The sequence below is a fragment of the Herbaspirillum lusitanum genome (assembly GCF_046025995.1).
Classification (GTDB): domain Bacteria; phylum Pseudomonadota; class Gammaproteobacteria; order Burkholderiales; family Burkholderiaceae_D; genus Herbaspirillum; species Herbaspirillum lusitanum_A.
The window spans coordinates 459,505-515,742 of record NZ_JAQQFM010000005.1 but is presented as its reverse complement, the minus strand read 5'-3'; the positions used below and the strand labels follow the sequence as shown (position 1 = coordinate 515,742).

Below are 56,238 nucleotides of genomic sequence, written 5' to 3'. Positions count from 1 at the left end.
GCGTCAGTGATCGTAGATAAAACTGCTTTGAAAAACACGGACGATTAAAACATTCCGTATCTCTGCGGGTAAATCGAATAGCGTAGATTTGTTCCGGTTTTTAAGCGGGGAAGTCGCCTCGTTAAAAATGGAATCGACAGCCCGAGTAAAGGCCGCCACCGTCACATACACGAAGCAGAGCGAAGACGAGGTCGGAAACCCGCACGGCGGATGCGACAGAACTTTTCCACTCAGGAATTTCCTGAGCGCCTATCGACGCGCCATGGGAAAACCCCTGATGCAAGACCTTGCTGTTGAGCCTTACAGTTGAGTTGCCTGAAATTTCTATGCTTTATCAACTGTCCCGCTTACCGGGGCGCTCAGGCCGGGGGATGTTCAGATGCTCATGATCAAGAAAAAAATACAGTCGTTCATCATTGCGATGATGGTCACCGCGATCGCCAGTGCGCCAGTCGCTGCCGCCAGCATCACCGGCACACTCGGCGTGATTACCCAGGTGTTTTCCGCCTGTGCGGTGACCGGCTCGACCGTCGCCTTCGGCGTCTATGGCTCAAGCCAGCTCGATCAGACCGGTTCGATCACGGTACTCTGCACTTTCGGCACCAGCTACAACGTCGGCCTCGATAGCGGCACCGGCAGCGGCGCTACCACAGCGGTGCGCAAAATGACCGGCCTGGCAGGTTCGACGCTGAACTACGCTCTGTATCGCGACGCCAGCCGCACCAGCCTGTGGGGCTCCTCGATCGGCACCGATACCCAGTCAGGCTTTGCCCTGGGTCTGCCTCAGAACCTGACCGTATATGGCCGTATCCCGGCATCACAAACGGCTCGCGCCGATACCTACTCCGATACCGTGACCGTCACCCTGACGTATTGATTGACCCGGCATCGAGCTGCACACCAAAAAAACGCGGTGCACCTGACGGGCACCGCGTTTTTTTGCGTCATATGGAAAGCAGGAACGCTGCCGACCTCCATCGTGATTGAGATTAAACTTGCCCTCTGTCCAATCACAATCAGGAGCCCCTCGTGCATCAGCTATTGATCTATCACACCGCGCCCGACTATCTGCAACGGCGCGGGGAATACCGCAGCGCCCATCTGGATCTGGCAAAAGCAGCGGTGGCGCGTGGCGAACTGGTAGTGGGCGGCGCCGTCGGCAATCCGCCTGAAAGCGCTCTGCTGCTGTTCAACGGAGAGACCCCGGCACATGCCACAGCCTTCGCCAAAGCAGATCCTTATGTCTTGAATGGATTGGTCACGGGCTGGGAAGTGAAGCCCTGGAATACCGTGGTGGGTCTGTCGGACCTGGTGCCGGATCCATTGTGACGCCATCACTGAGGAAGAGATAAGGAAACACCGGCATCACGACTGATCGCAAAGATCAGCGTGAGACCGGTGGCGGCACACGAAACGTCATCAGACGTCGCGGCCTGAATCAGATCAGAAAAGCAGGCTGCGCAGAAATCAAGCGCAGTAAGAACGCTGCCTCAGACCCGTTCAAAAATCACGGCAATGCCCTGCCCCACACCTATGCACATGGTGCACAGTGCGTAGCGTCCCTTGATGCGATGCAGTTGATTCACGGCAGTCATTGCCAGCCGTGCGCCTGAGGCGCCCAGCGGATGGCCCAGCGCGATGGCGCCGCCGTTGGGATTGACGCGTGCATCGTCGTCCTTCAGACCGAGTCCGCGCAACACCGCCAGACCTTGCGCGGCGAAGGCTTCATTCAGTTCGATCACATCCATCTGATCCAGCGTCAGGCCGGTTTGCGCCAGCACCTTCAGCGTTGCCGGCAAGGGACCGATGCCCATTACGCGCGGCGCGACGCCGGCAGTCGCCATGCCGACCACCCGTGCGCGCGGTATCAGCCCATTACGACCCGCGGTCGCTTCGTCCGCCAGCAACAGTGCACAAGCGCCGTCGTTGACGCCGGAGGCATTGCCGGCCGTCACCGTGCCGCCCGGCTTGACCACCGGCTTCAGCTTGGCCAAGGCCTCCATCGAGGTTTCACGCGGATGCTCATCCTTGCTGACCACGATGGCATCGCCGCGCTTGGGCTGAATCGTCACCGGCGTGATTTCGGCATCGAAGAAGCCGGCCTGTTGTGCCGCCACGGTTTTTTGCTGGCTGGCCAGCGCCATGCGGTCTTGCGAGTCACGGTCGATGCCGTGTTCTTCGGCCACGTTTTCAGCGGTTTCCGGCATGGCGTCGACGCCGTATTGCGCCTTCATCAGCGGATTGACGAAACGCCAGCCGATGGTGGTGTCCTCCATCTTTGCGGCGCGCGAAAAGGCGCTGTCGGCCTTGCCCATCACAAACGGCGCACGGCTCATGCTTTCCACGCCGCCGGCAATCAGCAGGCCGGCTTCGCCGCTCTTGATGGCGCGCGCGGCGCTGCCCACTGCATCCAGACCGGAGCCGCACAGGCGGTTGATGGTGGCGCCCGGCACTTGCAGCGGCAAGCCGGCCAGCAAGGCCGACATGCGCGCGACGTTGCGATTGTCTTCGCCGGCCTGGTTGGCGCAACCGTAGAGCACATCGGCCACGGCTTCCCAGTCGACCGATGGATTGCGCGCCATCAGCGCGCGGATAGGAATCGCGCCCAGATCATCGGCGCGTACCGACGACAGGCTGCCGCCGTAGCGGCCGAAAGGTGTGCGCTGTGCATCGCAGATATAGGCGTGGGACATGCTTGCTCCTGAAATTTTTGAACAGCGCAACCGGCGCTGAAAGATGAATATGTCTGAGGCTTTCCGTGCCGGAAATTACCTGAAAATCGACCGGATCAGCGACCGTCGGTCAGCGGTACCGCAGTCACCTTCTGCAGCTCTTCCAAGCTCAGGCCTTCGACGATTTCCTTGACCGTCGCCTTGCCGTCGGCCAGATCGATCACGGCCAGATCGGTGTAAATGCGGCTGACGCAGGAGACGCCGGTGATCGGATAGGTACATTCAGCCGCCAGCTTGCTCTCGCCGCTCTTGGTCAGATGCTCCATCATCACGTAGGTTTTCTTGGCGCCGATTGCCAGATCCATGGCGCCGCCCACGGCCGGGATCGCATCCGGCGCACCGGTGTGCCAGTTGGCCAGATCACCGTTGACCGCCACCTGGAAGGCGCCCAGCACGCAAATGTCGAGATGGCCGCCGCGCATCATGCCGAAGCTGTCGGCGTGATGGAAAAAGCAGCCGCCCGCCAGCAGCGTGACCGGCTGCTTGCCGGCATTGATCAGGTCGTAATCCTCTTCGCCGGCGGCCGGCGCCGGGCCCATGCCGATCACGCCGTTTTCGCTGTGCAGGATGACTTCGCGGTCAGCCGGCAGATAGTTGGCCACCATGGTCGGCAGGCCTATGCCCAGATTCACCACGGCGCCGTCGGCGATATCCTGCGCGACGCGTTCGGCCATCTGGTTGCGGGTCCATTTGTTCATTGTTCTGTCCTTGCCTGGTTTGATTGCTGATGCAGTGCTTCAGCTTGTCATTGAGCTGTGGTGTGCCGGTCAGGCATGCTTAAAGCCGGCCGGACCGGTCGCGGTGCGCGGCACCTTGACGATGTGGCGCACGAACAAGCCGGGCGTCACGACCGTCTCGGGATCGATGCTGCCCAGTTCGACGATGTCATGCACCGAAGCGATGGTGACCTTGGCCGCCGTCGCCATCACCGGGCCGAAGTTGCGCGCGGTCTTGCGGTAGACCAGATTGCCCCAGCGATCACCGGCCTCGGCCTTGATCAGCGCGAAGTCGGCATGGATAGGATGCTCCAGCACATATTGGCGGCCGTTGATCTCGCGCGTTTCCTTGCCCTTGGCCAGTTCGGTGCCGTAGCCGGTCGGCGTGAAGAAGGCGCCGATGCCGGCGCCGGCGGCGCGGATGCGCTCGGCCAGATTGCCTTGCGGCACCAGCTCCAGCTCCAGTTTGCCGGAGCGATACAGACCGTCGAAAATCTGCGAGTCGGCCTGACGCGGAAACGAACAGATGATCTTGCGCACGCGACCGGTCTTGAGCAGCGCGGCCAGTCCGGTTTCGCCGTTGCCGGCATTGTTGTTGACGATCACCAGGTCTTTGGCGCCTTGCGCGATCAGACCATCGATCAGTTCGGCCGGCTGGCCGGCGCCGCCGAAGCCGCCGATCATGATGGTCGCTCCGTCGTGCACGGCGGCCAGCGCCTGTTCGACGGAAGGAGAAATTTTATTGATCATGGAGTTGGAGTGAGGCTGAAAGGATGGTCTCAAAATGTTCTTATTAAGAACATTTATTCGTTAAATGAACTTTTATCGCAGATTACGGCGCGATGGCCGAACTTGTCAAGCATCGGCTTGAAGCCAATCCGCAGCTCGAAATGCCAGGCCGTACAAGCTGACGCCAGAGCAAATGCCCTCCCGGATGGCCTCCCCGGCGCTGGCGAACTGATGCGCCGGACGCGAAACTTGCAGCATCGCCGCTGTCGCCCCTACAACGAAAAGCGTTCTCGGGCTATATTTGCGCCCTGACTCTTGCTCCATCTTTCGCACCATCTTTTGCTCCATCCATTTCCACACCACTATTTTCGGGATTGCCCGGAAAGAAGCGCCGATGAAATCTGCAGCACCCGACGACACAGCCCCAACCTCAACCACGCCTGCGCCGGGCGACAGCTATGTGCAATCGTTCGCGCGCGGGCTGGCCGTGCTGCGCAGCTTCGGCAGCGATGCCCCGGCCCAGACCTTGTCCGAGGTGGCCGAGCGCACCGGCCTCACGCGGGCCGGCGCGCGTCGCATTCTGCTGACCCTGCTGCATCTGGAATACGTGGAAGCCGACGGCCGCCTGTTCCGCCTTACGCCCAAGGTGCTGGAGCTGGGCTTTGCCTATCTGTCGTCGCTGCCGGTCTGGACCCGGGCTCAGCCGCTGATGGAAGATCTGGTCGAGAGCCTGCGCCAGTCCTGCTCGGCGGCGGTACTGGACGGCGATGAAATCGTCTACGTGCTGCGCGTGCCGGCACACAAGATCATGTCGATCAACCTCGGTGTCGGCAGCCGTCTGCCGGCGTATTGCACCTCCATGGGCCGGGTGCTGCTGTCGGGTCTGCCGCCCCAGCAGTTGCGTACGCGGCTGCAATCGATGGAGCTGAAGGCGCACACCCCGCACACCATCACCGATATCGATCAACTCATCGAACGCATAGACCAGGCGCGCCGGCAAGGCTGGGCCATGATCGAGGAAGAACTGGAAATGGGCCTGAGCTCGGTCGCCGCGCCGGTGCTGGATCGCAATGGACGCGTAGTCGCTGCCGTCAACATCAGCGGCCAGGCCAACCCGCAGGCGCGTGCAGCCATGCTGGAAAGCGGCTTGCCGCGCCTGCTGGAAACCGTCGGCAAGATCAATCGCCTCGTCTGCAGCTAAGCCAGCCGAGGCTGCGGAGACTTCTGCGGCCTGTTGTGCCTTGAACTTGCTTGCCCGGGTTCAGCACCCGTTCCGCGAAGACCTCTTCTCACAATTCTCAGGATTTCATCTCACGGCCCCGCAGCCTCGCTGCCGGGCCGTTTTTTCATTCCCTTCAGATTCCGAAACAAGGCATTTACTTTTCGTGGGCTTGACAGCGTTCGCGCGGCGGGACTAACATCCGCTCCGTTCGCTTTAAGAATTAACGTTCGTATTAAGAACATTTACTTTGAAGCGAGCATTTCGATCAAGGATCGAAGAGACAGACCAATAAAAATGGGTCGCGCCGGGCGGGCTGATTCACTGGCCCGCATCGGCGACTGGCGGAACATGCCGCCGCGACCGAAACGGATGAGCTGCGCCTGACGCCGCCACCGATGCGCATGGCGCATAACAACAATAAGGACGGGACCGGTCCGCCGAGACGATTGCTCGGCCCGATATCCGACGCGGGAATACAGAATTCATATTTTTTGACGCGAGCAATCGCAGGACGAAATGCGACCGAATGCGACGCAGCCGTGGCAGCCGACACATCCGATGTGTGAGGCAAGCGGCTGTTTCACCTGCGGTCTTGATCTCGATCCTGAGCTTGCTCCTGAGCTTTAACCCAACCGCAACCAGAGACAGACGGACATGACAAAACTAACAAGCTTTTTTACCGAACTGATGCGGCGCTACCTGCCCGACCCTTTCGTCTTCGCCATCATCCTGAGTCTGCTGACGATGGTGCTGGCCATGCTGGTGGAAGGTAAGGCGCCGGTTGATGTGGTCACCGGCTGGGGCAAGGGCTTCTGGAGCCTGCTGGCCTTCACCACCCAGATGGCGGTGATTCTGGCCATGGGCTATGTGCTGGCCACCGCGCCGCTGACCGATCGCATGCTCGACAAGATCGTCGGCAAGGTGCACAGCCCGTCGACTGCGATCATCGTCGCGACTCTGGTCGGCTGCATCGGCAGTTATCTGAACTGGGGCTTCGGTCTGGTGATCGGCGGCGTGATTGCCAAGAAACTGGCGCTCAAGGTGAAGGGCGTGCATTACCCGCTGATCATCGCCTCTGCATATAGCGGCTTCACCATGTACGGCCTGGGCCTGTCGGCCAGCATCCCGGTGCTGATCTCGACCAAGGGCCATCCGCTGGAGTCGCAGATGGGCGTGATCCCGCTCAGCGAAACCATTTTCTCGGCGCCGATGCTGATCACTTCGCTGGTGGTGCTGATCACCCTGCCGCTGCTCAATGCCTGGCTGCATCCGAAAAAAGGCGAGGCGGTGGTCGAGGTCGACCCGGCCATCGACAGCAATGATCGCAAGGCCGGCGGCAACAGCCTGCTGGATGCCGACACGATTGCGCACAAGCTCAATCACAGCCGCATCCTCAGCATGCTGATCGGCCTGTGCGGCGTGGCTTACGTGGTGTTCTACTTCATCAAGGGCGGTTCGCTGGATCTGAACCTGATCAACTTCATCATCCTGTTCCTCGGCATCCTTTTGCTGGGCACGCCGCTGGCGTATGTCGAGAAACTCAATGAAGGCATCAAGACCATCGGCGGCATCATCCTGCAATATCCGTTCTACGCCGGCATCATGGCGATCATGGCCTCATCCGGTCTGGTCAACAGCATCTCGCAGGTGTTCGTGAATGTGTCGACTGCGCAATCGCTGCCGTTCTGGGGCCTGCTCAGCTCCTTCGTGATCAACTTCTTCGCGCCGTCCGGCGGCGGCCACTGGGTGATCCAGGGTCCGTTCATGATCGATGCGGCCAAAGCGCTGGGCGGCTCGCTGGCGCATACTTCGATGTCGGTCATGCTGGGCAATGCCTGGAACGATCTGGTTCAGCCGTTCTGGATTCTGCCGGCGCTGGCGCTGTCGAAACTGAAGCTCAAGGACATCATGGGCTACACCGTGATCATGGCGATCTGGATCGGCATTGTGTATATCCTGGCCGTGCTCGCTGCGTCCTATCTGTAGTCTGTCGTTTGAAACTTATCTGAATCACCCGACGACCGGCTTCGTACATCAAAGTACTCAGCCGGTCATTTGCCTCAACCAACACGGAGAATCAACATGCTGTTCATGGTGCAAATGCAGGTCAATATTCCTGCCTCGCTGGACAAGAACATCGCCGACGCGCTCAAGAAGGAAGAAAAGGAAATGTCGCAAAAGCTGCAGCGCGAAGGCAAGTGGCGCGATCTGTGGCGCGTGGTCGGCCAATACGCCAACGTCAGCATTTTCAATGTCTCCGGTAATGAAGAGCTGCATCAGTTGCTGATCAGTCTGCCGCTGTACCCCTACATGACAGTCAGCGTCACGCCGCTGACGCAGCACCCTTCCGCCATCGCCCAAGTCGAATAAGGAGCCGCCATGCCCTTCATCATCGAAACCTGGGACAAGCCGGATCACCAGCATGTGCGCCAGCAAGCCCGGGCCGAACATCTGAAGTTCCTGGCCGAGATCGCACCCAAGCTGATCGCCTGCGGCGCCAAGCTCAATGACGACGGCAGCGACGCCGGCGGCGGCCTGTACGTCGTCGATGTCGATACCCGCGCCGAAGCCGAAGCGCTGATCGCCGCCGATCCTTTCACCACCGTCAATCTGTTCGGCCGTGTCGAGATCAAGCGCTGGCGCAAGGCCTACGTCGACGGCGTGTGCAAACTCTGAACTGATGCATCAATACCAAGAGCGCCGGACCAGATTTCATGATCCGGCGCTGTAGAGGAGAAAACATGCCATTCGCAACACTCAAGGACGTCAGGCTGCACTATCAACTGGACGGCGATGCGTCGCTGCCGGTGCTGGTGCTGTCCAATTCGCTCGGCACCTCGCTGGCGATGTGGGAACCGCAGATTGCGCAATTCACGCAACATTTCCGCGTGCTGCGCTACGACACGCGCGGCCATGGTCAATCGCAGGTAACGCCGGCGCCCTACACCATCCCGCAGCTGGGCGGCGATGTGATCGCCCTGCTCGACCATCTGGATATTCAGAAGGCGCACTTCTGCGGCCTGTCGATGGGCGGCAGCACCTTCATGTGGCTGGCGGTCCATCATCCGGAGCGCGTCAACAAGCTGGTGCTGTGCAATACCGGCGCACTGATCGGCACTGCCGACACATGGACCTCACGGATTGCCACGGTGCAGAAGGACGGCCTGGCGACGATTGCCGCAGCAGTGGTCTCGCGCTGGCTGACGCCTGAATACGCCGAGAAGAATCCGGCCCAGGTCGAGGCGCTCAGCGCCATGCTGAAGGCGACGCCGGACGAGGGCTATGCCGGCGCCTGTGCCGCAGTACGCGACAATGATTTGCGTGCAGCGATCACCGGCATCAAGGCGCCGACGCTGATCGTGGCCGGCAGCGGCGACGTACCGACTCCGCCGGCCGATGCCCATTTCATGGAGCAGCAGATTGCGGGCGCACAGTATGTCGAGTTCGATGCTGCCCACATCTCCAATCAGCAGCAGCCGCAAGCCTTTGGCGACGCGGTGACGAAGTTCTTGCTGGCCTAAGTCTGAGTCTGAGTCTGAGTCTGAGTCTGAGCAAGTTGGTCGAAGCGTAAAAAAAAGAGGCGGAGTGATCCGCCTCTTTTTTATTTGTGCTTCGTGCTTCAGCACCGCATCAGCGCCTCACTTGATGCGCTGCTTCTCCAGCTTGCGCGCCAGGGTGCGTCTGTGCATGCCGAGCCGTCGCGCGGTCTCGGAAATATTGAAATCGGTCTCGACCAGCATTTCGTGGATGCGCTCCCACTCCAGCGTTTTGATCGAGGTGGCGCGCGCCGGCAATTCGACGTCGGAAGAACCGGCGACGTGGCCGAAGGCGGCTTCAATGTCGTCGGTATTGGACGGCTTGGCCAGATACTGGCAGGCGCCCAGCTTGATGGCTTCGACCGCCGTGGTGATGCTGGCGAAACCGGTCAGCACCACGATCAGCATGGCGTCGTCATGCTTGTGCAGCATCTGCACGCAGGCGAGACCTGAGCCGTTACCGCTCAATTTGAGATCGACCACGGCATAGCCGGGCGAATGTTCTTTCAGATGTGCCGCCGCCTCATCCTGGTTCGAGGCCAGCAAGACCCGATAGTCGCGCCGCTCGAAGGAGCGGCTGAGGGTACGGGCAAAAGCGGCATCGTCTTCGATGATCAGCAGCAGACGTTCAGCCGACATGTTGTGCATCCTTGTTTTCAGTTTCTTCCAGGCGTATCGCCGACAGCGGCAGCGTCAGGCGCACCAGCGCCCCGCCCTTGGCGCCTGCATCGCCATGTGCATCGCGATTGCCGGCCGAGACCGTGCCGCCCAGCTTGCGCGCGACATTGACGACGAAGAACAGACCCAGCCCGCGACCGGGCTTTCCCTTGCTGGACTGATAGGGTTTGCCGAGCTGCGCCAGCATCCAGTCGGGAAAGCCGGGCCCGCGGTCGCGCACCGACAGCACCAGCAGATCGCCGTCGCGTTCGGCCTCCAGCGAGAGCCACTCGGGCGAGGCTTCGAAGGCGTTGTCCAGCACATTGCCTATCATTTGCTTGAGCGCAGAATCGAACACCACCGTCACGTCCTGCTCGATGCGGTTCAGATATTCGAAGGCCGTCACCGGACGCGAGCTGCGCCAGTCCTTGGCCAGATCGTCGAGGAAGGTGTTGAGCGTAGTCTTGACCGAGGACTCGCCGCGCGCTTCGCCGGCCGATAAAAGAATGCCGCTGACGATGGATTTGCAGCGCTGCAATTGCGCCTGCATTTCGCCAAGCTCTTCCAGCAGTTCAGGATTCTGACCGAATTCCGGCATGCGGCGCCAGTCGCCCAGAATCACCGACAGCGTCGCCAGCGGCGTGCCGAGTTCATGCGCGGCGCCCGAGGCCAGCAGCCCCATGCGCACGATGTGATCTTCTTCGGCGGCGCGCTGGCGCAGATCGGCCAGCAAGGCGTCGCCGGCACGCAGATTCTGGTTGATGCGGGTGATGAAAAACACCAGCAGCCCGGCATTGAGCAGGAAACAGATCAACATGCCTTCCACATACAGGCTGGACAGGCCGTTGCCGTGATCCGGCGGCAGCGACAAGGGTTCTGAAAACAAGGCCAGCCCGGCCAGGCACAGCACGCAGATGCCGACAATCGCCCAGCTCGACCAGGTCTGCAGCAGCACCGCGCTCAGAATGATCTGCATCAGAAACAGGAAGGCGAAAGGATTGGTGGTGCCGCCGCTGAGGTAAAGCTGCACGGTCAACGTGGCGACGTCCACCAGCAGTGCCAGAAACAGTTCGGCGTTGGTGACCGGACGATGTTCATGCCAGCGCAGGTGGCTGGCGATGTTGAAGGCGATCAGGCAGGACAGCACTTCCAGCATGTGCGGCAGCGGCAACTGAATATCGAATACCAGTATCACGAAGGCGATCGTGACGGCCTGGCCGAACACCGCCAGCCAGCGCAGCTGGATCAGCAGCAGCATGTTCTTGTGACCGGCCGGGTTCTCCACCCCGATGCCGCGCGACCACAACTTTCTTATTCCCTTTGCTGCAGGATTCTTTTCGCTACTGCTTGCCATCTTTCAATTCCCGGTCTGTTCCATTTGCTGCTGTGCGCCCGCGCTGCAAGCGACGGTCATCGCGCACGACCCAGTAGCAGGCGCCCGCCACCATCAGGGCGAGAGCATACCAAGTCAGAGCATATACCAGGTGGTTGTTATGGAAGGCAATCACGGTCAGTCCGCCGACCGGCGCTTCGGCGCCCTGCTCTGCCGCCGGTTTGGCCGCAGTTGCTGCGTCGGCAACGGTAATGCCATCCTTGTCGGCATCAACAAAGTAAGGCGCGGCATTGCTCAGGCCTTGCGCGGCCGCGATTGCCTGCACATCGCGTGAAAACCAGCGGCCGGCCGCCGGATCATTGGTGCGCAGGAATCCACCGTGCGGTTCGGTCATGCGCAACAAACCGGTGACGGCGACAGTTTCACCAGCACCACTGACCGCGTCCGCCTGAGTCGCCTGCGGCGCCGATTTCACGAAGCCGCGATTGATCAGGACGGTTTCGCCGTTGGCCATCTGCAGCGGCGTCAGCAGCCAGAAGCCGCTGCCCAGCGTGGTCGATGCCTGCACCGCGGCAGTTCGCGGATAGAGGAAACGGCCGGACAATCTGACGTGACGATATTCATCGCTGTCGGCGCTGATCTGGGGCCAGCGCTCGCGCCCCGGCGCATCGCTTGCAAGCGCGTGCACGCGCTGATCAACGCGTTCGATCAGCGCCAGTTTCCATTGAAGACGCACCACTTGCCAGGTGCCGAGCGCGACGAAGCCCGCAAAAAACAATCCCGCGCAAAGCACCAGCAGAATGCGGCTGGCCTTGGAGCGGGATTGCGGAGCGGCTTGCGCCGCGTCCGTATTGCCTGTCGTCACGCCATTGCGTGGCGTCAGACTCATTTCATGTTTTGCATGTTGTGCTGCATGCCCTTCTGGATCGACTCAGGCACGCTTTCGTGCATGGACGAGTCAGTCGACATGCTAGGCATCATGTTGTGGTTCAGGTGATACATGACCCACAGCGAACCCGCCAGCATGATCACCACCACCACGATGGTGAAGATCATGGCCAGCATGTTCCAGCCGCCTTCAGACTTGGTGTTCATGTGCAGGAAGTAGACCATGTGCACCACGATCTGCACCGCAGCGAACGCCAGCAAGACGATACCGGTGGTGCTGGAGCTGTCGAATACCTTGCTCATCACCAGCCAGAACGGAATGGCGGTCAGGACTACGGCCAGTATGAAACCGGTGAAGTAGCTCTTGTAGGTGCCGTGATTGGCATGCTCGTCATGGCCATGGTGATCATGATGGTCGTCATCATGATGCCCCATCGGGCGGGCCGGATGTTCTTGGTGACCGCGGCTCATGGCAGGACTCCCATCAGATAGACAAAGGTGAAAACGCCGATCCAGACCACGTCCAGAAAGTGCCAGAACATGGACAGGCACATCAGGCGACGACCGTTTTCAGGCGTCAGACCGTGGCGCTTGACCTGAAACATCAGGACCACCAGCCAGATGATGCCGAAGCTGACGTGCAGACCGTGAGTGCCGACCAGCGCGAAGAACGAGGTCAGGAAGCCGCTGCGCGCCGGGCCTGCGCCTTCGTGGATCAGGTGCGCAAACTCGTACAGTTCGAAGTAGATGAAGCCTAGACCGAACAGACCGGTGATAGCCAGCCAGATCAGTGTGCTGCGCTGATTCTTGGCTTGCATCGCCAGCATGGCAAAGCCGTAGGTGATCGACGAGAACAGCAGCAGCGCAGTATTGAGCGCGACCAGCGGCAGGTCGAACAATTCGGCACCGGTTGGACCGCCGGCATAGTTGCGGCCGAGTACGGCGTAGGTCGCAAACAGGCAGGCGAAGATCAGGCAGTCGCTCATCAGGTAAATCCAGAACCCCAGCAGGGTTCCGTTTTCAGGATGATGCTCCCGGACAAAGTAGCGCGAGCTAGGCGTCGCGCCGGCCGTGGATGTAATGGCTTCAGACATGGCTGTTCAACAAGCTAGTGCGTTCACCTTCAACACGGACGACTTCGTCGGCCGGAATGTAGTAATCGCGGTTGTAATTAAAGGTGTGCACGATGGTTGCAACCACGGTCGCCACGAAGGCGCCGATTGCCAGCAACCACATATGCCAGATCATGCCAAAACCAACTGCTGCACTCAGGGCCGCGATGATGAAGCCGGCACCGGTGTTCTTCGGCATGTGAATCTTGACGAAGCCTTCTTGCGGACGCTTGTAGGCGTTGGCCTTCATGTCGGTCCAGGCATCATTGTCATGAATGACCGGAGTGAACGCGAAGTTGTAGGCTGGCGGCGGCGACGAAGTCGACCATTCCAGAGTACGGCCATCCCATGGGTCGCCGGTGAAATCGGCCAGCTTCTTGCGATCGCGGATACTGACGGCGATCTGGATCAGGAAGGAACCGATGCCCAGAGCAATCAGAACCGCGCCAAACGCAGCGATCTGGAACCAGATCTGCAGCGATGGATCGTCGAAGTGGCTCATGCGGCGGGTCACGCCCATCAGACCCAGCACGTACAGCGGCATGAAGGCGATGTAGAAACCGATGGTCCAGAACCAGAAGCAGCAACGGCCCCAGAAATCGTTCAGACGGAAGCCGAAGGCCTTCGGGAACCAGTAGTTGATACCGGCAAACATACCGAACAGGACACCGCCGATGATCACGTTGTGGAAGTGAGCAATCAGGAACAGGCTGTTGTGCAGCACGAAGTCGGCAGGAGGCACGGCCAGCAGCACGCCGGTCATACCGCCGATCACGAAGGTGATCATGAAGCCCATGGTCCACAGCATCGGCAGTTCGAAGCGGATGCGACCGCGGTACATCGTGAACAGCCAGTTGAAGATCTTGGCGCCGGTCGGGATCGAGATGATCATCGTGGTGATACCGAAGAACGAGTTGACGCTCGCACCCGAACCCATGGTGAAGAAGTGGTGCAGCCAGACCAGATAGGACAGGATGGTGATCACGACGGTCGCATACACCATCGAGGTGTAACCGAACAGGCGCTTGCCGCAGAAGGTCGACACCACTTCGGAGAAGATACCGAATGCAGGCAGAACCAGAATGTAGACCTCAGGGTGACCCCAGATCCAGATCAGGTTCACGTACATCATGGCGTTGCCGCCCATGTCGTTGGTGAAGAAGTTGGTGCCGAACACGCGGTCCAGCGACAGCATCGCCAGCACAGCGGTCAGGATCGGGAAGGCAGCCACGATCAGCACGTTGGTGCACAGCGAAGTCCAGGTGAACACCGGCATCTTCATCATGTTCATGCCAGGTGCGCGCATCTTGACGATGGTCACCAGCAGGTTGATGCCTGATAGCAGCGTCCCTACCCCGGCCACCTGCAAGGCCCAGATGTAGTAATCAACCCCCACGTCCGGACTGTAGAGCATGCCCGACAGCGGCGGATACGCCAGCCAGCCGGTACGAGCGAACTCACCGACGAACAGCGAAGCCATCACCAGGCCGCCACCGAATGCGGTCATCCAGAAGCTGAAGTTGTTGAGGAACGGGAAGGCCACGTCGCGCGCACCGATCTGCAGCGGCACCACGTAGTTCATCAGACCGGTCACCAGCGGCATCGCCACGAAGAAAATCATGATCACGCCGTGGGCGGTGAACACCTGATCGTAGTGGTGCGGCGGCAGGAAACCGGCGTTATCGCCGAAGGCCAGCGCCTGCTGGGCGCGCATCATCAATGCATCGGCGAAGCCGCGCAGCAGCATCACGATCGCGAAGATGATGTACATGATGCCGATACGTTTGTGGTCGATGCTGGTAAACCAGTCGCGCCACAACATGCCCCACAGGCGGTATTTGGTCAGCAGGCCGAGGACAACCGCGCCGCCGAAGACGACGCCGGCGAAAGTTACCATCAGAATCGGCTCGTGGTAGGGAATCGCTTCCCAGCTGAGACGGCCGAATATCAGCTTCATCAGATCAATATTGTCAAACATCGTTACTTCCCGGGGAAAAAGGAAAATGTGGCGCAGTTGCCCGCGTCATCGCTACTGAGATGCGCGAAGCGCTCATTCATGACGCTGGCCTGGCTTTACGTTCAGGTCGGACGCCATCATCTTGTCCATGCAGACGGCATTCGCTTCGACGCAGCGGTTGACGATGGCATGGAACAAATTGTTGTCCACGCTACCAAACTGGCGTGCAGGCTCGCGCTCGCTCGGCTTTTCCAGTTTGATGTAGTCGGCGCGCGTCATGGTGCCTGGATTGGCCTTGGCGTTCTTGACCCAGTTGTCGAAACCTTCCTGAGTCATGCCATGGAACTTGAAGCGCATATGCGAGAAGCCGGCGCCGCTGTAGTTGGCAGAGAAGCCGTCGAACTCACCGGGCTTGTTGATCACCGCGTGCAGCTTGGTTTCCATGCCGGGCATCGCGTAGATCTGACCAGCCAGCGCCGGGATGAAGAAGGAATTCATCACGTTCGAAGCAGTGATCTTGAAGCGGATCGGCATGTCGACCGGCGCAGCCAGTTCATTCACGGTGGCGATGCCTTGCTCCGGGTAGATGAACAGCCACTTCCAGTCCAGCGCCACAACTTCGACCGTCAGGGTCTTGGTTTCCGCCGGAATCGGACGATTTTCGTCGAGACGCGACAGCGGGCGGTACGGATCCAGAGTGTGAGTGGTGATCCAGGTCAGCAGGCCCAGTGCGATGATGATCAGCAGTGGCGCGCCCCAGATGATGAGTTCCAGCTGGGTCGAGTGATCCCAGTCAGGTTCGTAAGGTGCAGATTTGTTGCTCTGACGATAACGCCAGGCGAAGACACAGGTAAGAATGATCACCGGAACGATGATCAGCAGCATCAGCAGGGTGGAAATTACGATAAGACGTCCCTGTTGGGAGGCGATATCGCCAGACGGATTCATCACGACGGTGTTGCATCCGGCCAACAAGAGAGCGGGCAAAAGCAGTAATCCGCGACGAGCTATAGTGGAAACCATGAAGGAAAAGTCCAGTCGAATGTAGCAGAGCATGCTAATGTAACGGCAATAAAGTGTGTTGGCGATTGGACGTTTTGTCTCACCCTGGCAGGCTGCATCGCAAGGATGAGATACGTACTGCGACTAAACCTCAAACCTGGGAGACAAAGACCATGGCAAGCATCAACATCCACAGCGGCAAAGGTTCGGCCGATTCACATCTTCACTCCAACACTTCCGGTTCTCCGCGAACTCAATCAGAACACTCTGAAATCGCCCCCGGCGAAATCGCAATCGGCGTCGTCATAGGACGCGCTTCCGAATACTTTGACTTCTTTGTCTATGCTCTGGCCTCGGTAATGGTGTTCCCGGCCGTGTTCTTTCCGTATCTGCAAAAGCTGGAAGGCACGCTGATGGCCTTCGTGATCTTTGCTTTCGCTTTCCTTGCGCGGCCTTTCGGCACGGTGATATTCATGGCGATCCAGCGCAGTTACGGCCGCGAGGTCAAACTGACAATGGCCTTGTTCCTGCTGGGCTTATCTACCGCGGGTATTGCCTTGCTGCCTACTTTTGCGCATCTCGGATTCTGGTCGATCATTCTACTGTCGCTGCTGCGTATAGGCCAGGGTGTTGCGCTTGGCGGCGCCTGGGACGGTCTGCCGTCACTGCTCGCGCTGAATGCCCCCCAACATCGTCGCGGCTGGTTTGCCGCGCTGGGCCAACTGGGCGCGCCGATCGGATTCATCATCGCCGGCAGCCTGTTCGCCTATATGTTGGCAAATCTTACCACGGAAGAATTTCTGGATTGGGGTTGGCGCTATCCGTTTTATGTAGCTTTTGCGATTAATGTTGTAGCTTTGTTCGCTCGCCTGCGCCTGGTCTCGACTCCGGAATACGCCCGCCTGCTCGACAAGAGTGAGCTGGAACCGGCCGGCGTGATTGAAATCACTCGCACTCAGGGCCGCAACATCGTCATCGGAGCACTCGCGGCGCTCGCCAGTTATGCACTCTTCCATCTGGTCACGGTGTTTCCGCTGTCGTGGATTTCGCTGTATTCGCTGCGCAGTCTGAGCGATTTCCTTTGGATGCAGGTCTTCGGCGCCGTCATCATGGCGGCCGGCATCGTGGTCTCGGGTCTCATTGCCGACCGCATGGGGCGTCGCAACACCTTGGGCACACTGGCCCTGCTGATCGCCATCCTGAGCGCCTTTGTGCCGATGCTGATGAATGGAGGCGAAGCCGGCCAGAACACCTTCATCCTGCTGGGTTTTGCGCTGCTGGGCCTGTCCTACGGTCAGGCAGCCGGTGCCGTAACCGCCAACTTCAGCGCCAAGTATCGCTATACCGGTGCCGCGCTGACCTCCGACCTGGCCTGGCTGGTCGGCGCCGGTTTTGCTCCGCTGGTGGCGCTGGGATTGTCGGCCCACTTCGGCATGGCCTACGTCAGCTTCTATCTGCTGTCGGGTGCAGTCTGCTCGCTGGCCGCGCTGAGCCTGAACCGGGCGCTGGAAGTCCGCGAATGATTGCAATCAGGACCGCCAGTCTTCAATGACACAGCAAGCCAGCAATGGAATGGCCGGGCAAATCAGATTGCCCGGCCATTTTTCTTTTGCCCCAGGAAATTGCAAGTGCGCTGCTCCCCCAGCAAATCCAATCGGCATTAAATGCATTGACCATAAAACAACAAATGACAATTTCAGGCAAGCTTACAGACATCTGCTGAAATGAGCTGTCGCAAAGGCGGCGCCATACCGTTCGCCCCGCTTCAATAAGGTCAGCCAACGCCTGCACATCAGTGCGCCGAATGCGTTGTCAACATTTACAAGACTATCCATTCCACCACACGGTCTTTTTCCTCGAGACGGCAAGCTTTACCCTGCTCCCGACTTCACTTCGACTTCTTCCACCGAAACAAAAGCGCCGTGGCCGTATAAACCAGCGCGCCCCTCCGTTCACCATGAAAGCCGCCATGCCTTCCAAGCTGAATCAACTGATACAAAACGACACCCTGCCCTTGCTGCATCGCCTGCGTCCCGCGCAAGGCGGCACCAAAAATTCGCCATGCCTGATTCTGCTGCACGGCGTCGGTGCCAATGAAGCCGGCCTGATGGATATTGCCGCACGCCAGGATCCTGATCTCACTGTCATCCTGGCACGCGGCCCGCTGAGTTTCGGGCCGAATCAATTCGGCTGGTTTCAGGTCAGCTTTACCGCCAACGGCCCGGTCATCAATCCGGCGCAAGCGGAACAGGCGCGACGCACGCTGCTGGATTTCATCGCAGCGCTGCCGGCGGCGCATGGTATCGATCCGGATCGCATCTGGCTGGCGGGCTTCAGTCAGGGCGGCATCATGAGCGCCAGTGTCGGCCTGACCGAGCCCAAGGCGATTCGCGGCTTCGGCCTGTGGAGCGGCCGCATCCTGCCTGAAATCGCAGCGCTGATGGCGGATCCTGATGCCCTGAAAATGCAGCATGCCTTCGTCTCACACGGCGTACACGACAGCAAGCTTCCGATTGCGCTGGGACGCAATTCACACAGCCTGCTGAGCGCGCACAAGGTACAGACCGTGTATCGCGAATATCCGGCCGACCATGAATTCACGCCCGCCATGCAGGCCGACTTCACAGCATGGCTGGCCGCACAGATGAAACACGCAGACTCGGATGCAAACGCCTGAAGATTTCACGCGACCGGCTCATCCGGCGCAGTGGAAAGGACAGGCAAGCCGGCCACTCTTCAGCTTGCCTGCCGCTCAACCACAGCGATCACAACAAGCTGCGGCAACACCAAGCCTCCAAAAAACCCGCCACCATCATTAACTGGCCGAAGCAATAAACCAAGGCCGCCACGCAACACCTCTCATCAATAAATCAGCAGGCGATAAAACAGCCGCGCATCTTCGATGCCGATCTTTGGTAGCATGCCGCAACCGGCAAATAACAAGGATAGAACGTGCATCTCGTCTGGCTTGAAGACTTCATCGAATTGGCGCGCACGCGCAGTTTTTCGCGCGCGGCGGAAAACCGCTTCGTCACGCATCCGGCATTCGGGCGTCGCATCAAGGCGCTGGAAGAATGGGTCGGCAGCGAACTGGTGACCCGCACGCAACCGGTCACGCTCACGCGTGCCGGCATGCTGTTTCTGGATGCCGCCAGCAACTCGGTCGACGTGCTCTACGCCGCCCGCGCGCAACTCAAGGAAAGCGCGCAGCAGAATGAGCCGGTGCTGCGCTTCGCCACCGGCCGCACGCTGGCGCAGACCTTTTTCCCCGACTGGTATGAAGGCATACGCCGTCAGTGCGGCGAGTTTCCCGTCTCGATCAGCACCGGCGGCGCACAGGATGTGGTGATGAAACTGGCGGCCGGCGAAGCCGACATGCTGCTCATCTATTCCAGCCCGGCCAGCCGCATGCTGATGGATCATCGGCGCTATGAATCGCTGACGCTGGCGCATGAACTGCTGGTGCCGGTATCGGCGCCGGACCAGCATGGCAAACCGCGCTATCAGCTCAGCAACGGCGCCGCGCCGGTGCCCTGGCTGGCCTTTTCGCAGACACTCACTTTGCGCGGCGTACTGGCGCGCCACTTGTCGGAACTGGAACAGCAACCTGCATTGAAGATGGTGTATCAGGCCGACTCCTATGAGTCGATTCAGGAGATGGCCATACGCGGTACCGGCGTCGCCTGGTTACCGCAACGACTGATCGCCAAGGACCTCAGCGAAGGCCGTCTGCATGTGATCGGCGACAGCAAGCTGAGAGTCCGATTTGATATTTCGCTGTATCGCATGCGCGGCAGTACAGATGTGTTGGTAAATACCATCTGGGACAGCGTCAGTGCGAATGCCGAACAAGAATGAGCGCAAAAAAATTTGCATGCTTTGCAAGCGGCATTTTTTTCGATCACCATAACGGTGAAATTTTTCTGCGCGATGCACACAAATGGCGAGCACCATTTTTCTTGTTTTTCCGGCACTGATTTTCTTATTGCATGCACCTTATGCTCCGCGCGATCTCCGTGAACAGAGCACCATCCAATCATCACGCAGCTGCCCTGATGAGCCTGGTCATAACGCACTCACGCCTCACCATTCTCATCCGGTGAAAATGGACCGCAACGCCACCGAAAAAAGCACAGAGATGTGCCGAATCGGCACCGGCCCGACACCCCTGCTTTTTATACTCAGCTTCCGTCGGCATCGACTTTTCTCGCGCTGACCGACGTTGAAAAATCGGACCACCCGACGCCACCGCGCGGCAGCACATTCTGATGACTGCCGAAAGAAATCCACACCACATCCTATGAAAACCCTAGAGCAGATTCGCGCCGCACTGAGCAGCTATCCCGTAGAAATAGAATTCCCCGACATCAGCCGCTGGCGTCAAGGCAATACCGGCGTTGCCTTCGTGCATAGTTTTGATAGTCAGACAGAAGGCCCGCACGTGATGATCATGGCGCTCATGCACGGTAACGAAGTCAGCGGTGCCATCGCCGTCGATCATCTGCTGCGGCGTGGTCTGAAGCCGCTCAAGGGACGCATCAGTCTCGGCTTCGCCAACGTCGAAGGCTATGCCCGCTTCGATGCCGCCAACGCCGATGCATCGCGCTATATAGATGAAGACATGAACCGGGTCTGGACTGCCGCGCGCCTGGACGGCGAACAGCAATCCACCGAACTGCGCCGCGCACGCGAACTGCGCCCCATCATCGACACCGTCGACTACATGCTCGATCTGCACTCCATGCATGAAGCCGCGCCGCCGCTCATTGTCAGCGGCCCGCTGGACAAAGGCATGCGCCTGGCCGCCGAGATGGCGACGCCGGCCCACGTGATCGTCGATGCCGGCCATCCGAACGGCGTGCGCATGCGCGACTACGGCGGCTTCGGCGATCCGGCCAGCCACAAGAATGCATTACTGATCGAATGCGGCCAACACTTTTCCGCCCTGAGCAAACAGGTCGCGCTGGACGCCGCAGCACGTTTTCTGGTGACCACCGGCGTGATTGCGGAAGCCGATGTCGCGGACATGCTGAGCGTGGATACCAGCGTGCCGCAACGCTTCATCGGCGTGACCGATCCGGTGGTGGCGCAGAGTTACGATCTTGAATTCGCCGACGATTATCGCGGCATGGAAATCATCCCAACTGCAGGCACCGTCATCGCGCGCGAAGGCGAACGCGAAGTCGTCACCCCTTATGACAACTGCACGCTGGTCATGCCGTCCTTGCGTCACATCGGCGCGGGCGTCACCGTCATGCGTCTTGGGCGTGAAATCGCAGCGCCGGCAACAGCGAAATAATCGAAACCGGTCAGAAATAAAAAAGCAGGCAACGCCGTGCTGCGCGGCCTGCAGATCAAGGGCATAAGCGGTATCATCCAGGGCTGCAAATGCTGACGGCGCGCTGACAAGGCACGCACTTTGCTTTACACAATGCATGTGCTCGACCATCATCCGATCTGATCAACGAGTGCGTGCTTGTAAAACTTTTTTCCAACAAGGGGTAATCATGAAGTTTGTTAAACCGATGCTGGCTGTATCGTTCAGCCTGATGTCCGTGTTCTCTTTCAACGCCAGTGCAGATGCGCTGGCAGACATCCAGAAAGCGGGCGTCATCCGGATCGGCGTGCCGCAGGATTTCGCGCCTTTCGGTTCGGTCAACTCCGATCTGAAGCTGCAGGGTCTGGACATCGACGTCGCCAACCTGATCGCCAAGAACATGGGCCTCAAGGTGCAACTGGTGGCAGTCGCCAGCGCCAACCGCATCGCCTATCTGCAAACACACAAGGCTGATCTGGTGATCTCGACGCTGGGCAAGAGCCCTGAGCGCGAAAAGGTCATCGACTTCTCGCAAGCCTACTCGCCGTACAACAACAGCGTGTTCGGCGTGGCATCGGTCAAGGTTGCCAATGCAGCCGATCTGGCCAACAAGACTGTGGGCGTCGCCCGCGGCACCTTCCAGGATCTGCAACTGACCGACACAGCACCGAAGAGCACCACCATCAAGCGCTATGAAGACAACAACAGCCTGATCTCGGCGTATGTGTCGGGCCAGGTGCAACTGGTCGGCACCGGCGACTTCGTGGCGTATGCGCTGGGCGAAAAAGCACCGGACAACAAGCCTGTGCTGAAGTACATCATCAACGAATCGGGCTGCTACGTGGGCCTGAACAAGGATGAGGCTGCGCTGAAGAGCAAGGTCAACGCGGCCCTGACAGCAGCCAAGAAAAGCGGCGAGCTGAACACCATCGTCAAGAAGTGGCTGAACATCCCTATGCCTGCCAAGATGGCCAGCACCTTCGAGTAAATCGATGTTGCGGCGCTCCCGCATGCAGTCTGATCGTGAGCGCCGGACATGGACTCGTAGTGATGGATTGATCGCTTCAATCCGGGTTGACCGAACACATCATCGCTGCAATCAAAAGCCTCCGGCATCTGAAAAGATCCCGGAGGCTTTTGTTTGGGCATGCCGCAAGTTGACGGCTCAAACGGGATCATCAAGAAGCATGATCGCGATGAAAGATGCGATGCCGGATGCTGCTCAGCGTGGACGGAAGTGAAGTGCCCATGACCAAGAAAGTGTCGCTGAAAGGCCGCCCGCCGACCTCGGCGCCGCACAAATAAAAATGCCGCTCAGCGATCAACTGAGCGGCATAACTTGATGAGAACAGACTGCCACGCAAACGCGATCCGGTGCGGCTGAAGGAGCCTCGTCAAGCCATTGCGTACATCGCCATCAGGCCTCAATCAAGGCCGGTGCACCGGACAAGACCTTCAGCTTGCGTGAACTGCCGCCGACCGCAGGTGCCTTTGCCGCTTCCAGCACCGCCACTTCGCTGCCAATGGAAAACACGCTGACCAACTGCGTCAGATTGCCGGCCTGCGACTTCATCGACGCTGCCGCTGCAGCAGCCTCCTCCACCAGTGCCGCATTCTGTTGCGTCACATCGTCAAGCTGGGCAATGGCATCGTTGACCTGCTGAATGCCGGCCGACTGTTGCTGGCTGGCGATGCTGATCTCGCTGACGATGGAGGTCACGCGCTGCACGCTGGTCACAACCTTGGTCATGGTCGCGCCGGCCTGTTCCACCAAAGCGCTGCCGGTGCCGACTTTCTTCACCGAGTCATCGATCAGCCCCTTGATTTCCTTGGCCGCCGCCGCCGAGCGCTGCGCCAGGCTGCGCACTTCCGAGGCCACCACGGCGAAACCGCGACCTTGTTCGCCGGCACGCGCCGCTTCCACCGCAGCGTTCAGCGCAAGGATGTTGGTCTGGAAGGCAATCCCGTCGATCACGCTGATGATGTCCACGATCTTGCGCGAGGAAGCATTGATCTCGCCCATGGTGTCCACCACGCGGCCGACCACCTGTCCGCCTTCAGTGGCGATTGACGATGCGGTCGCCGCCAGCTGGCTTGCCTCATGCGCGTTCTCGGCATTCTTGCGCACGGTCGAGATCAGCTCTTCCATGGCCGACGCCGTTTCTTCCAGCGCGCTGGCCTGCTGTTCGGTGCGTTGCGACAGATCCTGGTTGCCGGCGGCGATTTCGCTGGAAGCGGTGGCGATCGAATCGGTGCCGTTGCGCACATTGCTGACAATGTTGCGCAAATTGCCATTCATGCCCTGCAGCGAGGTCAGCAACTGGCCGACTTCATCTCTGGAGTTCACCTGCACTTCGGCCGTCAGATCACCATCTGCAACGCGTTGCGAGAGTTCCACCGCAGCCTTCAGCGGGCGGGTAATGCCGCGCGTCAGGAACCAGGCGCAGAACACGCCGAGCACCAGCGCCGCCGCTTCCAGAATCAACAGCAGCAAACGACTCTGCACCGCAACCTGCGCGATGGACTTGGACGTCATGTCGATCTCGGCCTGCTCGGCCTGTTGCAGCTTTTGCATCGTCAACTGATAGTTCTTGGCCAGCGGCATGAACTCTTGAATCAGCACCTGCCCGCTCTGCTCCTGCTCACCGGTGGACTTCAGATCCATCATGCGCAGATAGACTGCCTTGTAGTTCTTCTGAAACTCTTCGATCTGAGCGTACAAGCTCTTCTCGTCACCGCTGCTCAGCATGCCGGACAGTTCTTTTTGCAGTCCGGCGGCTTCTTTATTGGCCAGCAGTTCTTCATTCAGGAAGTAAGCGCTCAAGGTCGGATCGGTGCTGCGCGACATGGCGATAGTGCGTTGAATGCCGGCGCGCAGATTGCCGTACCAGGAGGAAATCAGACGCTCCTTGCGCACCGACTGCTCCACCATGGAACTGGTGACATCGGACACCACCTGCAAACGCCAGACGCCGATTGCCATGATCACGATGGATAAAGCCAGAATCACAGCGAACCCCACCGCGAGGCGATTTCCGATTTTCATATTGCCGAAGGCTTTCATTATTCAACTCCCCTTTAGTTGCATAGTCGGCAGTTGCATTCGCAGCCGCCCCAACACGAATTCAGCAAGAACCATACCCAGCGACAACTTTCCCATGACCTGAAAAAATCCGCCAGCCCCTCCCTATGGTGCTTCGCGCCTATCTGTCACATCAGGCCAGTACAGGCCAATACAGATGAAAAACGCACCGTCTCACGCAAGAAGCCGGCGTGCTACGGTGCGTCGGGCTAGGCCTTGAATACTGAATTTGCGGCGTAATTCTATACGGAAAGCAGACTTGCTTACTCGAAGGTCGTCGCCAGCTTTTCCGACATCGGCACGTTCAGCCATTTCTTGACGATGGTGTTCAGCTCGCCATCTTTCTTGGCCGCAGTGAGCGCCGCATTGACCTTGTTCTTCAAGGCCGGCTCGTCCTTGTTGAGACCGACATAACAGGTCGAAACGTTGATGACGTACTTCAGCACCGGCTTGTTGTCCGGCGCTTTTTCACCGAGCGAATACGCAACGAAGTCGCCGGTACCGACCAGTTGCACCTGGCCCGACACGTAGGCCGAAATCAGACTGTTGTTGTCTTCATAGCGCTTGATGATGGTGTTCTTGGGAACGGTGTCGGTCAGCATCAGATCTTCGAAAGTGCTGCGCGCCACGCCGACGGTCTTGCCGCCCATGTCCGCCGCGTTGGCGACCTTGATGGCGGCCACGCCGAACACGCTGTTGTTGTACGGCGCATAGCCCTGCGAGAAGTCGATCACCTTTTCACGCTCGGCATTCTTGCCCAGCGTGGAAATCAGCAGGTCGATCTTGTGCGTCTGCAGATACGCGATACGGCTGGCAGTCGGCACCGGCACCAGCTGCGCCTTCAGGCCCATGCCTTTCGCGACCAGGTTGGCCACATCGATATCCAGACCTTGCAGCTTGAGATCGGAATTGACCGAGCCGAACGGCGCAAAATCCTGCGGCACGCCGATACGCAGCACGCCGCTCTTCTGCACATCGGCCAAGGCATCGGCGTGCGCCTGCAGCGCCACAGCGGACATGACGGTAAAGGAAGCGGCCAACAACGGTTTGATGAACTTCATGAGTTTCCCCTCTGTGATACACAAGAAAAGACGGTTTGCCTGCGCGCCCCGCCGCTGATTTTCATTGAAGCATGGACTACTGAAAATGAAACATCGGCACTGAAGCGCCCCCCCTGGATTCGCCGGATCAAATGCTGCGCCCGCGCTGTAAAAAATACAGGCGAAACGACCGCTCATTCCATCCCGTTAAATCACTCAAAAAACCGCCATTGGCCAGGACCTGACCTTACCTGACTGAGCGCATGGGCGCAGATCAGTCGCCCTTTGCCAGAATCTTTTCCGCCAGCCTGACCCAGTAGCTCGCGCCGATCGGCAGCAGATCGTCATTGAAGTCATAACTGGTGTTGTGCAGCATGCACGGGCCATCACCATGCCCATGCTCACGATGACCGCCGTCGCCGTTGCCCAGCAAGGCATAGCAACCTGGCCTGGCCTGCAGCATGAAAGAAAAATCTTCCGCGCTCATCGGCGCCAGCATGTCGGCGTCGACGTTCTCGGCGCCTACTACATCGCGCATCACTTCAACGCAGACTGCCGTCTCTTTCGGATGGTTGATGGTCGGCGGATAGTTGCGCTTGAAACTGATCTCCACCTCACAGCCGAAACCTGCACCGATATGCTGCGCCAGCTCGCGCATGCGCTGCTCGATCAGGTCCAGCACTTCAATCGAAAAGGTGCGCACCGTGCCGCCCAGCCATGCCGTATCGGGAATCACATTGCTGGTGTCGCCGGCATGCACCTGGGTGATCGACATCACTGCGGCATCGGTAGGACGCTTGTTGCGCGTGAGGATGGTTTGCAAGGACTGTGCCAGTTGCACCACGGCGGCCACCGGATCGATGGCGTTATGCGGCAGCGCTGCATGCGAGCCCTTGCCCTTCATGCTGATGCGGAACTCATTGCTGGAAGCCATGATGGCGCCGGAATTCACGCCGAAAAATCCCAGCGGCATGCCGGGCCAGTTGTGAATGCCGTAGACCGACTCCATCGGAAAGCGCTCGAACAGACCGTCTTCTATCATGCGATTGGCGCCGCCGCCCTTTTCTTCCGCCGGTTGGAAAATCAGATAAACGGTGCCGTCGAAATTGCGAGTGGTCTGGAGATGATGTGCTGCCGCCAGCAGCATCGCAGTGTGGCCGTCGTGGCCGCAGGCGTGCATTTTTCCGGGATGGCGGGAGGCGTGTTCGAAGGTATTCACTTCTTGAATCGGGAGCGCGTCCATGTCGGCGCGCAGGCCGATGGCGCGTTTGCTGCTGCCTGACTTGATGATGCCGACGACGCCGGTGCCAGCCAGTCCTGTGTGAATGGGGATATCCCATCCGCTGAGAATTTTTGCTACGGTTTCCGAGGTGCGTCGTTCTTCGAAAGCCAGTTCGGGATGTGCATGCAAGTCCCGTCGGATGCGCTGAAATTCAACGCGGGATTGTTCTATTTCGCTGATCAGATTCATACAAAGTGCCGCAAGGTGTGATGGACGTTCTTGCAGCGCAGGCGATGTCTGAAACGTATGAGCCCGCCGTGAATGTCTGATTCAGATTCAGACCAGACGCCCCCACTTGCCAACAACGCACGATCTTTGTGCAAACCTGCGCCGCCCCGTCCAAAAGCTGCGCCCTGCCGATCTTCCCTGCGTCGTTTCACCCTTGCTGCAAAACTGAAAGCAAGTGTATGGTTCGCTCTTATGCTTGAAAATTACTATATTTATATAGAAAATATACTTGTAAGGTATAGAAAAGGAAGCCAATGGAAATCCGCCACCTGCGCTATTTTCTGGCCGTCGCAGAAAACGGCAGCGTTGCACAAGCTGCACGCAAACTGAATATCGTGCAACCGGCGCTGAGCCGTCAGATTCACGATCTGGAAAATGAACTCGGTACGCCGCTGTTCGAACGCAGCGTCAAGGGCGTGCTGTTGACGGTGGCCGGCAAACAGTTCATGCGCGATACGCAGAAACTGCTGGCAGAACTGGAAGCCGCCAAGGAGCGCGCCTTGCGTGCAGCGTCGGGACTGGAGGGTTCGCTGCGCATCGGCATCTCGCACAATCACACCTGGCATCCGCTGATCCTGCGCCGGCTGCGCCGTTTCCGCGATGCCTATCCGGATGTGGCGCTGATGCTGGAGCCCTCGCTCTCGACCCAGCAGCTCACGCACATTCGCGAAGGCCGCATCGACGGCGGTCTGATCGCCTTGCGCGACCAGGATGACAAAGAGTTGAGCGGCGTCAAGGTATTGAGTTCAGGCTTGCTGCTGGCGGTGCCGGCGCACAGCAAATACGCCAAGAAGCCGCCGGCGCGATTGCGCGATCTCAAGGATGAACCTTGCGTGTGGTTTCCGCGCGAGCGCTCGCCGGTGTATCACGATTATCTGATTCACCAGTGCCAGCGCGCCGGGCTATCGCCCAAGCTGATCCTGAGCGGCTCCGACGTGGCGACGAATCTGGGCATGGTGGCAGCCGGCATGGGCTATTCCATCGTCTCCGAAGTCTCCAAATACAACAGTCCCAAGGAAGTGGTGCTGCACCATCACCCCGATCTGCCGGATCTGCATGACGTCGAATTCGTGACCCGCAGCGACGCCGACTCACCGGCGCTGCGCGCGTTTGCCAAAGTGATGAGCACGCCGCATCCGCGCGACGGAAAGACTTAAGTCGGACGCAGGCGCGCCGGGCTGAGCGCATCGGCATCCACCCCGAAGCCGGCGATGGACGCCGGCAGCGGCAAGCCGCGCAGCAAGGCAGCGTAAGCCTCGCCTGCCGCCGGCGCGGTCTGAATGCCATAACCGCCCTGCCCGGCGGCCCAGAAAAATCCCGGCAAGTCAGGATCGAAGCCGCCGACGAAACTGCCGTCTTCCACAAAAGATCGCAAACCGGCCCACACATGCGAAGGCCGCCGTATCACCAGCGAAGTACGGGTCTGGATGTGATCGATGGCAATCGCGATATCCAGTTCTTCCGCCTGCACATCATGCGGCTCCACCGGATCGGCATTGGCCGGCGAACCCAGCAGCAAGCCGGCATCCGGCTTCACGTAAAAGGACTCATCGACGCCCATGAACATCGGCCATGCGGCGCTCTGCAAACCGGCATCGACCGCAAAGGTGAACGCCGAACGGCGCTTGGGCACCAGCCCAATCGGCGCCGCGCCGGCCAGCCCGGCGATCACATCGGCCCAGGCGCCGGCAGCGTTGATCACGACAGGCGCAGTGAATGTACCTTGCGATGTCTCTACCTGCCACATCTGCAAATGTGCATCGGTGCGGTTCAGGCTCAGCACCCCGGCATCGGTCACGATGCGCGCACCGGCCGCACGTGCGCCGCGCAGAAAACCCTGATGCAGCGCATGTACATCGATGTCGCAGGCATCCTCTTCATACACCGCGCCGCCGACTTCTTGCGGCCGCAATACCGGCACGCGCGCGCATGCCTGCTCCGCACTCAGGCGTTCGACCTGATCGCTCACGGAACGGACGATGGCTTCGTGCGCATCGAGTTCCGCCATCTGATCCGGGCGCGCAATGAACAGCGCACCGCGTGGCGTCAGCAAAGGGTGATCGGTAAAGCCGGCCGGGGGCTGATCGAAGAAGGCGCGGCTGGCGCAGGTCAATGCGCGCACCTGCGGCGGGCCGTAGCTGGCCATGTACAACGCCGCAGAACGGCCGGTGCTGTGATAGCCGGGCTGCGATTCGCGCTCCAGCAGCAGTACGCGGCCATGCGGCGCCAGCCAGTAGGCGATCGATGCACCGGCAATGCCGGCGCCTATGATCAGATAATCCGCCGCCTGCGATTGATGTTCAGTGTTTTCTTGCATGGGTATTTCTCCACAACGAGAAAATCCGGCACCGTCGCAGCCAGCGATCAGGAACGGGATCAAAAATTGGTATGCAGCTTCCGTGCACGGCGCAACACGGCCGGCGATGCGCTGTCTGCAAATCTAAAAACCTGTGTAGCGCCCCGGCCGATGATTCATTCCTATCAGCAGATTGATGGTGACCGCCCCCACCACGGATGCCGCCACACGCTCCGGCGCCACCACCAGCAAGGCGCTCAGCACAATACAGACATCCACCGCCATCAGTACCCAGCCGGCGCGCCAGCCATAGCGATCCTGCAGATACAGCGCCACGATGTTGATGCCGCCCAGACTGGTGCGATGACGAAACAAGGCGATGAAACCGACGCCCATGATCAGGCCGCCGATCAGCGCAATGTAGAAAGGATTGACGCTGCTGAACTGATTGCCGGCGCCGGCGAACAACAGCCGCGAATGCAATTCGGAAAAGGCTGAAATCAGCAGCACGCCGGCGAAGGTGCGCCAGGTGAAGCTCCAGCCCATGCGCTTGAACGACAGCACATAGAACGGCAGATTGATCACGAAGAAAATCATGCCAAAGGAATAGCCGCTGGCGTAATGCAGCAGGAAGGAAATGCCGGCCGTGCCGCCGGTCAGAATCCCGGTCTGCTTGTACAGCGCCAGCCCGAAAGAAATCAGCAAGGTGCCGGCCAGCACCGCCACCAGATCCTCCAGCGGCGTATGCGCCACCGGCTTCTTTACGGTGGCGTCCTTTGGCATGGCGGAGGCGCTGCTTTCGCTCATCGCATTGATCCTTCATCGCTGGCTTGCATGTTCATTTAAAACGATCCCAGCGATAAGCACGGCACGCGATCTCAGGCTCGGCGCCGTCGACCAGATCGGCAATAATGCGCGCGCAGCCGGCCGACATGGTCCAGCCCATGGCGCCGTGGCCGCAGTTCAACAGCAGATTGGCGTGACGGCTGCGGCCCAGCAGCGGAATGCCGTCCGGCGTCATCGGCCGTTGCCCGACCCAGCGCTCCGGCGTGTACTTTTGCAGGCGCGGATAGATGCTGCGGCCGAATTTCTCGAGCGCAGCAAAACGCTTTTCGGTGAGCGCCTCGCTACCCTGCGGGCCGATATCGGCAAAGCCGGTGAAGCGCACCACGCCGCGGCCGAAACCGGCCCAGGCGATCTTGTCGGCCAGCGATACCGCGCCGAGCGCCGGTTCGAAATCTTCCTGATGGCGAAAGGTGATCGAATAGCCGGTCACCGGATAAATCGGCAAGGCATAGCCGAGCGGCGCCAGCAAATCGGCTGAAGCCAGCCCGGCCGTCATGACAAAACAATCAGCCTTGATCTGGCCCTGCGCGATCTCGATGGCTGCAATTCTGTCCTGTCCCGCCGACTCTGTGATCAGACGCCGGACCGGGGTATCGAAATGAAAGCGCACGCCCAGCTCCTGCGCGCGCCGCATCGCTGCTGCGGCAAACTCGCGCGCATTGCCGGTGGCGTCCTGCGCACAGAACACACCGCTGTCGAATTGTTGATCGGCGTCCGCCAGCAGCGGCTCCAGCTCGCGCAGAGCGGCGCCGCTGATCATGCGACTGGGTTCGCCGGCCTGCTCCAGCATCTGCTTTTCGATCTGGCGCGGCTGTTGGCCTTGTTGATACAGATAAAGAATCCCGCCGCGTGTGCCGCCGTATGCGTCCAGCGCGATAGGAGCAGTCGTGTCGGAGAAATGCACATCGCGCGAATAGGCCGACAAGGCCAGCGCCGCGCGCGAATCCTGCTCCCATTGATGCATGGAGCTGTGCCGGTAAAACTGCCAGCCCCAGCGCCACAGCCTGGGGCTCCACAGGCGCGTCACACCCAGGCCGTCAGCCTTGCCGAACAGACTGCGAATGAAGACGCCGATGGCGCCGGGTTCAGCCCAACTGAAGCAATGCCCGGGCGAGATCAGTCCGGCGTTGGCATAGCTGGCGCCGCCGGCCTGTTGCGACGCGGCCTCATACACATCAACGCGGTGGCCGTGCTGGGCCAGTCGCAAGGCCGTGGTCACGCCGACGATGCCGGCGCCGATCACGACCACATGCCGGGCAGACTGCCTTGCGGCTGGTGAAGAGGAGAGATGGTTTGCTGGTGTCTGCATTGCTGGTTCAGGCCCTCAGATGACACATCGGGCGGCGGCTGCTCATCCGGTTCAGAGCGCCGCCACCACGGCCACTTCCACATCCAGCCCCGGCAGCATCAGCAAGGCCTGAACGCAAGCGCGCGCCGGTGCGTGGCCGCTCGGAATCCATTGATCCCAGACGGCATTGAAAGCGCCGAAATGCGCCGGGCTGCTCAGCCACACATTGGCGCTGACGATCTGTTCGCGCTGGATGCCTTGCGCCTGCAGTTGTGCGTCGATCTTGCCCAGCACTTCGGTGGTCTGCTGTTCGATGGAGGAGCCGGCGTTGTCCGGCACCTGGCCCGAAACGAAAGCGAAACCGTTGGCCATGACGACCTGGCTCATGCGGGCATTGGTGTTGATGCGTGTGATATTGCTCATGGCTGATGAATAGAGTTAGGAAAAAATAAGATGGAACAAGCTCAGACTCAGACCGCAGGCCCGCCGGCCACATCCGCCGCGCCGCCGGACAGCAGCGGCGGATGCGTAACGATGGACTTGAGATCGACGTCGCTGCGACGCAGCTTGTTCAGATCCGGACGCGGGCGACGCAGCTCGTCGCTGCATTCGAACAGCTGTTCCAGCGCGGCGGCGCAGCCCAGCACATAGCCGTCGGCCCGGAAGCCGCCGGTGATCTGCAGGCCGAACGGCATCTGCTTGTGATCGACGCCGCACGGCAGTGAGATTGAAGGATTGGTCGCCAGCGTCACCACATAAGTCAGCGCCAGCCAGCGGTAGTAATTTTCCAGCGTCACGCCGTTGACCTGCTTCAGATACAGCTCGCTCCACGGGAACGGCGACACCGGGGTGGTCGGCGACAGGATCAGATCGAACTGCTCGAACTTTTGCTGGAAGCGACGGAAGATGCGGGTCTGCTCGCCCTGCGCCCAGGCGCTGTCTGCCAGCGTCATGGCGGCGCCGAGTTCATAGTTGGCGCGCGTATTCGGCCCCAGAGAAGCAGGATCGCGGCGATACGCAGCTTCAAAACCGGCCACGAAACTCTCGGCGCGGATCACGTCGAAACAGCGATGCGCTTCGCTCATGTCCAGCTCTATCGGTTCGCACACGCTGACGTACTGACTGAGCGCTGCGATCTTGTTGCGGAACACCTGACGGATGTCGTTATCGACATCGCAGACGCCGAAGTCTTCGGTGTAGCCGATCCGCAATTGCGACAGATCGACGCTGGGCAACATGCCGAAAGGGTCATTGCCGAGCGGATAGCTGAGCGGATCGGTCATGTGCATGCCGGCCGTCGCGCGCAGTTGCAGCACGGTGTCGGCGACATTGCGGCCCATCGGGCCGACCACCGAAATCGGCGTCCAGCCCAGCAGCTTGCGTTCGCTCGGCACCAGCCCTGGCGAAGGACGGAAACCGACCACGCCGCAGATGGAAGCCGGGATGCGCAGCGAGCCGCCGGTATCCGAACCGCTGCACAAAGGCAGCAGATCGGTGGCCAGCGCGGCCGCCGAACCGCCCGAAGAACCGCCGGCATTCAGCAGGGGGTTGAAGGGATTGCCGGTGGCGCCCCAGACCGTGTTGCGGCTGTTGGCGCCGGCGCCCATTTCCGGAATGTTGGTCTTGCCGGCGACGATCGCGCCGGCCGCGCGCAGACGCGCCACCAAAGCATTGTCGCGGGCCGGCACGTTGCCGCGATAGATCGGCGAGCCGTAGGTAGTCAGCAGACCTTCGGTTTCTTCCAGATCCTTGATGCCGATCGGCAGGCCGTGCAGCAGCCCCAGCGGCTTGCCGCTCATTACCGCCTTCTCGGCGTCGCCGGCTTCCTGACGGGCGCGCTCGAAGCAGGTTGCGGTGACCGCATTGATATGCGGATTGATGTCTTCGATGCGAGCAATGCAGGCGTCCAGCAGTTCGACCGGGGAAATCTGTTTGGAACCGATCAGCTCGCGCAGTTCGACCGCGCTTTTTTCTACGATGGATGTATCAGACATGTGTGTTCTCGTGGCTCTCGAAAAGGTCTAAATGCAATCAGGCGTGCTGCGCGTAAGCGGAGGACTTCATGGTGCGGATGAACAGGCTCACCAGCACCGAAAAGCAGGCGGCGGCGATCAGGAAGCCGAATGCATAGTCGTAGTTGTTGAAGGCGCTGACCAGGAAACCGATCACCAGCGGCGAGATGAAACCGGCCGACTGCCCGCCCAGATTCACCATGCCGATGCTGGTGCCGATCAGATTGGCCGGCAGCATCTTGGTCGGCAGCGCAATACAGGTGGCCAATACGAAGGACTTGAAGAAGTAGGCGATGCACTGATAGGTGATCAGCGCGGCGACGCTGTCGGCGGTGTACATGCAATAGATGAAGATCGCGGTCAGGATCGAGCTGCCTATCAGCAGCACGCGTTCGCGGCCGTCGAAGAAGCGCATCATCACCCAGCCGCCGATGGCGGTGGCGATGCCGGCCAGCACGTAAGGCAGCGGCAGCAGCATGCCCACCGATTTCAGATTGAGCCCGCGCTGCGTCATCAGGTAAGTCGGCATCCACGAATCCAGGCCCTTGTTGACGATGCTCAGACCGAACCAGACGGCCACGATCTGCCACATCAGCGGGGTCTTCAGCAGAGCGCGGAAGGCTTGCTTGTTGATCGCCTTTTTTTCCGCATCCGCAGCGGCATTGCCGCTGTTGCGCGTCTGCCTGATCGGCTTGACCACGAACCAATAGACCACTGCGAACACCACGCCGACGATGCCGATGTAATGGAACACATTGCGCCAGCCGAAAGCGATGATCATCGGCGCGATCAGAATCGGCGCCAGCATGCTGCCCACATAGTTGGACGACATCAGCAGCGAGGACATCTTGGGACGCTCTTCCTTGCTGAAGGTCTCGGCCACGCCCTTGACGCTGGCCGCCGGGAAAGCGCCCTCGCCCAGGCCGAACACGAAGCGGATCACCACCAGGCTGGTGATCGACCAGGCCATGCCGGTGATGCCGGTGAACAGCGACCACAGCAGAATCGAAATCACGATCACCGGACGCGAACCGAAGCGATCCGCCAGCCAGCCGCCCGGCAGTTGCAGCAGCGAATAGCCGAGGAAGAAGCTGCTCAGCAGGATGCCCAGCTCCGAGGGCTTGAGACTGAATTCGCTGGCAATATGCGTGGCGGCGAAGGTAATCGCCGCGCGATCGATATAGGAGACGCACCAGCCCAGATACAACAGGGCCAGCACTGCATATTTGTACTTACTGTTTTCCACCGCTGCCTGCATGTTCGATTCCTCGATAACAAAACTGCTTTGTCCGGGCTGGCGTTCAAACTTAGCGCCTGCCGTGTCTGCTTACCGGCCATAATCCATTCAGCTGAGCACTTGACGATGCCCAGGAATGAGGTTCAGGGTGAAACCTATGCTACGACCGGCAGTGGTTTGCAACAAGAATAATGTTTCGAATAATCGATTGCCGAAACGGCAAACCACTCCTAAAATATCCCTATGCCCAATACCCGAGTCCTGCAAGAAACCGCCGTCCGCTACTTCCTGGAAGTGGTGCGACGCGGCTCGATCACGGAAGCCGCGCTGACGCTGAATGTGGCGTCCTCCGCCATCAGCCGCCAGATCGCGCGGCTGGAGGACGAGCTGGAAACACCCTTGTTTGAACGCGTCTCGCGCGGCATGAAACCGAATGCCGCCGGTGAACTGCTGGCCGCGCATGCCTTGCGCGCGCAACTGGAAACCGACCGCATCGGCAATGAATTGCTGGCCTTGAAAGGCTTGCGGCGCGGCGAAGTGAAGCTGGCCAGCACCGAGGGTTTTGCGCTGGACTTCCTGCCGACCGCCATCGAAGAATTCCGCCGTCAACATGGCGGCATCCGGTTTCAGCTGACCGTCGGCAGTGCCGGCGAGGTGGCCGCGCTGATCCGCGAAGGGGCGGTTGACATTGCGCTGACCTTCACCATGGCGCCGGATCGCGACATCCGCGTCGAATATGCGCAAAGCGCGCCGATTCTGGCGGTGATGAATCCCGCTCATCCGCTGGCCGCGCGCAAGCAGGTGGTGTTGTCGGAGCTGATCGCTTATCCGCTGGCGCTGCCGCAAAAAAACATCACCATGCGCCGCCTGATCGACGCCTGCTGCAGCCGCAAGAATCTGTTGCTGGAACCGGCGCTGGCGAGCGACTCCATCAACGCCCTGCTCGGCTTTGTGCTGGCCGGCGACGGCGTGGGGTTTTCCGCCGGCCTGCCGATTCGCAAGCTGATCCGCGACGGCATGCTGGTGGCGCTGCCGATCCGCGACCGCGACATGAACACGCTGCAGATGGAAATCCAGTCCCTGTCCGGCCGCACCTTGCCGCAGGCGCCGCGGGCGTTTCTCAATACGCTGATTGCGCGGGTGACCGAGCTGGAATGAGTTGAATCGGAATGAACAGCGCTTGAGCTGAAACATCCGTTTGCCAGACTGAAAAATGCGGACAAAAAAATGGCAGATCGCCGCTGACGATCTGCCATTTTTATTTGTGTAGCCACTGAGCGGATGCGTGTCGCCACGCATCCGCCGCACCTCAAACCATCAGAACTTGCTCGAGATGCCCAGATCCCATTTCTTCTCGCGATCTGCGGTATCGGGCAGCAGACCATTCGAATAATTGAGCGACAGGCCGATGTTCTGGTTGAAGTTATAGGTCAATACGGACTTCCAGTAATGGATACTTTGCGCGCCCTTCAAGGCCTTCAGCCCGGTGAAGGTAGTGGTGAAATCGAAAGGCAGGCGCGGATTGGTGCTGGCCAGGGTGAAACCGGCCTGGGCGCCAAGCCGGATGAAGTCTTCGTGATCCGCTGAAACAGTCGCATCGCCCCGGTTGGTGTAAATACCGTTGCGGCTCTGACCGATCAGAATAGGTTTGAAAGAAATACCGTCGGACAGGCGAATGAAGTCATTCAGCTTGGCGACGCGGATGGGCGTGTAGGTGAAGTTGGCGCTCAGCAGACGGCTGCCGTCGGTGTTGTTGATCAGATAATCCGGCCGCGCGGTCAGGTCTTCGGTGTCGGTGGTACCCGGATGCACGAAGTGGAAGCTGCTCAGGACACCGACCGCAGTGGTGCGGGTGGTGGTGACGCTGGCATTGGTACCGTCGTACACGGTCACCCGATTCTGCTTGAAGCCGATATAAGGCACCGCCTCATAGGTGCTGCCGGCCTCGTTGAAGGTGCTCTTGTCGAGCGCATAGCCGGCATAGGCCACGATGTCGTTGGTGCGCGACTGCGCCACGTCGTCGTTGGCTAGACTGAGCTTGGCGCGGTCAACCGATGCGAATGCGGCTTTGTTATCCGGGCTGATCGATAACTGGTCGGGATTGCCGCGCACGCGCAGGCGATCCATCCAGCCTTTCTCCTGCGCCGGAGCCGGTGCCGGCGCAGCGCCGTTGTTCGGCGCCGAAGTGGCGGTGCCGCCATTGCTGCCGCTGCCGGCAGCAGCTACCGCACCGGATGCACCGGCAGCTGCCGGCGCCGCGCCTGAGCCTGCCGCCGCAGGTACAACCGCCGCCGGTATCGGTTCCAGAGACGGTTTGGCATCTGCCGCATTACATTGCAGCGTGGCCTGACTGGCGTTGCCGGTGCTGCCGAAAAAGTCCGCCGCCGGCACCTTCTTGCCGCCTGCCTTGAAACCGGCATCCTGGTTGTCCAGCAGCTTTTGCACGGCATCGTTCATGCGCCCGACGTTGCAACTGTCGCTATCGGTGCAGGCCGCGCCTTTCTCCGCTTTGTGCTTCTGCAGCAGCCAGTGCACCAGGGCACGCTGCGACGTCAGCGGCGTCGCGTTCTTGCCGACCGAAAGATAATTGGTGCTGACCGGATAAGTCTTCAGCAAGACCCCGGCCAGTTTTTCTTTTTCCACCTGCCAGCGCGGTGAGCAAATGCTGGGCAGGTCTGCATTGTCAGCTGCCATCGCCGTGAGCGGCATGGCGCCCAATACCGGGATGAAGGGAATGATGCTTGCAAGAGCAATGCCTTGAAAATGGCCTCGCATAGGCTCCTCAGAATAATGTGTGTTGGCGACATGTCAACCGACGCGACGCGGTCACTCAAAAGCATGTGAACGACGACCGGCCGTGCTGGATTGACTGCGGTGGATTGCCCGGGGCGCAAGCTGAAAGCAGCTCCCGACGCACCGGACTTGCTGAAGCGGCAAGACGGAAGTCACCAATGGACAGGATGACATCAGCTTGTAGCTGCTGGGATGAACAGCTCTGCAGTCCGGACAGGTTTTATGAGCGCCGCGGCGCAGCAAACGTTCAACCTAAGTTTGTAGAAACGCCGGAAATTTACATTGAGACCGCCTGCACAGGCCTGAATCCGGCCATTCGTGCGCCCTGAGGCGCGATCAAGAATGAAATCCTGCACGCAAAAAAAGCCGCCCTTCAGAGTTGAAAAGGAACGGCTTTCATACGTCTTTCGCCATCATTCAAGAGCGCGCTCGTGCTTATTGAAGTACCGGGCTGAATACCGGCAGTCCGATCGGCTGAATATTTAAGGTCTGCAGCAGAAAAGGTTTGATGATGGTCTTGTAGCAGTCCAGATCAAAGTTGCCGAAGCCCTGCTTCAGCTGGCGTGCATCCGGCTGCGGCAGATAAGGATGATCGTCGTCGATGGTGCCCACATAACGCCAGTGATCGATGACGTGTACCTGCCGCCAGCCGCCGCATTCTTCGACGATGCCCATCGCACCCTGATAAGGCCATTGCAGAATGCGCAGATCTTCCAGCGCTACTTGCAGGCGTTGCTGATGCGACTCATGCGATTCTTCGCCGGTGCAGGCGCCGTGGCAACGGCGGATCTGGCGACCGAAGCAGGCCATGCCATGTTCGCCTTGCTCCAGCCCGGTCACGATGCTGCACAGGCCGTGCTGATCGACTAGCGCCTGCATCGCCTCCTGCGCTGCGCGCATGGAACCGAATACGCCGTACAGATTCGCCACGCGACTGAAATCGTCGTCATTGACCTGCACCGCCTGCGGCTGACCGCCGCTCATGCGCAGGGTATACAGCTCACGCCTGGGGCGCTGCTTCTTGTTGTGCAAGGGACGAATCTGACGAATCAGTTGCGACTCCATCAGCATCGCACCGAGCTCACCGGCTGCGCGACGAAACTCCACACGGCGCGACTGGCGCTGCAGGATCGCTTCATCGGGATTGTGCAGATGCGCCAGCACCCGGCTACGCAGATTGACGCTGCGACCGACGTACAGCGGAATATCGTTTTCGCCGCGGAAAATATAGACGCCCATGCTTTCCGGCAAGGCATCGATGCTGGACTTGTCCAGCAGCGGCGGATAGCTGAACGTTGCCGCCGATTGCGGCGCCGGTGCCGGTGCATTGAAGCTGGCGATCGGCATGCCCAGACGCAACGCCGCCAGCGTGCTGGCCTGGGTATGGGCGTATTCGGAGTCATTTGCCGGGATCACGCGCCCGCTGCGCCCTTGTACCGCCGTCGGATGCTGCTCGGGGGAAGGCGAACGGTGAAGCGCGGAAGAAGCGGAGCCCGAACCGCCGGGCATCAGGCGATTCATGGTGCCCTGAATCAGGTGGCGGGTGAAAGCGTGGGTCAATGAATGCCGGTAATTGCTGTTGTTCATGGCGGCTGCTGCGTCCTCTGTTTTTGTAGTCATGTCACGTTTAACGTGCTCGGCGTCGTCAATCTCGTCTCGAAGTCAATTAACTGCAATTAGCGAAAATTAGTGACGTCTTGCTGATGGATCGTCGCACTTGAAAGCAATTAACCCCGACTGCGGCGATCCTGAATTTTGTTAAAGTGAATTATGAGGTTCATCCATCAAAACGGCAGTAAGCCAGCCGATGAAGCGCTTGTAGGACTTTGCCGCATTTGGCGAAAACGCTGCGTCAGCGGCCTCCAAACAGCTTCAGCACATCCGCCTTCAGTGCTTGCTGCGTACCGGCGAAATCGCGCCAGGGATCATTCTCTGTGGGAAACACCGCCCCCTTGGCCGCCCGCCCTGCTTTCCTGCCGCCGGCGATCCATGCGAGCCGCTCGCCCATATTGCGCACATTGAAGCGGTCCGGCGTCATTTCCGACGTCAGCTCGTCCCAGGTAATCGGAGTAGAGACCGGGGCGTTGGCACGAGCCCGCGCCGAGTACGCGGCGACCGTGGTTGCGCCCGGCGCATTGCGCAGGTAGTCGACAAAAATCTTGCCGCTGCGCGCAGCCTTGCTCATGGTCGCAATGAAATGATCCGGCAGATGCTGCGCCAGGTGCTCGGCGACACCGCGCGACCAGGCTTTGACGACGCTCCAGTCGTGCTGCGCACGGATCGGCACCACGATGTGCAGGCCCTTGCCGCCCGAGGTCTTGAGGAAGGCCTGCAGTCCGATCTCCTGCAGCAGCCCATGCAATAGTTGCGCGCCCTCAATGACCTTGATCCAGGCGACATCGGGCGCCGGGTCGAGGTCGAACACCACCCGATCCGGCTTGTCGAGCCGGCCCTTTACCGCACCCCAGGTATGCAGTTCGAGTACGCCCATCTGCACCGTGGCGACCAGCGCGGCACCGCTGTTGACCATCATGTAGTGGGCCTGCCCCTTGCCTTCAGGCACGGCGATCTCTTCGATTTCCTGTGGTACGCCCTGACCTATGTGCTTCTGAAAAAAACACTTGCCCAGACTGCCGTCGGGACAACGCACCAGCGACAGCGGACGCTGCTGCAAGTCCGGCAGCATCAGTGCACCGACCGACTGGTAGTAGCGCGCCAGTTCCAGCTTGGTGACGCCGGGGCCATGGTCTTCGGCAAACAGTATCTTGGCCGGATGCGTCAGGCGCACGCCTTCGACGCGCGTCGGAGCGTTCTCTGCAGCGGTCTCATCCGGATGCTGATCACCCGCACGTCGCGCCTGCGCAGCGGCGGCAGCCGAGACCTTGCGCGCCTTCGATTTGACGGTGGGCTCAGCGTCCACCTCGCTCTGCGCTTTAACTTCACGCACGATGGCGCGCGCCGGTTTGTCCTCACGCAGCGCGACGAAGGCGCCATGCCGCACGATGCCGCCCCTGGTCCATTGCGCAAACTTGACCTCGGCCACCAGCTTCGGCTCCAGCCAATGCACGCCACGCGCCTGCTGACCCGTGGGCGGATTATCGAAGGCCGGCGTATCCCGCTCCAGCTTGCGGAAGGTCTTCAGCATGGCTTGCAATTGCTTTTCATCGAAGCCGGTGCCGACACGGCCGGCATAGCGCAAGGCCGGTAAATCTTCTTTCTTGCTGCGGGCCTGCTTTTTGGCAGGCGCCTCATAGACACCAACCAGAATCGCACCGAAGCCGCTACGCTGGCCGGCCGGATCGGTGTAGCCGGCGACCACGAATTCCTGACGCTGCTGACATTTGATCTTCAGCCAGTTGCCGTCGCGCCGGCCGGAATATGGCGCATCGACACGCTTGGCGACGATGCCTTCCATGCCATGCATGCAGGCATGCTCAAACACCTCGCGCGCGTGCCCGATGATATGTTCGCTGTACAACAGCAAGCCGTCTTCGCTGGCGCCGGGGATCAGCGCACGCAGCAATTCCTTGCGCTGCTGCAGCGGCAGCTCGCGCAGATCGCGGCCATTCAGATACAGCAGGTCGAAGGCATACAGCGCCAGACGCACCCCCTCCGCCTGCTGCAGATCGCCATCGGCATAATTCTGCAGGGCCTCGAAACTGATGCTGCCGTCTTGCAGCAAGGCCACCACTTCGCCATCGATCCAGGCATTGTCGACATCCAGTTTCGTCAGCGCCTGGGTCAACACCGGCCAGCGCCCGCTCCAGTCCAGCCCCTGGCGGGTGAAGATGCGGGCCTGGCCCTGATCTATGCGGCACAAGCCGCGATAGCCGTCGAATTTCATTTCGCTGAGCCAGTGGTCGCCCTGCGGCGCCAGATCGCTCAGGGTCGCCAGTTGGGGATCAAGACGGGTCGGCATCGGCGATTTTTCAGGCATGGCGGCAATGTCGGTCTTTGCTTTCTTCTTTGCCCCCGCATCGGCTTCAAGCGGCTGGGCCTGCTTCCGGCCGGCTACGCTTTCCGGGCGCAGCGCGGTGATATCCGCCGCCTTGCCGCTGCGGGAGGCGTCATCGTTTTCCTTGATCAGCAGCCAGTTTTCCTTTTGTGCGCCGGAAGGATCTGGCTTGCCCATGCGCACCAGCGCCCAGCGTCCCTCCAGCTTTTCACCGCGCAACTCGAAGGCGAGATGGCCTTTCTTCAAGCCGGCGGCGGCGTCGCCTTCGGGAATCCAGTCGCCCCTGTCCCACAGCACCACTTCCCCTGCGCCATATTGATGCTCGGGGATACTCCCTTCAAAACTGCCGTAATCGACCGGATGGTCTTCCACCCTTACCGCCAGCCGCTTGTCATGCGGATCGAGGCTGGGGCCTTTCGGCACCGCCCAGCTCTTGAGCACGCCATCGAGCTCCAGACGAAAATCGTAATGGAGTCGACGCGCATGATGCCGCTGTATGAAAAAATTCAACTGCTGCCGGCCAGCCCCGGTTTTGCGCCGCACCAGCGCCGGGGGTTCCGGCGTGACATCGAAATTGCGCTTGGCGTGGTAGTGCGAGAGATCGCCATGTGTGCCAGGTGTGCCATGTGTTCCGCCAGCACCCGCCGAACCTGCAGATTTGCCGGCGCCACTGGGCGCAGCGCGGCGGCGCGCGGTACGACTCATGCCTGCGCCCGCTTCGCTGCTACAGGCTTGCGGGCGGATTTTGCTGCCGTTGCCGTTTTAGTCCGGGTGGTTTTGGAGGGCGCCTTTTTTGTCTTGCCGGTACCGGCCGCGCTCTTTGCAGGGCTCGCTTCGCGACGTTTGACCGCGCGCTTGGCGGCGCCGGCCAAGCTGTGCACATTGGTGGCAGCCTTGCCCGTGGCAGCTTCGGCGTCAGCCTGCTCGCCACCGCCCTTCTTGCCGGCGCTGCCGCTTCTGGCTTTAGCCTCGCCCGGGTTAAGGCTGCGCTTGAGCAAGGCCATCAGGTCAATCACCTTGCCGCTGCTGCCGGCTGACGGCGCGGGAGCATCCTCCGGCTCGGCCATGACGTGGGTCTGTCTGGTCTTGATCTTTTTCCTGATCAGCGCCAGCACGTCGTCGCGATACTGATCGTGGAAATCATCCGGCTTCCATGCAGACGACATATGCTCAACCAGCGTGCGCGCCATTTCCACCTCTTGCTTGCTGACACCGGATTTTTTCATGCCGCGTTGCGGCAGTTCCAGGTCGTCCGGCGGCCGCAGTTCGGCCGGATAGCGCAGCGTTACCAGATTGAGCAGCTCGCCCTGCGGCAGCAAAGCGGCCAGATGCTGGCGGGTTCGAATCACGATTTGTGCAATCGCCATCTTGCCGCTGGCGATCAGGGTTTCGCGCAGCAAGGCATAGGCCTTTTCGCCGCCCTTGAGCGGCGCCAGATAATAGGGTTGCTCGTAGTATTGAATCGGCACCTGTTCGACCTCCACGAAGTTCTGGATGTCGATGCTCTGAGTGGACTCCACGTTGGCCTGACGCAGATCCTCATCGGAGAGCAGGACAAATTTACCGTCTTCGTACTCATAGCCCTTGATGATGTCGTCCCACACCACTTCGCGACCGCTTTTCTTGTTGTAGCGGCGATAGCCGACCGGCGACAAGTCGCGCTTGTCGAGCAGGGTGAAATCCAGCTCATCGTTTTTTTCAGCGGTGAACAGTTCGACCGGGATATTGATCAGGCCGAAGCTGATCGCCCCTTTCCACAGTGCGCGTCGCATGGCGGCATTCCTTCACGTTTTCAATCCTGAGATTCAATCTGAGGTTCAATCTGAAATCCGACTTGAAATTCAGCCCGGGATTTCGGGCCGGCATTTTGCGCTTTGATTATCGGCAATGCCCGGCCACCGCTCAGTAAGCGTGCGGATGATCTGTCTGTAGGACTTTGCCGTGCCGACATCGCGGGCGGTGCCTCTCTGCGGGCGTCGTGCCGCTATCCTGCCGCTATCCTGCCGCTATCCTGCCGCTGTCCTGCACTTGTCCTACAGCCCTTTTCCCCTTTGCCCGATACTGCCGTCACCAAGCTGGGCATAAGCTCAGTCGATAGCATTGCTATCCAATCTTTTGTGCCAAGGAGAATTTCATGTCCACTACCGTCGCAGAATTGCTGGTCGATACACTGGCGCAGATCGGCGTTCGCCAGATTTTCGGCGTCGTCGGCGATGCGCTCAATCCTTTCACTGAAGCCATCCGCCGCGACAAACGCATTGAGTGGGTCGGCGTGCGGCATGAAGAAGGCGCCGCCCTGGCGGCAGCCGGGCAAGCCAAACTGACCGGACAACTGGCGGTCTGCTGCGGCACCACCGGCCCCGGCGCCAATCATCTGGTGGCCGGCCTGTATGAAGCGCGCAAGGATCACGCGCCGGTGCTGGCGATTTCAGGCGGAGTGCCGGCCAGCCGCCGCGGCATTGACTATCTGCAGGAGAACACGCCCGACATGCTGTTTCGCGATGTCGCCGTCTACACTCAGACCATCGTCAGCCCGGAACAGGCCGGCAACGTCTTTCATCAGGCTATCGCGCAGGCTTACGGCCAGCGCGGCGTGGCGCATCTGAACATTCCGGCGGACGTGATCGGCGCCAGGATAGGCGCGGCGATGAGCAGCATCAACACCCTGCGTCCCAATCGCGAACTGACGCCGCCGGCGGAAGATATCGACGCTGCCGCCGCCATGATCGATGCGGCAAAGACGGTGGCGATCTTCGCCGGCAACGGCTGTCGCGGCGCCATCGCCGAAGTGATTGCGCTGGCCGAAAAACTGCAGGCGCCGGTGATGCACACCTTCCGCGCCAAAGACATGCTGCCCTACGATCACCCGCAATGGATAGGCGGGGTCGGTCTGATCGGCGGCGCGCCCGGCACCGATGCACTGCAAGCCGCGGAGCTGGTGCTGATGCTGGGCACCGATTATCCCTATTCCGAATTTCTGCCGAGCGAAAACCGCACCAAGGTGATCCAGATCGATGAGCGCGGTTTCGTGCTGGGCCGCCGTACCCCGGTGCAACTTGGCATTACCGGCTCGGTGCGGCCGGCCTTGCTGCAATTGCTGCCCAAGGTCGGCGGAAAGACCGAGAGCGCCTTTCTGCAAAAGGTCAGCGCCGATCGCGAACGCTGGAATGCCATGCTGGACAAGCATGCGGTGGTGGAACGCCGCCAGAATCAGAAGAAAATCAAACCACAGCGCGTGGCGCGGCGTATCGGAGAAATGGCGGCCGACGATGCCGTGATCGTCATCGATACCGGCGTGGTGACGCTGTGGTGCGGCAACTGGATACGCCAGACCGGGCAGCAGCGCCTCCTCGCTTCGTTCAACAACGCAGCCGTCGGCACCTCGCTGGGCCAGGCCAACGGCATTCAGGCGCTGGATCGCAAGCGTCAGGTGGTGGTCGCGGTCGGCGACGGCGGCTTCAACATGCTGATGGGTGAATTCATGACCAGCGTCGAGCACAAGCTGGCACTCAAAGTGGTGGTGTTCAACAATCGTGAATGGGGCCTGGTGCATCTGGAAATGGAAGAAGCCGGCCTGCCCGCCTTTGAAGGTTCGGAATTCCCCAACCCCGATTTCGCTGCATTGGCGATTGCCTGCGGCGCGCAAGGCTATACCGCGCGTACGCATGAGGAGCTCGACGCCGGCCTGTCGCAGCTGTTTGCGGCCCCCGGCCCGGCGCTGCTGAATGTCTTCATCGATCCCTCCGAATTGCCCAGCATGCCGCATGTGAAACTGGATCAGATCTGGCGCTTCGGCCTGGCCAAGGTGCGCGAAAGCATGATCGCCATGAGCGGCGGCTAAACGTCGGGCAGCATGGCATCAGTACAACGGCAGTATGGAAGCAGTACCACCGCAGGAGCGCAACACCTCAGCAGCACCTCAGCATTCACAGATTCATACCGGAGAGCAGCACCATGCCAAGCACCATCAGCAGCGCACCACAAGCGTCATCAGATCAATCCGGACGTCGACTGAGCCGCGACGAATACGCCACGGAAGTGATGCGGCGCTATCAGGAGTTCAGACTATGGGCCATGCAGAACTGGCCGGTCGCCACGCAGCCGCTCGACGATGCGGCGTTTTATGCCACCGAGCGCGAACTCAAGCTCCTGCTCGGCGCCAGGCTGCATCCTCAGGACGGCGCCGAGAGCAAGCGGCCGGGGCCGCCGCCCGGCCAGGCCGGCAGCGGCGATGGCGACGGCGAATTTCGCGATGTGACGCCCATGCCCTGGCCTTGAGGCCTGGCGGCGCAGCGAACTTGTCGCAGCGCAAGCATGTCCGCAAGCATTCATCCTGAGCGCGCGTCGCCGCCTGTCTGACACGCATACCCGGCGCTCTCTTATAGCCCTCAGCTGCGGTCAGTCTTAAGCTGGGTTCAAGTTTGCACGAGGTCGGCATGCGCTGACCGTCAACGCCGCAGGCTCTTTCAGTAGCTCCATCAGCACCCACCAGCAACAGGAGGCATCATGAGCGCATCCCATACCAAGCCGCAGGAAAAGTCGGCCGACAAGAAGCCGGTCAAGTACGACACGCCGTCCGAAGTGGCGCTCGACGAGGCCAATGAAATGTCGTTTCCGAACAGCGATCCGGTGGCCTCATCCAACATCACGCGCATCAAGAAAGCGCCGGAGATGGCGGACGCCAAGCACGATCACCAGAACAGCCATCGTGCGCACGCCGGAACCAAATCCGGCAGCAAGTAATAGGCAAAGCACGTTAGGACATCCATTCGCATCAATCGCTGCACAGGCGGCGGGTAAGAGTCCGAGTCCGGGCAAGATTCACGCGCATCAGCTTTCGCGCATCACATTTCACTTAACGACCGGCCGGACCGATGTGCAAGCAGCACGTCGGCCGCAGTCGGCATTTCGTTTGGAGGCCCTATCATGGCAGCAACGAATGCAGTAAAAACGGCAGCAAAATCATCGGCGAAAAGCAGCGCGGGCGCCTCGGCTAGTGAGTCGTCAAATCGACTTCACGATATGAAGATCGCGGTCCTGGTGACCGACGGCTTCGAGCAGGCGGAATTGCTGGAACCCAAGAAGGCGCTGGAAGCCGCTGGCGCGATCGTGCATATCCTGTCCGACAAAAAGGACAGCGTGCAGGGCTTCAAGCATGTGGACAAGGGCAAGTCGGTCAAGGTCGACATGCGTATCGAGGCGGCCGATGTCGACGATTACGCGGCGGTATTGCTCCCGGGCGGCGTGGTCAACGGCGATGCGCTGCGACTGTTGCCGGAAGCCCGCACCTTTGTACGCGCGGCCAACGATGCAGAAAAACCCATTGCCTCGATCTGCCATGGCGGCTGGCTGCTGATTTCAGCGGGCATAGCCAAGGATCGTATCGTCACCAGCTGGCCCAGCCTGCAGGATGACTTCCAGAACGCCGGCAGCAAATGGGTGGATCAGGAAGTGGTGCGCGATGAAAATTTCGTGTCTTCACGCAAGCCGGCCGACATTCCGGCCTTCAGCAATGAATTCATCTTGGCGCTGGAAGAGCAGCAACGCCGCCAGGGACGCGCAGCCCAACAAAAATCCGCTGCGACCGGCGATCAGGCGGGACAGCAAAGCCTGCCCGCCGTGCCGCCAGGCAAACAACTTTCCGCAAAGGGCACTGCGCCGGCAGCGCCGCCTGAGCATGAAGACGAGGCATTTGCCGTGCATCAAGGAACCTCAGAGCAAAGCGACGGCTGATTGCCTGTGCTGAAGTCTGAGCCCGGAAGGACTGAAGAGGATGGAGGATGGATTTCTCCATCCTCTTTTTTTATGGGAAAACAGATCGTAGATACGGCGTAGATCTGCCCTCAAACCCTGGGCTGCTTTTGCTGCTTACGCACGCCGGCCAGCAGCTTGAGCGCCGCTTTCATGGCCGCTTTGCGATTCTTGCAGATGCGCACCGGCCGTGCCGGACTATCCAGCAGCATCGACCATAAGGGGCCGATATGAGTGTCCACGTAGGCAGCGTATTTATGTTTTTCCAGCTTGGTCACGCGCGGCTGCAGATCGATGACGGCCTGATCTGCAGAACCGGATGAGTCAATCGACAGGTCGATCAGGCGAGTGTGGCGTTTCATCGTTTACCTCCTCATGCTGGATGACGGACGGACAAACCGGATGTTCAACACCTTGAATCCCCACCCTGCACCAACTCGTTTGTGCAGGGCTGGTGAACGACAGGGCCGCATCCGGACTGAACCGGACGCTGTCCGAGCAGCAGGCAAAGGTCGGATTGCCGATTCTCCACCTGCGCCACGATGCGCCTGCCGCGCTGGCGTGCCTGAAGAATAGACGCTCAGACGCTTATCAGCAAAAGCGCCACAAATCCCGGTGAGGAGTGTGGCGAGATTGGAAAACTCTGTGCGGAACTGAACCAAGACTTCAGCGCTGCGCATCTGCTGTCTTTTTGCCGCCCTTGCGCGCTTATTTTGCGGTGGCGACTTCGCTCTTCAGTTCATTTGCCATCTTCAGATGCGCCTGCAAACCCGGCAGCGTCTTGGCAGCGAAATTCTTGACGTCAGGATCGGCTGCCGAAGTCGAGTTTTTCTGGAACAGCTTGACTGCATCTTCATGCGCCGAAACGCCGATCATGCTGGCATAGCGCTTGTCGAAGGTCGCGCCGGAAAGCTTTTCGAGTACGGCAATCTTGGCGCGCTGCCCCACGCTGGGTTCGGCAGGCAGGCTGACGTCCTTGCTGGAAGCCAGTTGTTTCAATTCATCGCCGACCTTGGTGTGCTCATCGATCATGGTCTGGGCGAATTTCTTCACGGCGGGATTTGCGCTCTTTTCCAGCGCGATCTTGCTGGCATTGACTTCGGCATTACCGGCTTCGGCCGCTTTCACCATGAAGCTCTTGTCTTTGCCGGCGACCGCGTCGGCCGCATGCGCCACGTTGAGCGCAAGCGCGACACCGGCCACGCTCAGCGCGGCAAAACCAATCACGCGGCGCAGTTTGCCTGAATGAGCGGGGGTAGAGAGGCGGGATTGTGGGCGAAAAATTAAAGTCATCTGGTGCTCCTTGTCTGGTGCAGTCTGCTGCAAATGAAGCCGGCATGCGACGCATGGCCGGCTGAGGTTTGAGCCCGGGTCTCCGATGCTGGCTGAATTCACCGAATTCCATGCATGCAGCAATTAAGCCCTGGCGGCTCATCTATGTGTTCACTCTAGTGAGCCGCGCCGGATATGCACATCGGACAGTCTCTACGACGCTTGTAAGAATTACTGAACAGGCAACTGAACAAGACGACTGGACACCGCGCTGAGGGGCGGAAATGCTGAAGCTATGGCGGCGCCTGCCCGGGCGTGGCGGTAAAATCGGGCACGCTATCTTCCTGATGGTCCTGAGGGTCATAGCGCTCATGCATGGCTTGCCTGAATCTGTGCGGCGTCTGCGGTTTGATGAACAGCACCACCACCTCGGGATGCACACGCCGGATGCGCTGCTCCATTTCAATCACCAGCGCCTCGATCTGCGGTGTTTGCAGCGCATCTTCGAATTCCACGCTGAGCGCCGCCAGAATCTGATTCGGCGCCAACTGCACGGTCAGCACGCCATGCGCGCCGGCAATACCCTTCACCCCGGCCGCCTGGCGCAGGATGGAATCCGAAATATGCTGATGCGCGCGCTCGCCGATCAGCAAGGCCTTGGTTTCGCGCGCCAGCACCCAGGCCGTCACGGCCAGGATGCCGCCGATTACGACCGAGGCGGCGCCGTCCAGACGCGGCTCGTTGAAATGCTGCGACAGCCAGATGCCGACGAAAGCCACGGCGAGACCGAGCATCGCAGCGGTATCTTCCAGCAGCACGATGAAGGTCGGCGGATCCTTGCTGCGCCTGACCTCCTCCGGCAATTGCGCATAGGATTTGCGTCCCTTGAACTTGCGCATCGTCAACATCCAGGATGCGCCTTCGAACAGGGCCGAGGCCAGCAGTACCAGGTAGTTGACGCCGACATTCTCGATCGGCTCGGGATGCAGGATGTGATTGACGCCTTCATAGATCGACATGCCGGCGCCCAGGGTAAAGATCAGCACCGCCACCACGAAACTCCAGAAATACAGCTCGCGCCCGTAACCGAAGGGATGATCCCGATCCGGCCGGAGGTCGGCGCGGCGCAGGCCGTACAAGAGCAGCAATTCATTGCCCATGTCCACTGTCGAATGAATGCATTCGCTGAGCATGGCCGAGCTGCCGGTCCAGATCGCCGCCCACAGCTTGGTCAGCGCCACCATCAGGTTGCCGGCCAGCGCGGCGTAGATGATCAGACGCGAAGGCTGGACTTTTTCGCCCTGCCTGGGCTCGGGCGCCGAAACTCGCTGCAGCGTTTGCTTGATGGTTCTGGACATGGTTCGTTTTGAATGCGGCGTTTTATTGTGATGAGAGCTTGAAGCGGCCTGATAGGCGACCCGATGAAGCGCGCCTGAAACTGCACGCCCTCAATTTCATTTCCAGGCGTCTGTGGAAAAAGAAACCGCTCAAGCTCGCGGCCTGCCGTCTTTCTTGGCAATGTTGTGAGCACCGGCTGGCGAAGCGGCTTCTTTGCCGTCCTCTCCCCGATGGCGGTTGTGCAGGTAGAGATACTGTCCGGTCAGCGCCGTCAGCAGCATCAGCACGTTGGACACCACGAACACCCAGTCGCCCTGCGCAGCGCTGTAGACGACGAAACCGGTCGATGCGGCAAGCTGGCCGGTGAACAGCCAGTGGGATACACCGGCACTGCTCTTGGAGCGCCACTGCTGCAGCACCTGCGATGACACGGTCAGCAACAGAATGATGGTGCTGGCCCAGCCGATCAGATCGGTCATTTTTTCCATGCGCTGCCTTTACTCCTCAACGTACTCCGCTTGCGCATTGCTTCGGCATTTATTGCGTGCTGCTAGTCTGCTGCGCTTTTTGCCGCGCTCTGAATACGAGAGCGCTGTAGCATGCGCCGATCTTGCCTTTGCCTCCTCCGTGCAGCAGTCGGTCTAATCCTTTTTTGCCTGTAGGAGCTCGCGACGCTGAGCCGCCTATCGGGCCGAGACGCTTACCTCTGTATTTGCTGCAGCGCACGCCACCGGCGGTCTGCAGGCAAATCGCCGGTGGCGGCAAGCGTTTTCCAGCCCTTCATTGCTCCTGTGTCAAGGCGTTGCAGCATCGTCTTCCAGGGTCTAGATTGAAAACAAAGGCGTGCGCCGGGATGGATTCATTCATCCGGCACCAGGTGCCACGCATCCTCATTTTTTTGACTCAAGCAAAGGATCAAGCCATGCATATGCACAAGACACGCACCATCTCCGACGTCATGACTCGCGGTGTGCGCACTTTGGGGCCGGATGATTCGGTGATTCTGGCGGCGCAGGCCATGGATGAGCTGAATGTCGGCGTGCTGCCGATCTGCGACGGTGAAGAACTGGTCGGTCTGGTGACCGATCGCGACATCGTGCTGCGCGGCGTCGCCCGCAATCGGGCCTCCACCACTACGCGGCTGCGCGACATCATGAGCCGCGAGGTGCTCTGGTGCTATGAAGATGAGCCGGTCGACGATGTACTGGACGACATGGTGCAAAGGCAGATCCGCCGTTTGCCGGTGATGGATCGCGCCAGGCATCTGATCGGCGTGGTCAGTCTGGGCGATATCGCTGCCAAGACGCAGCATGCGGGCATGAGCGATGCGCTCGGCGAAATATCGTTGCCGGCCGCACCCGCCCGCGCGACCAGCAATAACATCCTGTCCATGGCCTCGGGCGGCGTGAAAGAACACCGCCATGAAGATGTTCCCGGCTCGCTGAGCGTGGACAAGTGGGCCTCGGAAGCCGATGCGGATGCCGACATCAAGCCTGGACGCAGCTAAGCGCAACCGGCGACATATTGCACAAAGGAAATTTTCATGCTGCTGCGCGTCAGTGCTTTCTGACACGAAGATGCGGCATCGTCCGATCTCTTTCCTACAGTAAAAAAATTATGATCGCTTCACGGTCTTCCAGTGATGTGAAGAACGGCGGTGAGTGGGATCCCCCCGTACTTGTCCCCCGCAAGTGCACCTGCTCATGAGATGAATGGTGAATTCCCCCGATTTGCTTTCATGGCAATACCCGCAAAATCAGTAAGAGTCAGCAAAATGAGATTCCCCCGATCTCATTAGTTTCACCCTCCCCTTTGCCGCCTGCATGTCAGGCGGCATTTTTTTGTGCGGCGCATTTGTGATGGCTCTCACTGCGCTTCCCTGCGGCGATAAAAAAGCCGGCATATGCCGGCTCTCTGCTGTCTTGACAGACTGGCTACACCAGGCTGCCCCGATGCTCATCAATGTAGAGCAAGGCATCGTCAATCGCGGTTTCACGATCCTGCCGGATTCTGTCGCATAGATGGGTTACCGGCGGCGCGCCCGGTTCGCGCGGCAGCGCTGTGTCCGGCGGCGGCGTACCGGCCAGGGTAACTGCTTCGCTCTGCACGCCGATCAGAACCACGCCGCGAAAGCCGCCGCCCTGCACCAGCTCAACGCCGGCTTGCATGCCGGGGCCGCGTACTTCTTCCAGTTGTTCGCCACCGGGCAAATCGATAGGGGTACTCATGAGACCTCCTGTAAAAATCAGAATCCATGAAAATTGCTTGTCTCTCCTGCGCGCTCCCTGCCGCTTCGAGGGCGTCATCGCGATAGCCCGATGCTGAAGAGAGTATCCTGCTGTCAGGTTAGGATTTCCCGGCCGCGAGCGACATAAGAAAGCGCCGGAATCGCGCGTAGGATGTACTGAAGCGGAGGCCGGGCCGGAAAACCTGGCCGGGCCTGGAATTTGCTCTGCCTGCTTTGAGGGGTATGGCGAGGTTCATGCAAATCCCTTTCGCAATCCGGCCCTGGCATCCAAAGTCGATCTCCATTTAATTTTTTGAAGCAGGATGGCGCCATGCCAATCAATTACCTGCGCGGGTTGACCAGCCCGGCGCGCACCGATTCCGCCAACCGCAGGCTGGGGCGTTCGCTGGCCTTTGTCGCGGGCGGCATCAATGCCGGCGGCTTTCTGGCGGTCGGGCAATATACCTCGCACATGTCGGGCATTGTTTCCGCGCTGGCGGATAACCTGGCGCTGGGCGACTTGCTGCTGGTGTTCGCCGGTTTTGCTTCGCTGCTGGCTTTTCTGACGGGAGCGATGACCTCTTCGCTGCTGATCAACTGGGGGCGAAGTCACCGGCTGCATAGCGAATACGCCATGCCGCTGCTGCTGGAGGCGGGGCTGCTGCTGGGCTTCGGCATCCTCGGCAGCAATCTGGAAAATCATCGGCTGCTGTTCGTGCCGACCACGGTGGTGCTGCTGTGTTATGTGATGGGCTTGCAGAACGCCATGATCACCAAAATTTCAAAGGCCGAGATCCGCACCACCCACGTCACCGGCATCGTGACCGATATCGGCATCGAGCTGGGACGGCTGTGCTACTGGCGCATGGCGCAGAGCAAGCCGGCCGATCACCCCGGCGGAGCCGACACGCCACCGGCGCTGAACCGCAAGAAATTCACGCTGCTGACCTCGCTGCTGCTGATGTTTTTCATCGGCGGGCTGATCGGTGCGCTGGGCTTCAAGCACATCGGTTTTACAGCCACCATCCCGCTGGCGGCGACGCTGTTCCTGCTGGCCATCGTACCGCTGATCGATGATCTGACCCGGCATCCGCATCTTCCGCAATGACATTAGATTCAATGACTTGAATCATCCATTGCACAGCAAGAAAAAAGGCGCCTTCGCGCCTTTCTTGTCTTTCTACTTTCTTGTCTTTCTATTTACTCACCGGCATTGATTAATCACTGATGCAGCCGGCCTTCACCACAAAGACTTAACGCGGGGTGCTGCCGGTGTTGGTACTGCTGGTGCTGTTGGCGTTGTTGGTGTTGTTCTTGCCATGGCTGTTGAGGCCTCCCTTGCGTCCCGCTTCGCGTGCTTCGGCCGAACTGAACTCGTGCGCAGAACCCTTCAGATGCGCTGCCTTGCCGCCTGCACTGGCAATCTGACGCTGTCTTTCCGGATCCATCGCTGCGAAACCGCGATTGCTGCTGCCATTCGGATTTTGTTGATTTGCCATATTTCCGCTCCTTTAAGTGTTGAAGGGGTCTTGCGAACCCGGCATGCCCTGCCACTTCAGCTTGACGGCAACCATGAACGGGGAGGATGAGCGAACGCTCCGGCGATCGTTGATCAAAACGGATCGACGGCGATCGACCGGTGCCTGTGCAATCCGAGGCAGCAATCACTCATCCATGTGATGCAGTGTAGAAAGCGTGGCGCACTAGATGTATAGGCGTAGCCCGTCTATCCATGTAGGCCTTCGCCGTAGGACATGCGGGATTCGCTGAAGATGAGCTTGTGAGGGATGCAAGCCCGGGGCCAAGCTCATCAATTGCCGCCTACACCGCCGACGGACAAGCCCTACGCAGTGAAGAGGCAGGCACCGATGCAGAAGAAGCAACGATAGGACTACTCTCAAGGCTGCTTCGATGCATGGGCATTGAGAGCAAATACATGACTGGAGATAGATATGTCGAACCAAAATCAACCTGGCAATCGCAATCCCGCTCAACCACAGCAAGATCAGCAGAACCAGCAAAACAAACAGCAGGATCAGCAATCCTCCCAGCAGCAACAATCCGCACAACCCGGCAGCAATCAGCAACATGGCCAACAAGGCAATAATGCGAATCGCGACAAGCAGCAGCAACAAAGCGACTCCTCCGGCCAGCAACACGGTTCCAGCGACAATTCATCAGGCAATCGCGCCGGTAATGCAGGCAATGCCGGGAACGCTCAGCAGAATCAGCAAGGTTCGCAGCAAAAGAACCAGAAATAAATTGCCGGAATCAGCGGCGCCAGGTTGAGTTCCGTGGCAACCACGCTTCTGATATCGGCCTGACGTATTCGCTGAATGCCGCCTGATAGCGGCTATCCGATACGGCAAGCGATGCATATTGACGACCGGGAGCACTCCTGACTTCCGCGACGGCCGCCCTCTGCAGGGCGGCCTTTTTGTATCCGCTCGCATGCGCTATGAACGCCTGCAAGCAGCCGCCAGGGCAGCGCTTAAGACAGGCGCTGCATGTTTGCTGTAGCGATATTTCCGCCCTCGCATAAATACTGTATATTTATACAGTTATCGTGTTTTTCATGCCGGCTCCTGCTTTGACCTCTTGGTCAGCCTGGCCGGCGTCGTATCCAGCCATGTCTTTATCCTCGCCAAGCTCAACGCTGCCCGCACCTGAAGAGATTCATCCCGCCTTGTGGATGGCCTCGCAGCTGGCGCGCGGCCGTGCACAAGGAGTGGAAACCGGCTTCGATGCGCTCTCGGCCGAACTGCCGGAACGCGGCTGGCCGCCCGGCATGCTGATCGAACTGCTGCTGCCGCAAGCCGGCATCGGTGAATTGCGGCTGCTGCGGCCGGCCTTGGGCGGCTTGCCCTGCGCCGGCGCAAGCAGGCCCGGCGCCCGCCCAAACCCAGGCCGCATTGCGCTACTACAGGCGCCGCACAGGATCAATGCGCCGGGCTGGGCCAGGCTAGGCATCGCGCCCTCACGGCTGCTGCAATTGCACGCCGACAAGGCCAGCGATGCCTGGTGGGCGGCCGAACAGGTCTTGCGCGCCGACAGTTGCCGCGCACTGCTGCTGTGGCAGACGCAAATCCGCAGTGACGCTTTGCGCCGACTGCATCTGGCAGCGCAAAGCGGCAGCACCTTGTTTTTCATGCTGCGGCCGCTCACCTGCGAGCGCGATGCCTCGCCGGCGCCGCTGCGGCTGGCGCTAAGGCCGGCCGCCGATGGCATTGAAGTACGTTTCCTGAAACGGCGCGGACCGCAACGCGATACGCCGCTGTTCATTCCCCTGTCACCCTCACCCAATCTCTTGCATCGCCATGTCCCTGTGGATCGCCGTACACCTGCCGTTTCTGCCGCTGGAAGTGTTCCGACCGAATTGGTTGAATGACACGGCCATGGTGGTCTTCGAGCGCGACCGCGTCAGCGCCGCCTCGGCTCTGGCACGCGCCGACGGTGTGAGCGAAGACATGCGGCGCGGCGGCGTACAGTTGCTGTCGCCGCAGGCGCTGCAGCATGAACGCGATGTCTTGCGTGAAAGCGCAGCGCTGGAAGAAACCGCGCTGGCGCTGCTGCAATACACGCCGCAGGCGACACTGGCCGAAGATGCCTGTGTGCTGCTGGATATCGGCGCCAGCCTGCGGCTGTTCGGCGGCATCCGCGCGCTGTGCCGGCGGGTGCAGGCCAGCGTGGCGCGGCTGGGTTTCACCATCTCGCTGGGTTGTGCGCCGACCGCCGCCGGCGCCTGGCTGCTGGCGCGTTCCGGCGTACTGCAAGTGCGGCGGGTGCTGCGCCTGCCGCGTCTACAAGCACGCCTGAATCAATTGCCGCTGGGCCTGCTGAGCGCCGCCACGCCCTATCTTGAATGGCTGCACGGCATCGGCTGCCGTCAATTGGGCCATCTGCGCCGTTTGCCGCGCGCCGGCCTGCAACGCCGCTGCGGCAAACCCTTGCTGCAGATGCTGGATCAGGCCTACGGTGCGGCGCCCGAATTGCATCAATGGATCAGCGCGCCGCCCTCCTTTCATGCCCGGCAGGAGTTGCCGGATCGCATCGAGCAGGCCGAGATCCTGCTGGCCTATGCCCGGAAACTGCTGGAACAGATGTGCGGCTGGCTGAGCGCACGCCAGCTCGCGGTGAAGCAGATCGTGCTTCAGATGGAGCATGAACGCGGACGACAGGCCGTCGCGCCGACCGTGATCACGCTGACGCTGGCCGACGCCATCTGGCAGGACACCCATCTGACGCAATTGCTGAAAGAACGCCTGGCCCGCACCGAGTTGCAGAAGCCGGCCATCGCCATGAGTCTGAGCGCCGGGCGGGTGGAAAGCATGCAGCTCGCCAGCGACGCCTTGTTCCCGGAACCGGGCGGCACGCCGGAAGATCATCATCG

At 60.1% G+C, this 56,238-nt stretch carries 54 protein-coding genes (1 of these 54 only partly in view); 25 read left to right on the top strand and 29 right to left on the bottom strand.

Annotated features, from left to right (window positions below; translation table 11 throughout):
• Positions 1-385 precede the first annotated feature (385 nt).
• Positions 386-877: a Csu type fimbrial protein gene (locus tag PQR62_RS13585; RefSeq protein ID WP_408158476.1), complete on the top strand. Its 492-nt coding sequence runs from the start codon at positions 386-388 to the stop codon at positions 875-877.
• Positions 878-1,029: 152 nt separating this feature from the next.
• Positions 1,030-1,329: a YciI-like protein gene (locus PQR62_RS13580; protein WP_408158475.1), complete on the top strand. Its 300-nt coding sequence runs from the start codon at positions 1,030-1,032 to the stop codon at positions 1,327-1,329.
• A 161-nt stretch (positions 1,330-1,490) separates the two neighbouring features.
• Here the strand turns inward: PQR62_RS13580 and pcaF are convergent, their stop codons facing one another.
• From pcaF to PQR62_RS13565, 3 genes are all read right to left on the bottom strand, one after another.
• Positions 1,491-2,693 carry a 3-oxoadipyl-CoA thiolase gene (gene pcaF / locus PQR62_RS13575; RefSeq protein WP_408158474.1) on the bottom strand — a complete coding sequence of 401 codons (1,203 nt, stop codon included), beginning with the start codon at positions 2,691-2,693 and terminating at the stop codon, positions 1,491-1,493.
• A 95-nt stretch (positions 2,694-2,788) separates the two neighbouring features.
• Positions 2,789-3,430, bottom strand: coding sequence for a 3-oxoacid CoA-transferase subunit B (locus PQR62_RS13570; RefSeq protein ID WP_408158473.1), 642 nt, complete (start codon positions 3,428-3,430; stop codon positions 2,789-2,791).
• 69 nt (positions 3,431-3,499) lie between these two features.
• Positions 3,500-4,198, bottom strand: coding sequence for a 3-oxoacid CoA-transferase subunit A (locus tag PQR62_RS13565; protein WP_408158472.1), 699 nt, complete (start codon positions 4,196-4,198; stop codon positions 3,500-3,502).
• A gap of 373 nt (positions 4,199-4,571) precedes the next feature.
• Here PQR62_RS13565 and PQR62_RS13560 point away from each other — a divergent pair, with 373 nt between their 5' ends.
• The 5 genes from PQR62_RS13560 to pcaD all read left to right on the top strand — a co-directional run bounded on the left by PQR62_RS13560 (position 4,572) and on the right by pcaD (position 8,920).
• Complete coding sequence (locus tag PQR62_RS13560; protein WP_408158471.1) at positions 4,572-5,378, top strand: IclR family transcriptional regulator domain-containing protein; 807 nt, start codon at positions 4,572-4,574, stop codon at positions 5,376-5,378.
• A gap of 675 nt (positions 5,379-6,053) precedes the next feature.
• Complete coding sequence (locus PQR62_RS13555; RefSeq protein ID WP_408158470.1) at positions 6,054-7,385, top strand: short-chain fatty acid transporter; 1,332 nt, start codon at positions 6,054-6,056, stop codon at positions 7,383-7,385.
• Positions 7,386-7,481: 96 nt separating this feature from the next.
• Complete coding sequence (gene catC / locus PQR62_RS13550) at positions 7,482-7,769, top strand: muconolactone Delta-isomerase (protein ID WP_408158469.1); 288 nt, start codon at positions 7,482-7,484, stop codon at positions 7,767-7,769.
• Between the two features lie 9 nt (positions 7,770-7,778).
• Positions 7,779-8,075, top strand: a complete 297-nt coding sequence (locus PQR62_RS13545) for a YciI family protein (protein WP_408158468.1) — start codon at positions 7,779-7,781, stop codon at positions 8,073-8,075.
• 65 nt (positions 8,076-8,140) lie between these two features.
• Positions 8,141-8,920, top strand: coding sequence for a 3-oxoadipate enol-lactonase (pcaD, locus tag PQR62_RS13540; protein ID WP_408158467.1), 780 nt, complete (start codon positions 8,141-8,143; stop codon positions 8,918-8,920).
• Between the two features lie 117 nt (positions 8,921-9,037).
• Here pcaD and PQR62_RS13535 read toward each other — a convergent pair whose 3' ends face one another.
• The 7 genes from PQR62_RS13535 to cyoA all read right to left on the bottom strand — a co-directional run bounded on the left by PQR62_RS13535 (position 9,038) and on the right by cyoA (position 15,905).
• Positions 9,038-9,574 carry a response regulator transcription factor gene (locus PQR62_RS13535; RefSeq protein ID WP_408158466.1) on the bottom strand — a complete coding sequence of 179 codons (537 nt, stop codon included), beginning with the start codon at positions 9,572-9,574 and terminating at the stop codon, positions 9,038-9,040.
• Positions 9,564-10,946, bottom strand: coding sequence for an ATP-binding protein (locus PQR62_RS13530; RefSeq protein ID WP_408158465.1), 1,383 nt, complete (start codon positions 10,944-10,946; stop codon positions 9,564-9,566). Before PQR62_RS13530 ends, PQR62_RS13535 begins: the two co-directional genes overlap by 11 nt.
• Positions 10,933-11,814 (bottom strand): SURF1 family protein, encoded by an 882-nt coding sequence (locus tag PQR62_RS13525; protein ID WP_408158464.1) that lies wholly within the window; start codon positions 11,812-11,814, stop codon positions 10,933-10,935. Before PQR62_RS13525 ends, PQR62_RS13530 begins: the two co-directional genes overlap by 14 nt.
• On the bottom strand, positions 11,811-12,284 hold the full coding sequence (gene cyoD / locus PQR62_RS13520; protein ID WP_408158463.1) for a cytochrome o ubiquinol oxidase subunit IV: 474 nt from the start codon (positions 12,282-12,284) through the stop codon (positions 11,811-11,813). The genes PQR62_RS13525 and cyoD overlap by 4 nt, the downstream gene beginning before the upstream one ends.
• On the bottom strand, positions 12,281-12,907 hold the full coding sequence (cyoC, locus tag PQR62_RS13515) for a cytochrome o ubiquinol oxidase subunit III (RefSeq protein ID WP_408158462.1): 627 nt from the start codon (positions 12,905-12,907) through the stop codon (positions 12,281-12,283). Before cyoC ends, cyoD begins: the two co-directional genes overlap by 4 nt.
• Positions 12,900-14,903: a cytochrome o ubiquinol oxidase subunit I gene (gene cyoB, locus PQR62_RS13510; RefSeq protein ID WP_408158461.1), complete on the bottom strand. Its 2,004-nt coding sequence runs from the start codon at positions 14,901-14,903 to the stop codon at positions 12,900-12,902. The genes cyoC and cyoB overlap by 8 nt, the downstream gene beginning before the upstream one ends.
• Positions 14,904-14,975: 72 nt before the next feature.
• Complete coding sequence (gene cyoA, locus PQR62_RS13505) at positions 14,976-15,905, bottom strand: ubiquinol oxidase subunit II (RefSeq protein WP_408158460.1); 930 nt, start codon at positions 15,903-15,905, stop codon at positions 14,976-14,978.
• A gap of 152 nt (positions 15,906-16,057) precedes the next feature.
• Between cyoA and PQR62_RS13500 the strand changes: the two genes are divergently transcribed.
• The 7 genes from PQR62_RS13500 (at position 16,058) to PQR62_RS13470 (ending at position 22,189) form a co-directional block, all read left to right on the top strand.
• Positions 16,058-17,407, top strand: coding sequence for an MFS transporter (locus PQR62_RS13500; RefSeq protein ID WP_408158459.1), 1,350 nt, complete (start codon positions 16,058-16,060; stop codon positions 17,405-17,407).
• Between the two features lie 44 nt (positions 17,408-17,451).
• On the top strand, positions 17,452-17,607 hold the full coding sequence (locus PQR62_RS13495) for a hypothetical protein (protein WP_408158458.1): 156 nt from the start codon (positions 17,452-17,454) through the stop codon (positions 17,605-17,607).
• 246 nt (positions 17,608-17,853) lie between these two features.
• Positions 17,854-18,561 carry an alpha/beta hydrolase gene (locus PQR62_RS13490; RefSeq protein ID WP_408158457.1) on the top strand — a complete coding sequence of 236 codons (708 nt, stop codon included), beginning with the start codon at positions 17,854-17,856 and terminating at the stop codon, positions 18,559-18,561.
• A 275-nt stretch (positions 18,562-18,836) separates the two neighbouring features.
• Positions 18,837-19,742 (top strand): LysR family transcriptional regulator, encoded by a 906-nt coding sequence (locus tag PQR62_RS13485; RefSeq protein ID WP_408158456.1) that lies wholly within the window; start codon positions 18,837-18,839, stop codon positions 19,740-19,742.
• Between the two features lie 82 nt (positions 19,743-19,824).
• Positions 19,825-20,100, top strand: a complete 276-nt coding sequence (locus PQR62_RS13480) for a hypothetical protein (RefSeq protein ID WP_408158455.1) — start codon at positions 19,825-19,827, stop codon at positions 20,098-20,100.
• An 84-nt stretch (positions 20,101-20,184) separates the two neighbouring features.
• Entirely contained in the window at positions 20,185-21,183 is a 999-nt protein-coding gene (locus PQR62_RS13475) for a M14 family metallopeptidase (RefSeq protein ID WP_408158454.1), read from the top strand.
• Positions 21,184-21,391: 208 nt separating this feature from the next.
• Positions 21,392-22,189, top strand: coding sequence for a transporter substrate-binding domain-containing protein (locus PQR62_RS13470; protein WP_408158453.1), 798 nt, complete (start codon positions 21,392-21,394; stop codon positions 22,187-22,189).
• A gap of 429 nt (positions 22,190-22,618) precedes the next feature.
• On the opposite strand, the gene PQR62_RS13465 is transcribed toward PQR62_RS13470, so the two are convergent.
• From PQR62_RS13465 to PQR62_RS13455, 3 genes are all read right to left on the bottom strand, one after another.
• Positions 22,619-24,265, bottom strand: a complete 1,647-nt coding sequence (locus PQR62_RS13465) for a methyl-accepting chemotaxis protein (RefSeq protein ID WP_408158452.1) — start codon at positions 24,263-24,265, stop codon at positions 22,619-22,621.
• 281 nt (positions 24,266-24,546) lie between these two features.
• Positions 24,547-25,344, bottom strand: a complete 798-nt coding sequence (locus tag PQR62_RS13460; RefSeq protein WP_408158451.1) for a transporter substrate-binding domain-containing protein — start codon at positions 25,342-25,344, stop codon at positions 24,547-24,549.
• A 253-nt stretch (positions 25,345-25,597) separates the two neighbouring features.
• Complete coding sequence (locus tag PQR62_RS13455; RefSeq protein ID WP_408158450.1) at positions 25,598-26,794, bottom strand: M20 aminoacylase family protein; 1,197 nt, start codon at positions 26,792-26,794, stop codon at positions 25,598-25,600.
• 293 nt (positions 26,795-27,087) lie between these two features.
• Between PQR62_RS13455 and PQR62_RS13450 the strand changes: the two genes are divergently transcribed.
• Positions 27,088-27,990 carry a LysR family transcriptional regulator gene (locus PQR62_RS13450; protein WP_408158449.1) on the top strand — a complete coding sequence of 301 codons (903 nt, stop codon included), beginning with the start codon at positions 27,088-27,090 and terminating at the stop codon, positions 27,988-27,990.
• Here PQR62_RS13450 and PQR62_RS13445 read toward each other — a convergent pair.
• The 6 genes from PQR62_RS13445 to PQR62_RS13420 form a co-directional block, all read right to left on the bottom strand.
• The gene (locus PQR62_RS13445) at positions 27,987-29,150 is read right to left on the bottom strand and encodes an NAD(P)/FAD-dependent oxidoreductase (RefSeq protein ID WP_408158448.1); all 1,164 of its coding nucleotides are present in this window, start codon (positions 29,148-29,150) and stop codon (positions 27,987-27,989) included. The genes PQR62_RS13450 and PQR62_RS13445 overlap by 4 nt on opposite strands.
• 123 nt (positions 29,151-29,273) lie before the next feature.
• Positions 29,274-29,936, bottom strand: a complete 663-nt coding sequence (locus PQR62_RS13440; RefSeq protein WP_408158447.1) for a YitT family protein — start codon at positions 29,934-29,936, stop codon at positions 29,274-29,276.
• A gap of 31 nt (positions 29,937-29,967) precedes the next feature.
• Positions 29,968-31,284, bottom strand: a complete 1,317-nt coding sequence (locus tag PQR62_RS13435; protein ID WP_408158446.1) for an FAD-dependent oxidoreductase — start codon at positions 31,282-31,284, stop codon at positions 29,968-29,970.
• Positions 31,285-31,335: 51 nt separating this feature from the next.
• Positions 31,336-31,686: a RidA family protein gene (locus tag PQR62_RS13430; RefSeq protein ID WP_408158445.1), complete on the bottom strand. Its 351-nt coding sequence runs from the start codon at positions 31,684-31,686 to the stop codon at positions 31,336-31,338.
• Between the two features lie 47 nt (positions 31,687-31,733).
• Positions 31,734-33,257, bottom strand: coding sequence for an amidase (locus PQR62_RS13425; protein WP_408158444.1), 1,524 nt, complete (start codon positions 33,255-33,257; stop codon positions 31,734-31,736).
• A gap of 37 nt (positions 33,258-33,294) precedes the next feature.
• A complete protein-coding gene (locus PQR62_RS13420) occupies positions 33,295-34,533 on the bottom strand; it encodes an MFS transporter (RefSeq protein WP_408158443.1) in 1,239 nt (412 codons plus the stop codon).
• Positions 34,534-34,755: 222 nt separating this feature from the next.
• Between PQR62_RS13420 and PQR62_RS13415 the strand changes: the two genes are divergently transcribed.
• Positions 34,756-35,670: a LysR family transcriptional regulator gene (locus PQR62_RS13415; protein ID WP_408158442.1), complete on the top strand. Its 915-nt coding sequence runs from the start codon at positions 34,756-34,758 to the stop codon at positions 35,668-35,670.
• A 159-nt stretch (positions 35,671-35,829) separates the two neighbouring features.
• On the opposite strand, the gene PQR62_RS13410 is transcribed toward PQR62_RS13415, so the two are convergent.
• From PQR62_RS13410 to ku, 4 genes are all read right to left on the bottom strand, one after another.
• Complete coding sequence (locus PQR62_RS13410; RefSeq protein ID WP_408158441.1) at positions 35,830-37,287, bottom strand: hypothetical protein; 1,458 nt, start codon at positions 37,285-37,287, stop codon at positions 35,830-35,832.
• 453 nt (positions 37,288-37,740) lie between these two features.
• A complete protein-coding gene (locus tag PQR62_RS13405) occupies positions 37,741-38,892 on the bottom strand; it encodes a nucleotide excision repair endonuclease (protein ID WP_408158440.1) in 1,152 nt (383 codons plus the stop codon).
• A gap of 265 nt (positions 38,893-39,157) precedes the next feature.
• A complete protein-coding gene (gene ligD, locus PQR62_RS13400; RefSeq protein WP_408158439.1) occupies positions 39,158-41,965 on the bottom strand; it encodes a DNA ligase D in 2,808 nt (935 codons plus the stop codon).
• Positions 41,962-43,032 carry a non-homologous end joining protein Ku gene (gene ku, locus PQR62_RS13395; protein WP_408158438.1) on the bottom strand — a complete coding sequence of 357 codons (1,071 nt, stop codon included), beginning with the start codon at positions 43,030-43,032 and terminating at the stop codon, positions 41,962-41,964. Before ku ends, ligD begins: the two co-directional genes overlap by 4 nt.
• A 362-nt stretch (positions 43,033-43,394) precedes the next feature.
• On the opposite strand from ku, the gene PQR62_RS13390 reads away from it, so the two are divergent.
• From PQR62_RS13390 to PQR62_RS13375, 4 genes are all read left to right on the top strand, one after another.
• Positions 43,395-45,101, top strand: a complete 1,707-nt coding sequence (locus PQR62_RS13390) for a thiamine pyrophosphate-binding protein (protein WP_408158437.1) — start codon at positions 43,395-43,397, stop codon at positions 45,099-45,101.
• A 113-nt stretch (positions 45,102-45,214) separates the two neighbouring features.
• Positions 45,215-45,538, top strand: coding sequence for a hypothetical protein (locus tag PQR62_RS13385; protein WP_408158436.1), 324 nt, complete (start codon positions 45,215-45,217; stop codon positions 45,536-45,538).
• Between the two features lie 228 nt (positions 45,539-45,766).
• Complete coding sequence (locus PQR62_RS13380; RefSeq protein ID WP_408158435.1) at positions 45,767-46,003, top strand: hypothetical protein; 237 nt, start codon at positions 45,767-45,769, stop codon at positions 46,001-46,003.
• A 279-nt stretch (positions 46,004-46,282) separates the two neighbouring features.
• Positions 46,283-46,993 carry a type 1 glutamine amidotransferase domain-containing protein gene (locus PQR62_RS13375; protein WP_408158434.1) on the top strand — a complete coding sequence of 237 codons (711 nt, stop codon included), beginning with the start codon at positions 46,283-46,285 and terminating at the stop codon, positions 46,991-46,993.
• Between the two features lie 110 nt (positions 46,994-47,103).
• Here the strand turns inward: PQR62_RS13375 and PQR62_RS13370 are convergent, their stop codons facing one another.
• The 4 genes from PQR62_RS13370 to PQR62_RS13355 form a co-directional block, all read right to left on the bottom strand.
• Positions 47,104-47,373, bottom strand: a complete 270-nt coding sequence (locus PQR62_RS13370; protein WP_408158433.1) for a hypothetical protein — start codon at positions 47,371-47,373, stop codon at positions 47,104-47,106.
• 346 nt (positions 47,374-47,719) lie between these two features.
• Positions 47,720-48,304, bottom strand: a complete 585-nt coding sequence (locus PQR62_RS13365; RefSeq protein WP_408158432.1) for a DUF4142 domain-containing protein — start codon at positions 48,302-48,304, stop codon at positions 47,720-47,722.
• A gap of 272 nt (positions 48,305-48,576) precedes the next feature.
• Positions 48,577-49,641, bottom strand: coding sequence for a cation diffusion facilitator family transporter (locus PQR62_RS13360; protein ID WP_408158431.1), 1,065 nt, complete (start codon positions 49,639-49,641; stop codon positions 48,577-48,579).
• A gap of 129 nt (positions 49,642-49,770) precedes the next feature.
• Positions 49,771-50,109 carry a hypothetical protein gene (locus tag PQR62_RS13355; RefSeq protein WP_408158430.1) on the bottom strand — a complete coding sequence of 113 codons (339 nt, stop codon included), beginning with the start codon at positions 50,107-50,109 and terminating at the stop codon, positions 49,771-49,773.
• A gap of 440 nt (positions 50,110-50,549) precedes the next feature.
• Here PQR62_RS13355 and PQR62_RS13350 point away from each other — a divergent pair, with 440 nt between their 5' ends.
• Positions 50,550-51,128 (top strand): CBS domain-containing protein, encoded by a 579-nt coding sequence (locus PQR62_RS13350; protein ID WP_408158556.1) that lies wholly within the window; start codon positions 50,550-50,552, stop codon positions 51,126-51,128.
• A 427-nt stretch (positions 51,129-51,555) separates the two neighbouring features.
• On the opposite strand, the gene PQR62_RS13345 is transcribed toward PQR62_RS13350, so the two are convergent.
• A complete protein-coding gene (locus tag PQR62_RS13345) occupies positions 51,556-51,849 on the bottom strand; it encodes a hypothetical protein (protein ID WP_408158429.1) in 294 nt (97 codons plus the stop codon).
• Positions 51,850-52,179: 330 nt separating this feature from the next.
• On the opposite strand from PQR62_RS13345, the gene PQR62_RS13340 reads away from it, so the two are divergent.
• On the top strand, positions 52,180-52,956 hold the full coding sequence (locus PQR62_RS13340; protein ID WP_408158428.1) for a YoaK family protein: 777 nt from the start codon (positions 52,180-52,182) through the stop codon (positions 52,954-52,956).
• A gap of 145 nt (positions 52,957-53,101) precedes the next feature.
• Here PQR62_RS13340 and PQR62_RS13335 read toward each other — a convergent pair whose 3' ends face one another.
• Positions 53,102-53,347, bottom strand: coding sequence for a KGG domain-containing protein (locus tag PQR62_RS13335; RefSeq protein ID WP_408158427.1), 246 nt, complete (start codon positions 53,345-53,347; stop codon positions 53,102-53,104).
• Positions 53,348-53,800: 453 nt separating this feature from the next.
• Between PQR62_RS13335 and PQR62_RS13330 the strand changes: the two genes are divergently transcribed.
• From PQR62_RS13330 to PQR62_RS13320, 3 genes are all read left to right on the top strand, one after another.
• Positions 53,801-54,109, top strand: a complete 309-nt coding sequence (locus PQR62_RS13330; RefSeq protein ID WP_408158426.1) for a hypothetical protein — start codon at positions 53,801-53,803, stop codon at positions 54,107-54,109.
• 368 nt (positions 54,110-54,477) lie between these two features.
• Complete coding sequence (gene imuA, locus PQR62_RS13325; RefSeq protein ID WP_408158425.1) at positions 54,478-55,236, top strand: translesion DNA synthesis-associated protein ImuA; 759 nt, start codon at positions 54,478-54,480, stop codon at positions 55,234-55,236.
• On the top strand, positions 55,166-56,238 hold the 5' portion of the coding sequence (locus PQR62_RS13320) for a Y-family DNA polymerase (protein WP_408158424.1). 427 nt of this gene lie beyond the right edge of the window; only the first 1,073 of its 1,500 coding nucleotides appear in the window; the start codon lies at positions 55,166-55,168; its stop codon lies beyond the right edge, outside the window. Before imuA ends, PQR62_RS13320 begins: the two co-directional genes overlap by 71 nt.

What these genes read in the sequence shown, in the direction of transcription:
- PQR62_RS13415 (WP_408158442.1), top strand. Translation starts at nt 34,756, where the DNA reads ATGCCCAATACCCGAGTCCTGCAAGAAACCGCCGTCCGCTACTTCCTG.
- PQR62_RS13570 (WP_408158473.1), bottom strand. Translation starts at nt 3,430, where the DNA reads ATGAACAAATGGACCCGCAACCAGATGGCCGAACGCGTCGCGCAGGAT.
- pcaD (WP_408158467.1), top strand. Translation starts at nt 8,141, where the DNA reads ATGCCATTCGCAACACTCAAGGACGTCAGGCTGCACTATCAACTGGAC.
- PQR62_RS13435 (WP_408158446.1), bottom strand. Translation starts at nt 31,284, where the DNA reads ATGCAGACACCAGCAAACCATCTCTCCTCTTCACCAGCCGCAAGGCAG.
- pcaF (WP_408158474.1), bottom strand. Translation starts at nt 2,693, where the DNA reads ATGTCCCACGCCTATATCTGCGATGCACAGCGCACACCTTTCGGCCGC.
- PQR62_RS13340 (WP_408158428.1), top strand. Translation starts at nt 52,180, where the DNA reads ATGCCAATCAATTACCTGCGCGGGTTGACCAGCCCGGCGCGCACCGAT.
- PQR62_RS13455 (WP_408158450.1), bottom strand. Translation starts at nt 26,794, where the DNA reads ATGAATCTGATCAGCGAAATAGAACAATCCCGCGTTGAATTTCAGCGC.
- PQR62_RS13355 (WP_408158430.1), bottom strand. Translation starts at nt 50,109, where the DNA reads ATGGAAAAAATGACCGATCTGATCGGCTGGGCCAGCACCATCATTCTG.
- PQR62_RS13555 (WP_408158470.1), top strand. Translation starts at nt 6,054, where the DNA reads ATGACAAAACTAACAAGCTTTTTTACCGAACTGATGCGGCGCTACCTG.
- PQR62_RS13530 (WP_408158465.1), bottom strand. Translation starts at nt 10,946, where the DNA reads ATGGCAAGCAGTAGCGAAAAGAATCCTGCAGCAAAGGGAATAAGAAAG.
- PQR62_RS13475 (WP_408158454.1), top strand. Translation starts at nt 20,185, where the DNA reads ATGAAAACCCTAGAGCAGATTCGCGCCGCACTGAGCAGCTATCCCGTA.
- PQR62_RS13445 (WP_408158448.1), bottom strand. Translation starts at nt 29,150, where the DNA reads ATGCAAGAAAACACTGAACATCAATCGCAGGCGGCGGATTATCTGATC.
- PQR62_RS13525 (WP_408158464.1), bottom strand. Translation starts at nt 11,814, where the DNA reads ATGAGTCTGACGCCACGCAATGGCGTGACGACAGGCAATACGGACGCG.
- PQR62_RS13465 (WP_408158452.1), bottom strand. Translation starts at nt 24,265, where the DNA reads ATGAAAGCCTTCGGCAATATGAAAATCGGAAATCGCCTCGCGGTGGGG.
- cyoD (WP_408158463.1), bottom strand. Translation starts at nt 12,284, where the DNA reads ATGAGCCGCGGTCACCAAGAACATCCGGCCCGCCCGATGGGGCATCAT.
- PQR62_RS13410 (WP_408158441.1), bottom strand. Translation starts at nt 37,287, where the DNA reads ATGCGAGGCCATTTTCAAGGCATTGCTCTTGCAAGCATCATTCCCTTC.
- PQR62_RS13365 (WP_408158432.1), bottom strand. Translation starts at nt 48,304, where the DNA reads ATGACTTTAATTTTTCGCCCACAATCCCGCCTCTCTACCCCCGCTCAT.
- PQR62_RS13370 (WP_408158433.1), bottom strand. Translation starts at nt 47,373, where the DNA reads ATGAAACGCCACACTCGCCTGATCGACCTGTCGATTGACTCATCCGGT.
- PQR62_RS13500 (WP_408158459.1), top strand. Translation starts at nt 16,058, where the DNA reads ATGGCAAGCATCAACATCCACAGCGGCAAAGGTTCGGCCGATTCACAT.
- PQR62_RS13380 (WP_408158435.1), top strand. Translation starts at nt 45,767, where the DNA reads ATGAGCGCATCCCATACCAAGCCGCAGGAAAAGTCGGCCGACAAGAAG.
- PQR62_RS13490 (WP_408158457.1), top strand. Translation starts at nt 17,854, where the DNA reads ATGCCTTCCAAGCTGAATCAACTGATACAAAACGACACCCTGCCCTTG.
- catC (WP_408158469.1), top strand. Translation starts at nt 7,482, where the DNA reads ATGCTGTTCATGGTGCAAATGCAGGTCAATATTCCTGCCTCGCTGGAC.
- PQR62_RS13405 (WP_408158440.1), bottom strand. Translation starts at nt 38,892, where the DNA reads ATGAACAACAGCAATTACCGGCATTCATTGACCCACGCTTTCACCCGC.
- PQR62_RS13330 (WP_408158426.1), top strand. Translation starts at nt 53,801, where the DNA reads ATGTCGAACCAAAATCAACCTGGCAATCGCAATCCCGCTCAACCACAG.
- PQR62_RS13375 (WP_408158434.1), top strand. Translation starts at nt 46,283, where the DNA reads ATGAAGATCGCGGTCCTGGTGACCGACGGCTTCGAGCAGGCGGAATTG.
- PQR62_RS13565 (WP_408158472.1), bottom strand. Translation starts at nt 4,198, where the DNA reads ATGATCAATAAAATTTCTCCTTCCGTCGAACAGGCGCTGGCCGCCGTG.
- PQR62_RS13450 (WP_408158449.1), top strand. Translation starts at nt 27,088, where the DNA reads ATGGAAATCCGCCACCTGCGCTATTTTCTGGCCGTCGCAGAAAACGGC.
- imuA (WP_408158425.1), top strand. Translation starts at nt 54,478, where the DNA reads ATGTCTTTATCCTCGCCAAGCTCAACGCTGCCCGCACCTGAAGAGATT.
- cyoB (WP_408158461.1), bottom strand. Translation starts at nt 14,903, where the DNA reads ATGTTTGACAATATTGATCTGATGAAGCTGATATTCGGCCGTCTCAGC.
- ku (WP_408158438.1), bottom strand. Translation starts at nt 43,032, where the DNA reads ATGCGACGCGCACTGTGGAAAGGGGCGATCAGCTTCGGCCTGATCAAT.
- PQR62_RS13385 (WP_408158436.1), top strand. Translation starts at nt 45,215, where the DNA reads ATGCCAAGCACCATCAGCAGCGCACCACAAGCGTCATCAGATCAATCC.
- PQR62_RS13345 (WP_408158429.1), bottom strand. Translation starts at nt 51,849, where the DNA reads ATGAGTACCCCTATCGATTTGCCCGGTGGCGAACAACTGGAAGAAGTA.
- PQR62_RS13390 (WP_408158437.1), top strand. Translation starts at nt 43,395, where the DNA reads ATGTCCACTACCGTCGCAGAATTGCTGGTCGATACACTGGCGCAGATC.
- PQR62_RS13350 (WP_408158556.1), top strand. Translation starts at nt 50,550, where the DNA reads ATGCACAAGACACGCACCATCTCCGACGTCATGACTCGCGGTGTGCGC.
- PQR62_RS13495 (WP_408158458.1), top strand. Translation starts at nt 17,452, where the DNA reads ATGGAATGGCCGGGCAAATCAGATTGCCCGGCCATTTTTCTTTTGCCC.
- PQR62_RS13335 (WP_408158427.1), bottom strand. Translation starts at nt 53,347, where the DNA reads ATGGCAAATCAACAAAATCCGAATGGCAGCAGCAATCGCGGTTTCGCA.
- PQR62_RS13440 (WP_408158447.1), bottom strand. Translation starts at nt 29,936, where the DNA reads ATGAGCGAAAGCAGCGCCTCCGCCATGCCAAAGGACGCCACCGTAAAG.
- ligD (WP_408158439.1), bottom strand. Translation starts at nt 41,965, where the DNA reads ATGAGTCGTACCGCGCGCCGCCGCGCTGCGCCCAGTGGCGCCGGCAAA.
- PQR62_RS13360 (WP_408158431.1), bottom strand. Translation starts at nt 49,641, where the DNA reads ATGTCCAGAACCATCAAGCAAACGCTGCAGCGAGTTTCGGCGCCCGAG.
- PQR62_RS13545 (WP_408158468.1), top strand. Translation starts at nt 7,779, where the DNA reads ATGCCCTTCATCATCGAAACCTGGGACAAGCCGGATCACCAGCATGTG.
- cyoC (WP_408158462.1), bottom strand. Translation starts at nt 12,907, where the DNA reads ATGTCTGAAGCCATTACATCCACGGCCGGCGCGACGCCTAGCTCGCGC.
- PQR62_RS13430 (WP_408158445.1), bottom strand. Translation starts at nt 31,686, where the DNA reads ATGAGCAATATCACACGCATCAACACCAATGCCCGCATGAGCCAGGTC.
- PQR62_RS13560 (WP_408158471.1), top strand. Translation starts at nt 4,572, where the DNA reads ATGAAATCTGCAGCACCCGACGACACAGCCCCAACCTCAACCACGCCT.
- PQR62_RS13420 (WP_408158443.1), bottom strand. Translation starts at nt 34,533, where the DNA reads ATGCAGGCAGCGGTGGAAAACAGTAAGTACAAATATGCAGTGCTGGCC.
- PQR62_RS13480 (WP_408158455.1), top strand. Translation starts at nt 19,825, where the DNA reads ATGGCGAGCACCATTTTTCTTGTTTTTCCGGCACTGATTTTCTTATTG.
- PQR62_RS13535 (WP_408158466.1), bottom strand. Translation starts at nt 9,574, where the DNA reads ATGTCGGCTGAACGTCTGCTGCTGATCATCGAAGACGATGCCGCTTTT.
- cyoA (WP_408158460.1), bottom strand. Translation starts at nt 15,905, where the DNA reads ATGGTTTCCACTATAGCTCGTCGCGGATTACTGCTTTTGCCCGCTCTC.
- PQR62_RS13460 (WP_408158451.1), bottom strand. Translation starts at nt 25,344, where the DNA reads ATGAAGTTCATCAAACCGTTGTTGGCCGCTTCCTTTACCGTCATGTCC.
- PQR62_RS13585 (WP_408158476.1), top strand. Translation starts at nt 386, where the DNA reads ATGATCAAGAAAAAAATACAGTCGTTCATCATTGCGATGATGGTCACC.
- PQR62_RS13470 (WP_408158453.1), top strand. Translation starts at nt 21,392, where the DNA reads ATGAAGTTTGTTAAACCGATGCTGGCTGTATCGTTCAGCCTGATGTCC.
- PQR62_RS13425 (WP_408158444.1), bottom strand. Translation starts at nt 33,257, where the DNA reads ATGTCTGATACATCCATCGTAGAAAAAAGCGCGGTCGAACTGCGCGAG.